This is a genomic window from Shewanella sp. MBTL60-007, from assembly GCF_019654915.1.
In the GTDB taxonomy this organism is placed as follows: domain Bacteria; phylum Pseudomonadota; class Gammaproteobacteria; order Enterobacterales; family Shewanellaceae; genus Shewanella.
Genome location: NZ_BPET01000014.1, coordinates 1 through 57,671, shown reverse-complemented (window position 1 = coordinate 57,671; position 57,671 = coordinate 1). Strand labels below are relative to the sequence as shown.

52 protein-coding genes and 1 pseudogene (1 of these 53 running past the window's edge) are annotated in these 57,671 nt (G+C 45.6%); 27 read left to right on the top strand and 26 right to left on the bottom strand.

The annotated features are described in order from the left end of the window. Positions 1-60, bottom strand: the beginning of a protein-coding gene (ilvG, locus tag K5Q92_RS06925) for an acetolactate synthase 2 catalytic subunit (RefSeq protein WP_220768315.1). It extends 1,620 nt beyond the left edge of the window; only the first 60 of its 1,680 coding nucleotides appear in the window; its start codon is at positions 58-60; its stop codon lies off the left edge, out of view. A gap of 584 nt (positions 61-644) precedes the next feature. Next, positions 645-2,126: a ketol-acid reductoisomerase gene (gene ilvC, locus K5Q92_RS06920; protein WP_220768290.1), complete on the bottom strand. Its 1,482-nt coding sequence runs from the start codon at positions 2,124-2,126 to the stop codon at positions 645-647. A gap of 176 nt (positions 2,127-2,302) precedes the next feature. On the opposite strand from ilvC, the gene ilvY reads away from it, so the two are divergent. Continuing rightward, positions 2,303-3,175: an HTH-type transcriptional activator IlvY gene (ilvY, locus tag K5Q92_RS06915; RefSeq protein WP_220768289.1), complete on the top strand. Its 873-nt coding sequence runs from the start codon at positions 2,303-2,305 to the stop codon at positions 3,173-3,175. Positions 3,176-3,318: 143 nt separating this feature from the next. Here ilvY and K5Q92_RS06910 read toward each other — a convergent pair whose 3' ends face one another. The 3 genes from K5Q92_RS06910 to K5Q92_RS06900 all read right to left on the bottom strand — a co-directional run bounded on the left by K5Q92_RS06910 (position 3,319) and on the right by K5Q92_RS06900 (position 7,506). Next, positions 3,319-4,254, bottom strand: a complete 936-nt coding sequence (locus tag K5Q92_RS06910; protein ID WP_220768314.1) for a LysR family transcriptional regulator — start codon at positions 4,252-4,254, stop codon at positions 3,319-3,321. A 213-nt stretch (positions 4,255-4,467) separates the two neighbouring features. Then, positions 4,468-6,021 carry a PAS domain-containing methyl-accepting chemotaxis protein gene (locus K5Q92_RS06905; RefSeq protein ID WP_220768288.1) on the bottom strand — a complete coding sequence of 518 codons (1,554 nt, stop codon included), beginning with the start codon at positions 6,019-6,021 and terminating at the stop codon, positions 4,468-4,470. A gap of 300 nt (positions 6,022-6,321) precedes the next feature. Further along, positions 6,322-7,506 carry a DUF5666 domain-containing protein gene (locus tag K5Q92_RS06900; RefSeq protein ID WP_220768287.1) on the bottom strand — a complete coding sequence of 395 codons (1,185 nt, stop codon included), beginning with the start codon at positions 7,504-7,506 and terminating at the stop codon, positions 6,322-6,324. Between the two features lie 93 nt (positions 7,507-7,599). On the opposite strand from K5Q92_RS06900, the gene K5Q92_RS06895 reads away from it, so the two are divergent. Both K5Q92_RS06895 and K5Q92_RS06890 read left to right on the top strand, forming a co-directional pair. After that, complete coding sequence (locus tag K5Q92_RS06895; RefSeq protein ID WP_220768286.1) at positions 7,600-8,268, top strand: response regulator transcription factor; 669 nt, start codon at positions 7,600-7,602, stop codon at positions 8,266-8,268. Next, positions 8,240-9,493, top strand: a complete 1,254-nt coding sequence (locus K5Q92_RS06890; RefSeq protein WP_220768285.1) for a HAMP domain-containing sensor histidine kinase — start codon at positions 8,240-8,242, stop codon at positions 9,491-9,493. Before K5Q92_RS06895 ends, K5Q92_RS06890 begins: the two co-directional genes overlap by 29 nt. A gap of 37 nt (positions 9,494-9,530) precedes the next feature. On the opposite strand, the gene K5Q92_RS06885 is transcribed toward K5Q92_RS06890, so the two are convergent. Next, positions 9,531-9,713, bottom strand: a complete 183-nt coding sequence (locus K5Q92_RS06885) for a hypothetical protein (protein WP_220768284.1) — start codon at positions 9,711-9,713, stop codon at positions 9,531-9,533. A 474-nt stretch (positions 9,714-10,187) separates the two neighbouring features. Between K5Q92_RS06885 and K5Q92_RS06880 the strand changes: the two genes are divergently transcribed. The 5 genes from K5Q92_RS06880 to K5Q92_RS06860 all read left to right on the top strand — a co-directional run bounded on the left by K5Q92_RS06880 (position 10,188) and on the right by K5Q92_RS06860 (position 16,483). Continuing rightward, positions 10,188-11,708, top strand: coding sequence for a YifB family Mg chelatase-like AAA ATPase (locus K5Q92_RS06880; protein ID WP_220768283.1), 1,521 nt, complete (start codon positions 10,188-10,190; stop codon positions 11,706-11,708). A 443-nt stretch (positions 11,709-12,151) separates the two neighbouring features. After that, complete coding sequence (locus K5Q92_RS06875) at positions 12,152-13,675, top strand: EAL domain-containing protein (protein ID WP_259649513.1); 1,524 nt, start codon at positions 12,152-12,154, stop codon at positions 13,673-13,675. A gap of 238 nt (positions 13,676-13,913) precedes the next feature. Beyond that, the gene (locus K5Q92_RS06870) at positions 13,914-14,819 is read left to right on the top strand and encodes an acyltransferase (protein ID WP_220768281.1); all 906 of its coding nucleotides are present in this window, start codon (positions 13,914-13,916) and stop codon (positions 14,817-14,819) included. A 7-nt stretch (positions 14,820-14,826) separates the two neighbouring features. After that, positions 14,827-15,780, top strand: coding sequence for an acyltransferase (locus K5Q92_RS06865; protein WP_220768280.1), 954 nt, complete (start codon positions 14,827-14,829; stop codon positions 15,778-15,780). Positions 15,781-16,081: 301 nt separating this feature from the next. Beyond that, a complete protein-coding gene (locus K5Q92_RS06860) occupies positions 16,082-16,483 on the top strand; it encodes a hypothetical protein (RefSeq protein WP_220768279.1) in 402 nt (133 codons plus the stop codon). A gap of 62 nt (positions 16,484-16,545) precedes the next feature. Here the strand turns inward: K5Q92_RS06860 and K5Q92_RS06855 are convergent, their stop codons facing one another. Both K5Q92_RS06855 and K5Q92_RS06850 read right to left on the bottom strand, forming a co-directional pair. After that, positions 16,546-17,637, bottom strand: coding sequence for a branched-chain amino acid aminotransferase (locus tag K5Q92_RS06855; RefSeq protein WP_220768278.1), 1,092 nt, complete (start codon positions 17,635-17,637; stop codon positions 16,546-16,548). A gap of 154 nt (positions 17,638-17,791) precedes the next feature. After that, a complete protein-coding gene (locus K5Q92_RS06850; RefSeq protein ID WP_220768277.1) occupies positions 17,792-18,583 on the bottom strand; it encodes a TetR/AcrR family transcriptional regulator in 792 nt (263 codons plus the stop codon). 344 nt (positions 18,584-18,927) lie between these two features. Here K5Q92_RS06850 and K5Q92_RS06845 point away from each other — a divergent pair, with 344 nt between their 5' ends. From K5Q92_RS06845 to K5Q92_RS06825, 5 genes are all read left to right on the top strand, one after another. Further along, on the top strand, positions 18,928-20,439 hold the full coding sequence (locus K5Q92_RS06845) for a flavocytochrome c (protein ID WP_220768276.1): 1,512 nt from the start codon (positions 18,928-18,930) through the stop codon (positions 20,437-20,439). 11 nt (positions 20,440-20,450) lie between these two features. Beyond that, complete coding sequence (locus K5Q92_RS06840) at positions 20,451-20,819, top strand: cytochrome c3 family protein (RefSeq protein ID WP_202723249.1); 369 nt, start codon at positions 20,451-20,453, stop codon at positions 20,817-20,819. A 44-nt stretch (positions 20,820-20,863) separates the two neighbouring features. Further along, complete coding sequence (locus tag K5Q92_RS06835) at positions 20,864-22,006, top strand: OprO/OprP family phosphate-selective porin (protein WP_220768313.1); 1,143 nt, start codon at positions 20,864-20,866, stop codon at positions 22,004-22,006. A gap of 275 nt (positions 22,007-22,281) precedes the next feature. Further along, complete coding sequence (locus K5Q92_RS06830) at positions 22,282-23,355, top strand: DcaP family trimeric outer membrane transporter (protein ID WP_220768275.1); 1,074 nt, start codon at positions 22,282-22,284, stop codon at positions 23,353-23,355. 179 nt (positions 23,356-23,534) lie between these two features. Continuing rightward, complete coding sequence (locus K5Q92_RS06825; RefSeq protein ID WP_220768274.1) at positions 23,535-24,278, top strand: cupin domain-containing protein; 744 nt, start codon at positions 23,535-23,537, stop codon at positions 24,276-24,278. Between the two features lie 81 nt (positions 24,279-24,359). Here K5Q92_RS06825 and K5Q92_RS06820 read toward each other — a convergent pair whose 3' ends face one another. The 5 genes from K5Q92_RS06820 to K5Q92_RS06800 all read right to left on the bottom strand — a co-directional run bounded on the left by K5Q92_RS06820 (position 24,360) and on the right by K5Q92_RS06800 (position 30,389). After that, on the bottom strand, positions 24,360-25,598 hold the full coding sequence (locus tag K5Q92_RS06820; RefSeq protein ID WP_220768273.1) for a BamA/TamA family outer membrane protein: 1,239 nt from the start codon (positions 25,596-25,598) through the stop codon (positions 24,360-24,362). Then, positions 25,598-26,896: a DUF4056 domain-containing protein gene (locus K5Q92_RS06815; RefSeq protein ID WP_220768272.1), complete on the bottom strand. Its 1,299-nt coding sequence runs from the start codon at positions 26,894-26,896 to the stop codon at positions 25,598-25,600. Before K5Q92_RS06815 ends, K5Q92_RS06820 begins: the two co-directional genes overlap by 1 nt. After that, positions 26,893-27,801, bottom strand: coding sequence for an alpha/beta fold hydrolase (locus tag K5Q92_RS06810; protein ID WP_220768271.1), 909 nt, complete (start codon positions 27,799-27,801; stop codon positions 26,893-26,895). The genes K5Q92_RS06815 and K5Q92_RS06810 overlap by 4 nt, the downstream gene beginning before the upstream one ends. Positions 27,802-27,833: 32 nt before the next feature. Then, the gene (locus tag K5Q92_RS06805; protein WP_220768270.1) at positions 27,834-28,745 is read right to left on the bottom strand and encodes a virulence protein; all 912 of its coding nucleotides are present in this window, start codon (positions 28,743-28,745) and stop codon (positions 27,834-27,836) included. A gap of 261 nt (positions 28,746-29,006) precedes the next feature. After that, a complete protein-coding gene (locus K5Q92_RS06800; RefSeq protein ID WP_308443578.1) occupies positions 29,007-30,389 on the bottom strand; it encodes an alpha/beta hydrolase in 1,383 nt (460 codons plus the stop codon). Positions 30,390-30,591: 202 nt separating this feature from the next. On the opposite strand from K5Q92_RS06800, the gene K5Q92_RS06795 reads away from it, so the two are divergent. Continuing rightward, complete coding sequence (locus tag K5Q92_RS06795) at positions 30,592-31,212, top strand: outer membrane beta-barrel protein (RefSeq protein WP_220768269.1); 621 nt, start codon at positions 30,592-30,594, stop codon at positions 31,210-31,212. 79 nt (positions 31,213-31,291) lie between these two features. On the opposite strand, the pseudogene K5Q92_RS06790 reads toward K5Q92_RS06795, so the two are convergent. Beyond that, positions 31,292-31,528, bottom strand: a pseudogene (locus K5Q92_RS06790) (Na+/H+ antiporter NhaC family protein); the annotation flags it as partial. A 206-nt stretch (positions 31,529-31,734) separates the two neighbouring features. On the opposite strand from K5Q92_RS06790, the gene K5Q92_RS06785 reads away from it, so the two are divergent. The 3 genes from K5Q92_RS06785 to zapB all read left to right on the top strand — a co-directional run bounded on the left by K5Q92_RS06785 (position 31,735) and on the right by zapB (position 34,150). Beyond that, positions 31,735-32,193 (top strand): SET domain-containing protein-lysine N-methyltransferase, encoded by a 459-nt coding sequence (locus K5Q92_RS06785; RefSeq protein ID WP_220768267.1) that lies wholly within the window; start codon positions 31,735-31,737, stop codon positions 32,191-32,193. A gap of 1 nt (position 32,194) precedes the next feature. Next, complete coding sequence (locus K5Q92_RS06780; RefSeq protein ID WP_220768266.1) at positions 32,195-33,553, top strand: hypothetical protein; 1,359 nt, start codon at positions 32,195-32,197, stop codon at positions 33,551-33,553. Positions 33,554-33,946: 393 nt separating this feature from the next. Beyond that, positions 33,947-34,150 carry a cell division protein ZapB gene (zapB, locus tag K5Q92_RS06775; protein ID WP_202723258.1) on the top strand — a complete coding sequence of 68 codons (204 nt, stop codon included), beginning with the start codon at positions 33,947-33,949 and terminating at the stop codon, positions 34,148-34,150. A 14-nt stretch (positions 34,151-34,164) separates the two neighbouring features. On the opposite strand, the gene K5Q92_RS06770 is transcribed toward zapB, so the two are convergent. The 7 genes from K5Q92_RS06770 to K5Q92_RS06740 form a co-directional block, all read right to left on the bottom strand. Continuing rightward, a complete protein-coding gene (locus K5Q92_RS06770; RefSeq protein WP_220768265.1) occupies positions 34,165-34,377 on the bottom strand; it encodes a DUF1107 domain-containing protein in 213 nt (70 codons plus the stop codon). Positions 34,378-34,756: 379 nt separating this feature from the next. Then, on the bottom strand, positions 34,757-35,368 hold the full coding sequence (locus K5Q92_RS06765) for a thiol:disulfide interchange protein DsbA/DsbL (protein WP_220768264.1): 612 nt from the start codon (positions 35,366-35,368) through the stop codon (positions 34,757-34,759). A 125-nt stretch (positions 35,369-35,493) separates the two neighbouring features. After that, positions 35,494-36,522, bottom strand: a complete 1,029-nt coding sequence (locus tag K5Q92_RS06760) for a serine/threonine protein kinase (RefSeq protein ID WP_220768263.1) — start codon at positions 36,520-36,522, stop codon at positions 35,494-35,496. A gap of 70 nt (positions 36,523-36,592) precedes the next feature. Then, positions 36,593-36,898, bottom strand: a complete 306-nt coding sequence (locus K5Q92_RS06755; protein WP_220768262.1) for a DUF3630 family protein — start codon at positions 36,896-36,898, stop codon at positions 36,593-36,595. Positions 36,899-36,947: 49 nt separating this feature from the next. After that, on the bottom strand, positions 36,948-38,399 hold the full coding sequence (locus tag K5Q92_RS06750; protein WP_259649515.1) for a YdiU family protein: 1,452 nt from the start codon (positions 38,397-38,399) through the stop codon (positions 36,948-36,950). Between the two features lies 1 nt (position 38,400). Further along, complete coding sequence (locus K5Q92_RS06745; RefSeq protein WP_220768260.1) at positions 38,401-38,691, bottom strand: hypothetical protein; 291 nt, start codon at positions 38,689-38,691, stop codon at positions 38,401-38,403. 118 nt (positions 38,692-38,809) lie between these two features. Further along, positions 38,810-39,646, bottom strand: a complete 837-nt coding sequence (locus K5Q92_RS06740; protein WP_220768259.1) for a hypothetical protein — start codon at positions 39,644-39,646, stop codon at positions 38,810-38,812. A gap of 402 nt (positions 39,647-40,048) precedes the next feature. Between K5Q92_RS06740 and K5Q92_RS06735 the strand changes: the two genes are divergently transcribed. From K5Q92_RS06735 to K5Q92_RS06710, 6 genes are all read left to right on the top strand, one after another. Continuing rightward, the gene (locus K5Q92_RS06735) at positions 40,049-40,444 is read left to right on the top strand and encodes a nitrous oxide-stimulated promoter family protein (protein WP_220768258.1); all 396 of its coding nucleotides are present in this window, start codon (positions 40,049-40,051) and stop codon (positions 40,442-40,444) included. Positions 40,445-40,654: 210 nt separating this feature from the next. Then, entirely contained in the window at positions 40,655-41,857 is a 1,203-nt protein-coding gene (locus tag K5Q92_RS06730) for a PP2C family protein-serine/threonine phosphatase (protein ID WP_220768257.1), read from the top strand. 13 nt (positions 41,858-41,870) lie between these two features. Beyond that, positions 41,871-42,203: an STAS domain-containing protein gene (locus K5Q92_RS06725; protein ID WP_220768256.1), complete on the top strand. Its 333-nt coding sequence runs from the start codon at positions 41,871-41,873 to the stop codon at positions 42,201-42,203. Positions 42,204-42,215: 12 nt separating this feature from the next. Then, positions 42,216-43,409, top strand: coding sequence for a sugar phosphate nucleotidyltransferase (locus K5Q92_RS06720; protein ID WP_220768255.1), 1,194 nt, complete (start codon positions 42,216-42,218; stop codon positions 43,407-43,409). Between the two features lie 11 nt (positions 43,410-43,420). Further along, positions 43,421-43,864 carry an ATP-binding protein gene (locus K5Q92_RS06715; RefSeq protein WP_220768254.1) on the top strand — a complete coding sequence of 148 codons (444 nt, stop codon included), beginning with the start codon at positions 43,421-43,423 and terminating at the stop codon, positions 43,862-43,864. A gap of 92 nt (positions 43,865-43,956) precedes the next feature. Next, positions 43,957-44,283, top strand: coding sequence for an Hpt domain-containing protein (locus K5Q92_RS06710; RefSeq protein ID WP_220768253.1), 327 nt, complete (start codon positions 43,957-43,959; stop codon positions 44,281-44,283). A gap of 34 nt (positions 44,284-44,317) precedes the next feature. Here the strand turns inward: K5Q92_RS06710 and K5Q92_RS06705 are convergent, their stop codons facing one another. Continuing rightward, positions 44,318-45,358: a hypothetical protein gene (locus K5Q92_RS06705; protein ID WP_220768252.1), complete on the bottom strand. Its 1,041-nt coding sequence runs from the start codon at positions 45,356-45,358 to the stop codon at positions 44,318-44,320. Between the two features lie 2 nt (positions 45,359-45,360). Then, positions 45,361-45,855, bottom strand: a complete 495-nt coding sequence (locus K5Q92_RS06700; RefSeq protein WP_220768251.1) for a hypothetical protein — start codon at positions 45,853-45,855, stop codon at positions 45,361-45,363. A 101-nt stretch (positions 45,856-45,956) separates the two neighbouring features. Here K5Q92_RS06700 and K5Q92_RS06695 point away from each other — a divergent pair, with 101 nt between their 5' ends. The 4 genes from K5Q92_RS06695 to K5Q92_RS06680 all read left to right on the top strand — a co-directional run bounded on the left by K5Q92_RS06695 (position 45,957) and on the right by K5Q92_RS06680 (position 52,608). Next, the gene (locus K5Q92_RS06695; RefSeq protein ID WP_220768250.1) at positions 45,957-48,614 is read left to right on the top strand and encodes an ATP-binding protein; all 2,658 of its coding nucleotides are present in this window, start codon (positions 45,957-45,959) and stop codon (positions 48,612-48,614) included. Positions 48,615-48,788: 174 nt separating this feature from the next. Next, positions 48,789-49,694 (top strand): hypothetical protein, encoded by a 906-nt coding sequence (locus K5Q92_RS06690; RefSeq protein ID WP_220768249.1) that lies wholly within the window; start codon positions 48,789-48,791, stop codon positions 49,692-49,694. 133 nt (positions 49,695-49,827) lie between these two features. Then, positions 49,828-51,888 carry a S9 family peptidase gene (locus K5Q92_RS06685; protein WP_220768248.1) on the top strand — a complete coding sequence of 687 codons (2,061 nt, stop codon included), beginning with the start codon at positions 49,828-49,830 and terminating at the stop codon, positions 51,886-51,888. Between the two features lie 153 nt (positions 51,889-52,041). Further along, positions 52,042-52,608: a YSC84-related protein gene (locus K5Q92_RS06680; RefSeq protein WP_220768247.1), complete on the top strand. Its 567-nt coding sequence runs from the start codon at positions 52,042-52,044 to the stop codon at positions 52,606-52,608. Between the two features lie 358 nt (positions 52,609-52,966). Here the strand turns inward: K5Q92_RS06680 and K5Q92_RS06675 are convergent, their stop codons facing one another. From K5Q92_RS06675 to K5Q92_RS06665, 3 genes are all read right to left on the bottom strand, one after another. Beyond that, positions 52,967-53,551, bottom strand: a complete 585-nt coding sequence (locus K5Q92_RS06675; RefSeq protein ID WP_220768246.1) for a hypothetical protein — start codon at positions 53,549-53,551, stop codon at positions 52,967-52,969. Between the two features lie 349 nt (positions 53,552-53,900). Continuing rightward, positions 53,901-56,936, bottom strand: a complete 3,036-nt coding sequence (locus K5Q92_RS06670) for a molybdopterin-dependent oxidoreductase (RefSeq protein ID WP_220768245.1) — start codon at positions 56,934-56,936, stop codon at positions 53,901-53,903. A 9-nt stretch (positions 56,937-56,945) separates the two neighbouring features. Continuing rightward, on the bottom strand, positions 56,946-57,641 hold the full coding sequence (locus K5Q92_RS06665; RefSeq protein WP_220768244.1) for a 4Fe-4S dicluster domain-containing protein: 696 nt from the start codon (positions 57,639-57,641) through the stop codon (positions 56,946-56,948). Positions 57,642-57,671: the final 30 nt, after the last annotated feature.

Below are 57,671 nucleotides of genomic sequence, written 5' to 3'. Positions count from 1 at the left end.
ATGGGCAGCGATCGCTTTGATCACTGCGTCTGCACCTCGTATCATCTGCCCTGGTTCCATTTGCCTCTGCTCCACCTGCCCTTGTTCCATAAATCAGCGCTCCACTACAATTAACTTATTTCATAAGAACTTAGATTGGATTTCCTCTCTCTAGGCCCTTAAACGAAAAAACCCCCGTTCCTTTCGGAGCAGGGGTTTTTGCAATCTTAAACCTAGGTTAGGTGTGTCGATTCAATATGCGCAGCCCCCGCTGTGATTTAATAATCACGACGGTAATAATCACAATAATGAGCTGGGCAGCTTGGTTGAACATATTCGACTGGGTTCCTAATCAGATTCTTTGCTTAAATTCGGTATCGCCTAAAACACGACCATTAAGAAGTACCACAAAGCCTATAAAAAACACAATAAAAACTTTCTAACATCAAAATTTATCATCTAGTCTATGCGGTTTAGGCCCTGACCAGTAGCAAAAAAAGCTGATGCTCTGCCTGACTTTATTACTGCTATTAAGGTGTTAATCCTTAATGGTTTATCGAAAGTGCTTTTTCTAAAAACGTGACTATCTCAAACTTCAACTTGTTTAGCCTAAGGCTTAAACAAAACCCTGTCTAAGCCCGACTAAAATAGATGTAAAAGCTAAATTACTTCTCTTCTACGATGCGCTTCATTTCTGTCATATAGCCACGTAGTTCGGCGCCAATCTCTTCAACTGCTGTGCCTCGAATAGCCGCATTCACTTCGATTAAACGAACATTATCGACGCCATTACTCGCATCCTGTAAGCCACCGCCTAGGTACTCGGCAGACATGTTTGCTACATAGTCTTTCAGTAATGGCAACGCTGCATGGTTAAACAGATAACAGCCATACTCTGCTGTGTCTGAAATCACCACGTTCATCTCGTATAAGCGCTTACGTGCAATGGTGTTGGCGATAAGCGGCGTCTCGTGCAGTGACTCATAGTAGGCCGACTCTTCGATGATGCCTGCGGCGACCATCGTATCGAAAGCAAGCTCTACACCCGCCTTAATCATTGCCACGAGGAAGATGCCCTTATCGAAGTAAGTTTGCTCGTCGATATGCTCTTCGCAACCTGGTGCATTTTCAAAACCAGTGTCATTGGTTTCGCTGCGCCACTTGAGTAGGTTTGCATCGTCGTTAGCCCAGTCTTGCATCATGGTCTTAGAGAATTCGCCACCTATGATGTCATCCATGTGCTTTTCGAACAGCGGCTTAAGAATAACCTTCAACTCTTCGGCCATATCAAACGCCTTGATCTTGGCTGGATTGGATAGACGATCCATCATATGGGTGATACCACCGTGTTTCAGCGCTTCGGTCGTTGTCTCCCAACCTTGTTGAATAAGCTTAGCCGCGTAGCCAGGTTCAATCCCGTCAGCAACCATCTTCTCATAGCCTAAGATGGCACCCGTTTGCAGCATGCCACAAAGGATAGTCTGCTCGCCCATCAAATCTGATTTCACTTCGGCAATAAATGATGAATGCAGTACACCAGCGCGGTCGCCGCCTGTGGCACTTGCATAAGCCTTAGCGATATCGAAACCTTCACCCTTAGGATCATTCTCTGGGTGAACCGCAATCAGCGTCGGCACACCGAAGCCACGTTTGTACTCTTCACGTACTTCAGTACCTGGGCACTTAGGTGCCACCATGATCACCGTGATGTCTGGGCGAACCTGCATGCCCTCTTCTACGATGTTGAAACCATGAGAGTATGACAAGGTTGCACCTTGCTTCATTAACGGCATCACCGTGTTGACGGCATTGGTATGCTGCTTGTCAGGTGTTAGGTTTAGCACCAAGTCTGCATCAGGGATCAATTCTTCGATGGTGCCAACACGGAAACCATTTCCGGTTGCTTTTTGGTAAGAATCACGCTTTTCGCTAATCGCCTGTTCACGCAGTGCGAAAGAGATATTTAGACCTGAGTCACGCATATTCAAGCCTTGGTTAAGACCCTGAGCGCCACAGCCAAGAATGACGATATTCCAGCCCTTGATGAAGTTACAGCCTTCGCTGAACTCACTACGATCCATGAAGCGGCATTGAGCCAGCTGTTGCAATTGTTGACGCAAATTCAGAGAGTTAAAATAGTTAGCCATCTGATATACCACCTTGATTCTGGATAGTTAAACGGGCTGACTCTTGGCCGAGTCACGCTGTGATTGAAATCACTATAGCGCAAGCTTTCTGTTGCTTAAAATGATATATTCGAAACGTCATGTTGCATTTTTCGCAATGCAAACTCAATAAGTCACGGCAACACGGAGAATTCGACTTGAATATTCGAACCATAAAACTCTACCTGCATTTAGCAGACAGTTTGCACTTTGCGAGAACCGCCCAAGCGATGCATGTTAGTCCATCCACCTTGAGCCGAGCCATGCAGAGGCTGGAAGAGGAGGTCGGTGCCCAGCTGTTTCAACGTGACAACCGCAGCGTGACCTTAACGAGTGCAGGAGTGGAGTATCGCCACTTTGCCGAATCGACACTAGAGCAGTGGGGAAAGCTGAAAACTAAGATCGATCCCAAGCAGGACTTTCTCCGAGGAAGGCTAAACCTATATTGCTCGGTAACCGCAGCCTATAGTCATCTTCCTGGACTATTGGATCGCTTTAGACGTGAGCATCCGCTGGTTGAAATCGCTCTTACTACGGGGGACGCCGCCAATGCGGTCAATGAGGTGCGCAACAACCGTGCCGATATCGCTATAGCCGCCCTGCCCGATCCCTTTCCCGATAACCTGCACTTCGCCAAAATCGATGACGTGCCACTGTCGATCATCGCACCGACATTCAGGTGTCAGGTCCAAGAACTGTTAACCGAATCGTATATCCCTTGGGATAGACTGCCCTTTATCGTGCCTGAGCATGGGCCGGGACGAAAACGTATCGACAACTGGTTTAAGTCTTTGGGATTGCTCCCCAATATTTATGCTCAAGTTTCGGGACAAGAGGCGATCGCCTCTATGGTGGCGCTGGGCTGCGGTGTGAGCATTACCCCAGAGGTAGTGATCAACAACAGCCCTGTACGAGACCGGATTCAACTGCTGACCTCGCCAATTGATATCCCCCCCTTTGAATTAGGTTGTTGCTGTAAGAGTAAGCGCATACAAGAACCCATTATAGAGGCTTTTCTGCAGGCGATTTAACTTCCCCGATAAGTTAATGAACAGAGCACTGCCATGTACACAATCGATATCCTGTTCATTTGGAATTCTTTTCTTTAAAAGCGATGAACCACGAAACGATCACTCCTCCGTGGTCCATTGTTATTTTTTAAAATCTATTGTGGCTAGTCTTTTCTATTATCACGCACGCCATCGATAATCAGGTTACGTAGCCAGCTATGACTCGGATCCAGATTAAAGTGCTTATGCCAGACCAACACATAGGCTCCGGGTTCCACATGTACAGGCACATCGAGGCAGACCAGATTATAGTTAACCATCATCTGCTGGATATATTTTCGCGGCGCGCACAGGATCAGATCGCTGTTTTCACACAAGTCCATCGCGCAATTAAAGTCGGTCATATTGACCGCGATATCGCGCTGTAGGTGCTCTAAACGCAGTACGTCATCGAGCAGCCACTGCTCCAAACCGCCAAAGGCCACCTGCAGATGACGATACTTTAGAAAAGTCTCTAAGTTCCATGACTCCTTTAGCGCGGGATGATCGCGCCTTAGAAGACACACAGGGTAGTCGCGAATAAGCTCTGTCGCACCAAGCTCTTCCGGTAAGTTGTTCATATGCAGTAAGGAGCGCTTATCCCACTCTCGACAGATGATGCCCATATCGATTTCACAGCGTAGTAGCATATCCATGCTGGAGTGTGACCAAGTGTGGCCATTAATGCTCACCTGGGGCGCAGCTTTTAATAGCTTAGGCATAAAATGTGGGTAAGTAAGCGAGTAGGCCGTTTCGACAATATGCATGCGAAAACGACGCTGACTCTCGGCAGGCTCAAAGGTACTGGGACGAGTAAATTGATCTAACTTTTGCAGTACCTCTCGTAGCTCAGGGGCTAACTGCAAGGCTCTAGGTGTGGCTTTTAACCCATAGGCCGTGCGTTCGAACAGCTGATCATCGAAGGTTTCTCTCAATTTACTCAGTTGCTTACTCACCGCCGACTGACTCAAGTGTAATCTCGATGCAGCCGCCGTCACACTCTGCTCTTCGAGCAGCACTTCTAATACTCTGAGCAAATTGAAATCCAACTGTTTCACAATCAACCTTCTAGGGATAGCGTAAGTTATGTTCCTTATAATAAAGAGTTTACGAGCTGACGCTATCGGTATTAGCGTCATAATGTTGGGAAAAGCTGTAGAGGTTTAACCGGAAGTGAGCAAGGTAGTTAATGCCATCATAGAACAAAGCCGCACTTTTCTGGGTTAAATAGAGCGCCCCCAGAAAGTACGGCGTTAGCCTAGCAATTAAAGATGCTACATACTAAAGTTTCTGATGGTCGTCGACAGATCGCCAGTACTGCTTTCAACCTCTTGGTTAAGGGTATTGGTCACGGTGATCAAATCATAAGATTCTGACACCTTGCAGTTAACCATCTGTACATTGGTGTTGACCTCGTTACAGACATACACTTGCTCTTCGATAGCAACCGCAATCTGCTGATTTCGCTCAACGATCCCCTCAATCAATTCTTCGAGTTCATTGATCTTGTTCAACGAGGTATTGATGATATCGACGGTTTTACTCGACTTGTCATTACCCACTTCCAGTGATTTAACCGCAACCTGACTATTACTCTGGATCTGTTCAATCGCCGTCTGGATCTCGGTGGTCGCGACCTGAGTACGCTGGGCTAAGGTACGCACCTCATCGGACACCACCGCGAAACCTCGCCCTGAATCTCCGGCTCTCGCCGCCTCAATCGCCGCATTAAGCGCGAGTAGGTTGGTTTGCTCTGCAATACCATTGATCACATCAATCACCGAGCTAATCTGCTGAGTTTGCTTATCAAGCGATACTACCGTGCTGGATATTGAAGCCAGTTCATCAACGAGCTCTAACATCGACTTATTGACCTGATTGATACACTCCAAATTATCCGACATCGTTGATTGAGTCTGCATTGTCGCTTCAGCCGTACCCTGAGCATTTTGTGAAATCTCAGTCGATGCCGCCTGCATCTCGTTGACGGCTGTTGCCACCATTTCGATCTCTGTTTTTTGGGTATTAAGATGCTCAGTAACTTTATGATTATTCTCTGTGGCCAATTTTGCGTTATCTAGCGTCTTATCACAGGCCTCCATCACCGAGATATTAACGCGCCCAATCAATGCTTTAACGTGTTGTTTGCGCATCTTCATTGCAAGCTCAATCTCAGACAAGTCATTCACCTTTCCGGTGTAGATCAACTCCATTAATGGATTATTAAAGTCTTTACGCGCCTCCTTTGTCATTCGCTCCAATGGACGTGTTAGCAGGTAACTCGTCAAGGTTGCCAGCAGGAAAAAACAGGCCATCGCAATGGCTGTATTTTGACTAAACATAGCAACTGCGTATGAGATAAGCGCCGCGATGCCATAACAAAAGGCGCTCCGTTGCCACAGACGAGTTCTCAGGCCCACGCTCAGTTGCCAAGGTTTCTTGTCATTTGATAGCTGTTTATAAACGGCCTCAGCTCGTTTAACGTGTACACGTTCAGGCTTAAAACGAACAGATTGTAACTCGATGATTTCACCATTGCTTTTTATCGGAGAAGCAAAGGCATCGACCCAATAATAACCTCCGCCCTTACGGCTGTTTTTCACCATTCCCATCCAATGGTTGCCACTTTGCAAGTGGCCCCAAAGATCTTTAAACGCAGCTTTGGGCATATCTGGATGTCTGACAACATTATGGGGAAGACCAACAAGCTCACCGTCTGCAAAACCGGCTACTTCAGAAAAGTGAGGACTGGCATATTTAATATGGCTAGAAGGAGACGTAATTGAGATTAGATTGTAATTGGCAGGATACTGGTACTCTTCATCCATAATATAGTCCTTTATGTAATGGCGTATAAAAACTTACCGTTCAGTGTAGACTCAATATTCACACTCCATCGAAATAATGACTGATTTTTTTTCAGCTACTCTAAAGAACCAGCGGCAGAAAAAGCACTAAATCGCTAATTTAACAAGCATAAATTTTTCCCTAAACAGCCCAATAAAATCTGCTAATTAATCTGACTATAGTAGGCGACACGCCTCAACTCGCGGCGAAAATCAGCTACAAAAATGCCTTTCAATTTGAAAGGCATTTGGGGTCAATCTATTCGAAATATTGATTTACAATTAATCGTTGTCGGCTTCGATTTCACGAGCGATGTTTTGACCGTTAATTACCACACCTTCAACTTCAATTCGTTGCTGGTTTAACGTGTCGAAACTAATACCGTCTTCATACTGAGTGTTAGCATCAACGATAACTGTCATGCTGCTAACTGCGCCTTTAATTACAAAGCTTTTTACAGTTGCATCTGATGAAATGACATTACCTTCTACTTCAAACTCTTTCCAGTTACCAACGTTATCGTTGTCGTTACCCGTTGAGTTGTCATCATCGAATTCAACTTCAGTAGCCACTTGTTGTGTACCTTGCTTCACAGAGGTCACTTCAACTAGCGCACCTTGTTTTAGATCAGCCTTAAAGCCATCCTCAAACTTAGTTTGAGTATTAACAACAAAACGGCCTTGGTAGTTAAGTTCAAATGCCGTTTGCTGCGCATCAACCCAAGTCACGATACCTTCAACTTCGGTGTCATTAGCCAGATCGCTATAATCTTCAACTTCAACGCTGGTCGCTTCAAGTGTATTCACGTTCATCGTGCCTTCCACTTCAACCCATTGACCGTTTTGAAGTTTACCCTCAACTTCTAGCGCTCCAGAGTAATCAACATGCAATGCAGCACCAAGTTTAAAGCTCATCGCACTTTCATCTAAGCTAGATAAACGACCTTCCACTTCGTAATGGTTAATTAGGTCATCATTTTCAAACTTAACCACTGAAAGCACCTTGTAGCCCGCATCAGCAGTCGGCAATGAAGACACCATCACCCAGTCACCCACTTCGATCTCGTTAGATAACTTATAAGTTAAGGTCACACCGTTTACATCGAAGGTACCCGCTGCAAAATCGATTGCAGTCACCTTACCTGTGATTGTTGGCTCTAGATTAACTTGCACAGCAGCCGCTTTTTGCTGACCACCGATTTGCACCATCATGTTAGGCTGCAAATCGTTAATATTCAGTTTCACGTCACCGTAAGAAACACCCGCAACGTCATAGCTATAGCCATTTACAACGACTTTATTCTGCGTCGTATTGACCGAGTCAATTGTGCCTTTAACCGCTGTCGGAGCCGTAATAACACCACCGTTACCGTTGTCGTTGCCATTACCATTGTCAGAACTGTCGCTTCCACCGCCACAAGCAGTTAAAATCAGAGCAAGTGTTGAAACTAAAGCTACTTTTTTCATCTAAATACCCTTAATTAAAGAGATGATTATCGAATTTAGCTGTATGTTAAAACTTGGCCCGTGAAGCGATCGTGAAGAAAGATAAAATAATCTATGAAAGTTCTAATTGTTGATGACAGCCATAACCTAGCCGAAACAATCGCCGACTATTTGGAACTTGAAGGCATGGTGATCGATTGCGCCTACCACGGTGAAGCCGCGATAAACTTGGTATCTGAAAATAGTTACGATGTGATTATTATGGATGTCATGATGCCTAAACTTGATGGCATCTCCGCTGTGCGCAAGCTGCGTGAAGAGCTGTATTGCAACACGCCCATTTTATTCTTAACCGCTAAAGATAGCCTAGATGATAAAGTGGCTGCCTTTAAGGCTGGAGGCGATGATTATCTACTCAAGCCCTTTGCCATGGAGGAACTGAGCCTACGCCTACACGCACTCAGTAATCGTGGCCCGCGGCAAGATATCGGTACCTTGTCATTTGCTGACATAAACATTAACACCCAAACAAATATCGTCACCCGAGCCGAGCAACCGATAAAACTCAGTCGTATTCAGTTAAAAATATTAAAGGTACTTATCAAACGTGCCCCTAGTGTTGTCAGCCGCCAAGATGTCTGCGATGCCGTCTGGGGAGATGAAGCGCCACCGAGCGATGCGCTTAGGAGCCACATTTACGGCCTACGAACCTCGCTAGACAAAGGCTTCGAACATTCACGATTAGAGACAATTCATGGACAAGGTTACCGCCTCAAAGCATAAGCACTTCCCAAGCATCTACCGAAAGATCCGTTGGAGTTTCGGTTTGATGACCTTTGCCATGTTCAGTCTATTCTGGTCTTTAATTTACATCGCCGAGAACCAAATTGAGAAGATCAGTCTTAACCATTGGCTAGATACCGAGGTGTATCGTTACAAGCAAGACTATAAGGTTTATGGTGATAAAACCGTATTGCCTAATACCAATGAGTTTAAAACTTATTGGAGCGAACAGGAGATGCCACATTGGCTCAAAGCTTATACATCACCGGGTCTTTATGAGGAATTAAGAGGTGAAGAAGATAAGCACTTTATTGTTAGCCTTCACCCTTCTGGTAAAGGCTTAATGTATGTTGTGTTTCAAGATGATGCCGATGACTACCTTGATGAATACGAGGAACACTTACACGACTATATTTTGATATTAGGCCTACTCATTGGCCTTATAATGACGCTATATAGTTTGTACTTTATCCGTACACTGTCGAAACCCCTGACCATTATCGAGCGCAAAATAAGTCATATGTCGCCTGACGACCCCCCTTTCGGTGTCGATACCAAGTTTGTTGAAACCCGCAATATTGAGCAAACCCTGCTTGATAGTAAGAATGACATTAATGGCTTCTTTCAGCGTGAAAAGGAGTTCAGTCACTTTGCATCCCATGAGCTAAGAACCCCGATTACCGTGATAAAAGGCTCGGCCGAGCTACTGGCAAAAATACCCGATCAGCATCCGCTTGCGGTTAATGCCGTTAAACGTCTGCAGCGGGCCAGCGACGAGATGCAGGTGCTAACCGAAACCTTCCTATTATTGGGTAAGGAGTCGATTGGGCAACGTTACTTTGCCGACGTTAACTTAGAAGTGGCGCTACGCAAACAGCTCACCGAAATGAAAGAGTTGTTCGCCAGACAAGATATCTGTTACCGCTTAAGTGTAAACGATGCCGAACTCATCCATGCCCCACAGAGCTTTATCGCCATCGTGCTTAACAATGTTATTAAAAACGCCTTCAGTTACAGTATCGGTGATATCGACATTGTCCTCACAGGGCATACACTGACGATTACCAATCGTCATGAAGGTAATGAAACTTACAACGCCGGTTATGGTGTTGGGCTGGTTATCGTTGAACGCATTTGTGAACGTATGGGGTGGGGTTATCACCCTCATGATAACGGGGTTGAGTTTCAAACAACCTTAGTATTTGATGTTGATGCTAACGGTTAAGGGTTTCATTGGCGTGAAACTAACGCAGCCTTTAAAGCTAAAGCAGTGAACCTTTAGCTTCATTGTCATTTGAAGCTATGACACAACTTCCTGCATCAGTGGTTCCAATGGCCTGCGGCCAGCGCTCAAGGTATGCGAATATAGCTATCGCATTGGAGCCAATGAAAGATAGAACCTTGCAGGTCGACTTCTTTGGAAGCATCAAACCAACTTCCAGCATCGGCGGTTCCAATGGCCTGCGGCCGGCGTATGTGCAGACACTGCTGAAGCACGCTGCACTTCTTTAATAAAGAAAGGGTCCCTGTAAGCTCTACGATGGCATCAATGCCATCACGGCATTTGTGAATCCATTCGCATCAGATGTCCCATCGGAAGCGTTAGCAATTTATCCATAAGCATGAAGATCAACAACTTCGTCGGGGCGGCTGGGACTCTTTATGAATGAAATGGCCAAGAGGGCGTTACTGTTGACTCGCTCTTTCCTTCTTGCCCGTGTGTGAGCTGGAAGCTCACGACTTTAGTCAGGCGCAGCCTGATAGGTGGCAAAGCCACGACCCATTATCAAACGAAGTTTGATTCCTCCCAGTTTGTTAGACAAAGTCTAACTCACCAAAGCCCAACTTTGTTGACGCCTAAGCAAACCACCAAACTTTAGCTAAACTAAAAACAATACATAAAACAAAAGGATTTGTTTATGCCTATCGCCTGTATTGCCACCCGCGCCAGTTTTGGCGTCGAAGCCCCTGCCGTCACCGTCGAAGTCCACTTAAGCAATGGACTGCCAGCCTTCAACCTAGTCGGACTGCCCGAAGCCTCAGTCAAAGAGGCGAAAGAACGGGTAAGAAGCGCACTGATCAACGCGGGGTTTGAATTCCCCATGCGCCGTATCACAGTTAACCTCGCGCCAGCAGATTTGCCCAAACAAGGTGGACGCTACGATCTGCCTATCGCTATTGGCATACTCGCCGCCTCGAAACAGATCCCGCTCAAGTCCATCGAGCAACACGAGTTTGTTGGTGAACTGGCACTGTCGGGTCACGTGCGTTACTGCCAAGGACTGATCCCTGTGATTGTAGAAGCTAGCAAGCACAACAGTACCTTAGTCTTGCCGATTGATAACCGTGAAGACGCGGAACTGGTCGGTTTCGAGAAAGTTTGCCTTGCCACCCATCTGCAATCGCTGGCGGCCTATCTGCACGGTCAGTCACAACTGCCGAGTATAGACCTAAGCCTTGAATGGTTATCCGAGGAGCAAAGCCCTCAAGAGTCCTGCTTAAGCGAAGTCATAGGCCAATATCAGGCTAAGCAGGCATTAGAGATCGCCGCGGCGGGCAATCACAACCTGCTACTGCTTGGCCCGCCAGGTACCGGAAAAACCATGCTCGCCAGTCGAATGATGCAGCTTCTGCCTAAGTTAAACTATGACGAGGCGTTAGAGGTCGCCGCGATTCACTCTGTCGCGGGCAATAACATCAAACCCGATAGATTCTATCAACGACCTTTTAGGAGTCCACACCACACCTGTTCGGCCGTGTCATTAGTGGGCGGCGGCGCTCAACCCAAGCCGGGAGAGATCTCATTGGCTCACAGAGGCGTGCTGTTCCTCGACGAGGTAGCCGAGTTTCCCAGAAAGGTACTCGACTGTTTGCGTGAGCCAATGGAAACTGGCGAGGTCAGTATCTCTCGCGCGGCAGCAAAACTCACCTTTGCCAGCCGCTTCCAGCTTATCGCCGCCATGAATCCCAGTCCCTGTGGCGATGCCGATAACGCTCGGGCCAGCAACGAGCAGATCCAGCGTTATCTTAGCAAACTGTCTGGGCCCTTTCTGGATCGTTTCGACCTCACCATAGATGTACCTAAGCTACCGATAGGTGCGCTCAATAGCCAAAACGCGAGTGCCGAGACCACCAACACTATTGCCAGACGAGTGCAAAACGCCCGAGAGTGCCAACTAGCTCGCTCTGGGGTACTCAACAGTGAGCTAACGGGAAAACAGCTTAAACAGGACGCCAAGTTCAGCGGTGATGATTTAATCTTTTTAGAACAGAGCGTACATCGGCTCGGATTGTCGGTCCGCAGCTACCATCGAATTCAGCGAGTCGCCCGTACCATAGCCGATCTGCAACAGGAAGAGTGTGTTAGCCGTGCTCATATATCCCAAGCTCTTGGCTATCGTGCGATGGATCGGCTACTCGCTTCACTCTCGAGACAGTAATAACGGCTAGGCTTATCACACAATAATGCCCCGGCTCCTGCTCATACCCTCAACATGGTCACTTAAATCATGGACTTTGCTATATTTCTTAGTGCCTTGGCATTAATAAGCAAGAATATTTCACTGCAGTAAATCTCTGCACTGAAATTAAGTAAGATTATGGCTAGATTAAATAACTGTTACCTATTAAACAAATAAGTTGAATCAAACCCCATATTCCAGTAAATTCCGCCAGCTTCGTTAACCAGATGACATTGAAGTAGCAAACATTTATTTACTTCAAGCACACCTAGCCGCTTTTTTTGCATTTACGCCAACAAAGGTGGCTTTCCATGCGCGCTCTTAAAGATTGGAAAAGGTGACTCCCTCATCCCAATCGGATAGCAGTGGACTACGGGCTATCATCTTTTATTCAAATTTTCTTATAGTTATTGATTATGGCCATGCCAAGTAAGCTCAAATATAACCGTAAACATGCAATCAAATCTGCCATTGCTGGAGTTGTTTTTATTACATTACTGGCTACATCTCTTGGCCTAAGCCACTATTTGCTCACTCGTCAATTAACTGCTGCTGCCATCAAAATTGAGCAGGAGTACCAGCAAAGACAATTAGCTGCAAAAGCACAGATGAGAGAAGTTCAAGCAAAGCTTCAAGAGGAGCAGGAGACTCACTGCTCTGAAGAGACCATCAGCTTACTTAAAAACAAGCTATTTAAACAAAACGATCAACCCGTACCTTGGGTAAAGTTTAACGATGAAAACTACGTCTGCTCAGCGATCGGCCGCTGGCCAGTTCCCCCCGGAGGAAAATTGTTAAGCCGTGACATCGATGGCCATGGATTAGTCAAAGCCAAAGATGCTCGCACCTTCAATAAACAAAGAACCATCTATGCCAGCGTGACAGACAGTACCGCCAAGGTATTTGTGCCTGTACAATCGGCTGATGCCATTAATAAAGCCCTAACCGATTGCCAAGTCTGTGGCGGTATCAGTATTAAGATAAATGGCCATAACTGGATCAACCAAAATACTGATGATAATCCCTTTGCCAGTATCGAGTATCAGGCCAAGCACTCAGAATTTAAATACAGCCTATTTGCCAACGAAAGTGCGAGAAATCAACTGTGGTTAACTGTATTTCTACTACTACTGTTACCAACGGCACTTTTAGCTGGTGTTGGTTACCTGATCCGCGGGCGAGTACTTAAGTTTTATTGGCACCGCCGCTTCGTATGCGCACTGAAAAAAGAGGCCTTTTTCTTGGCCTATCAACCTATTGTAAATACTAAAAGTGGCCAGATATCTAGCGTCGAAACGCTTTTGCGATGGCGTAAAAAGAATGGAGAGAGCAGGGAAACCGGCAGTTATATTAAAGTTCTGGAACAGGATTCTGTGATGCCGCAGCTGACAAAGTGGATGATAAGAACCGCGCTGAGTGAGTTAAAATCACTACTGAGAAGCAATGAAATAGCTAGGTGCAGTATCAACGTCAGCGCCTATCAAATAGAGCAACAAAATTTACTGCCATATCTACAGTTATTGGCTAATAAAGGGTATCCGGTCGATCAGTTAAGCTTTGAACTCACCGAGCGGCAACCGATTCAGTCTTGGCAAGCTGTACGTGAATTTATCGCTGGCTGTAAACAATTAGGCTGTTGCATCAAACTCGATGATGTCGGTGTGGGTTATGGCGGCGGCTTACTCATACAGCAGTTAGAGTTTGACGGCCTGAAGATTAATAAAGCCTTTACTAAACTGATTTTGAGTGAACATCATCAACCTTTCCTAATTCGTTCCTATGTGGCGATAGCAAAAGAGATGAACATTAGCCTCACCGCAGAAGGCGTTGAAACTCAGGAGCAAGCTACATATCTCACAGAGTTAGGTGTTTACCAACATCAAGGCTGGCTCTATGCCAAGGCGATGGCAGCAACGGAACTCAGAGCTTACCTGCTCAACAGCTAGTCTCTAAAGTTGAAACAACAAGCCCTAGCTTGATACTAGTCGGTATCGTGCTAGGGCTTGGTGTTTATGAGTGATAATAATTTTAAACAAGCTATCACCGCACTCACTAATGCTCACTAACAAACTTGCTCAAAGCACCGATAAGCCGATCCGTTAACTATCAAAATTTAACATCTAGATTGAGACGAGACCTGACAACGAGTACTATAGGTCTCCAATTTTTTTCTTGAGGTTCTGGATGGGCGCGATGGTGTCACGTATTAGGGGAAGCTTAGCCTTTTTCTGCTATTTTCTTAACACGCTCTTTTGGGTCACTCCCATATTCATTGTGAGTATTTTTAAGCTCATTCCTTTAGCTGTGACGCGCAAGGCCTGCACCTACTTTCTCGACTTTTGTGCCAGCGCCTGGATCAGTGTCAATGGCGCTGTCGAAAAGCTACTTCACCCCATTAAATTAACCGTTGAAGGTGATACCCAGCTTTCTACCAAAGAGTGGTATATGGTTATCGCTAACCATCAGTCTTGGGTCGATATTCTAATCTTGCAGCGAGTGTTGAATCGCAAGATCCCCTTCTTGAAGTTTTTCTTGAAGCAGGAGCTGATCTTCGTTCCCGTTCTCGGGCTCGCTTGGTGGGCACTGGATTTTCCCTTTATGCGTCGCTACAGCACGGCCCAATTGAAGAGAAACCCTAAACTCCGCGGCAAGGATATCGAGATCACTCGTAAAGCCTGTGCCAAGTTTAAGAGTAAGCCCGTTAGCGTGATGAACTTTGTTGAGGGTACTCGCTTTCATCCAGGTAAACACAGCAAACAGAACTCACCTTTCAACCATCTACTCAAGCCTAAAGCTGGCGGTATGGCCTTTGCGCTTTCTGCTATGGGTGAGCATATCCATAAGCTGGTTAATATCTCCATCTACTATCCAGGTAAAGTGCCGAGTTATTGGGAGTACATTAGCGGTCAGGTCGATGAGGTAAGAGTGCATATAGAAGTTAGCGATATTGGTGACGAATTGCGTGGAGATTACATTAAAGACCGTCAATTTAAGATCCACTTCCAAGAGCAGCTAAACCAAATCTGGCAGCAAAAAGATCAAGTACTGACCCAATTAGCACAAGCTGAAAACACCCGAGAAGAGGCATAAGAGCAAGATGTTGAACTTTTTACCCGGACCTGTTTTATATTTCTTAAGCACCCTGTTATTGATCATTAATACTGTGGTGTGGGCCTCGCTGATTATTATTGGGGGAATATTTAAATTTCTATTGCCAATAACTCTAGTTCGTAACGGCTTAACCCATGTGATGAACCGCTTTATGTGGGCCTGGGCTACCTGTAATGGTGGAATATTATATCTGCTTGCCGATATCGAGTGGGATGTTGAAGGACTGGAAAACCTAGATAAGCACAGCTGGTATCTACTGATCAGTAACCATCTCAGTGGCTTCGATATTGCCGCTCAGACATACGTCCTGCGTAATCATATTCCTATGCTTAAATTCTTCCTCAAGAAAGAGCTACTCTATGTGCCCTTCTTAGGCTTAGGTTGCTGGTCACTGGATATGCCCTTTATGACCCGTACCAGTCCGGCAAAACTGAAGAAGAACCCTAAACTTAAAGGCAAAGATTTAAAGACCACTCGTCGCGCCTGTGAGAAGTTTCGTAATATGCCAACTTCGATCATCAACTATGTTGAAGGCAGTCGCTTTACCGAAGAGAAACGTATTCGCCAAGATTCGCCTTACCGCTACCTATTACGCCCTAAGGCCGGTGGTATCGCCTTTGCCCTCTCTGCCATGGGTGAACAGTTTACCAACCTGCTCGACGTCACTCTGGTTTATCCTGAAGCCATAAAAAAGGATGCCTTAGATGAGGTGATGCATGGCCGTATGAAGAAGATAGTCGTGCGAGTGAAGGTTCTTCCCGTACCTAAGGTGGACAATAAACGCTACTTTGCTGAAGCAGCCTATCGCGTTGAGTTCCAACGTTGGCTAAATGATATCTGGGAAAGCAAGGATGAAGAGATCCACCAGCTTATGCTTAAGCATAATGTGCCGAGTGAGCATCTAATCGAGAAGCCAAGCGCCTCGAAGCAACAGCAATAACTTCCTCTGAATAGGCAGATCTTCCTGCCTATTCATTTCTCCTTTAAGCTTCAACACTTTAACACACGTCAAATAAATTACTTTTATCGCAAATAATTTAAAAACCCAACAAACAGAAAGATTTAGACAGCTTTGACCACATTTAAAGCTGACCTCCAAATTTATCACCACCCTTAACCAGTCTTGCAGTACATTCTCCAGACCTACATTCTAATACGTCAATATCCTGACTAGACTTACCGCCCCCTAAAGGATAACTTTACCGCCTCAGTATTTACATAAGAACAATAAGCGTATCAAAATGCATCGACCACTAAAATTAGCCTATGGTTTTTTCGCTGCCCTCATAATATTGAGTAGCATGGGCTGTGCAAATCAAAGGGATATGTACTCCGCCAAGTCACCACTAGCGATCAGCGGGAGCGAAATGGCCTACTTCTGGGTGACAAAAGACACGCTCATTAGCTGGCAACGGATATTGCCCCAGTCAACAGTCGAAACAACGCAAGATAAAGCAAGCTACAAGGTCTCCTTTGTGATCAACACCTCCGGAGAAATGCAGCAGGTCAACATTGTAAACACTAGCGATGGCAACAAGATCCCCGAAGATGAGCTTAATGGAGTAGGCGAGTATCAGTTTTACCCAACCGCACAAAACATTAGCCGCCAAGCGGTGATGATCAACACCATTATCACGCTTTAATAACTGTCATAAAAAAGGCTCCATAAGGAGCCTTTAGTATTTAGCTAACTGAGTTAACAGCCTTAAATCTGCACCCGCTTAACGTGTTGCACCCAACCTTCAGGCCCTTGAATATGGCCCTTCTGGATCTCAGTCAACACCTTATAGATCCGCTTAGTGTGCTCACCCACTTCGCCATTTCCAACGGTAACAATGCGGTTATCTTCAAAGATATAAGAGCCTACTGGCGATACAACGGCCGCCGTACCAAAACCGCCAGCCTCGATGATCTCACCAGACTCGATATCGCTAATAAACTTATCTAGCATCACTGTTTCTTGGCGCACTTCGCAGCCCAGTAACTCGCCCAAATCGAGAATAGACTGTGAGGTAATCGACTTTAAGATGGTGTCGGTAAATTTTGGAATAATAATCGTACCGTCTTTCAGCACGTGGAAGTGGTTCATCGCCCCCACTTCCTCGATCTGCTTATTATTAGCATCTAAATACAGCACCTGCTCGGCGCCATACTCAGCAGCAGCCTTACCCGCCTTTAGCGATGCCGCGTAGTTACCCGCAGCCTTAGAAGCCCCCGTGCCGCCAGAAACCGCACGATGGAAACGCTCACTGATCAACAGGCGAATCGCCTTATCGAAGCCATCGCTATAATAAGGGCCACTAGGGCTTAGCATCACACAGAAGGTGTACTGCTCGCTCGGGCTTACTGATAAACGGTCTTCGGTGGCGAAGATAAATGGACGAATATAGAGACAGGCACCCTCTTGCATCGGAAACCATAAACGGTCAACATCGATCAAGGCATTAATGGCATCGATCTGCATCTGCTCAGGAATAGCCGGAATACAAAGAATATCGGCAGAACGGTTTAAACGCTCGGCATTCTTATCGATACGGAAGGTATAGATCTCGCCATCTTCATGTTGAAAGGCTTTGGCGCCTTCAAATACCGACTGGCCATAATGCAAAGCGATAGCGCCAGGAGCAACCTGAAACGGACCATAAGGAACCACTCTTGGATCACACCACTGCCCATCGCGGTAATCCATCAAAAACATGTGATCAGTTCTGAGGTTGCCGAAGCCCACATTACTCGTAGGGTTAAACTGTTCGCTACGGCGCTCTAACGCAGGTTTTAAATTATAAGTTATTTGCATTGTATACCACCTTGATTACTGACAGAGCAGCCTATCAGTGGTCATAAAAAAGTCAAGCAAAACGGGGGCTAGCTTCAAGATCTTCAGCAAGCATATCCCCGTAAAAATCACTGTATTGCCCCCTTTCAAAGGGGCTTTAGGCGGGGGCGGCAGACTAAGCGGCGTGTTGTTTCTTACGTAGGCAAGCCGTTTCACTATCGAGCGGATAACAGGATAAAGCGCTACAGGCACTGCAGCTCATATGGTCGCGATAATGTTTATCGAAGAAGCTTGAGCTTCTGCTCTCTAGAGATTCAAACAGCTCTGGGGTGAGTGGCTTAGTCCACTTGTACTGTCCCATTAAGCGCGCCAGATGGCGGTAACAGGTCTCACGACGGTTTGATAAGTACTCAGGGGCAATCAACTGGCTTTCAAACTGGGTTAGCGAACCTGTGAGGTAGAAGGTGATCCCCTGCACTAACTCTTTAACTTGTAGTGGTGTTGCCTCAAGTTCACCTTTTGCTACCGCTTCATTGAGTGAGTCGGTAAACCAGCCCCAAAACGCATTGATACGCTTCTTAAAGCGATCCACTTTCTCATCGCTGGCTAGCTGCCAAACCATGGTGTTGACCGAAACTGAGCGCAGAGTAAAGAAGCTTTTACTGCGCTTGATGGTTTCAAATGTAAACAGAATGGGTAACAGCACTTTTTCTTGGGCAGTTAAATCGGGATATTTGTTAATGAATATTGGCAAGTGGTTAGAGGTCGCACTGCGTAAAAATAGGCAGACTAATACATCCTCTTTACGCTCAAAAAATTTATACAAGGTACCAGTGGAACATCCCACCTCTTTTGCGAGTTGCGAGAACTTAAATGACACTATGCCTTGAGACTCAATAAGCTGCTCGGCGGCATCGAGTATCTGATTGCAGCGCATCATGGGCAACGCTTCTGTGGGACATTTCATCTATTACAAGCCTAGTTTTACAGTTGAACCGATTATGCGCTTCTAACAATTGCAGATTATAGATATCTCTTTCCTAATCGGGATTCACTTCACGCTAATACCACTTTATTAGTAGGCTTTGTGAATTACGTCATATAAACATTAGCGCAATAACTTGTAACCCAATATCGATTCCATTCACATTTTCTCGCTTCTCATTTCGGCCAGTATTTTGAGAGAAAATTTATTCGAGAGCTGCCTCACGAATAAATTTGTCACTGAAAAAATGGCGTGACTTAGTTCACCTTTAACAACTGAACTTGCGTTTATCGTTACCGCATTCCCTATTAGAGGATTACAAGAAAATGCAAGGTAGAAGAAACTTTTTAAAACTCAGTGCTGGTGCTGCCGTTGGTAGTTTAGCGGCAACCTTACCCGGTACAGTACAAGCTAAAAGCTGTGGCGAGATTAATTGGGACGAAAGCGTCGATGTGATTGTCGTTGGCTCTGGTTTTGCTGGCCTTTCTGCAGCGCTAAATGCTAAGCGCCAAGGACTGGGTTCTGTACTTGTTTTAGAAAAGATGCAGGTGATTGGTGGTAACTCGGCAATCAACGGCGGCTGGCTGGCGATCCCTAAGAACCCAATCCAGCTAGCACAAGGCGTGAATGACGACTCACCAGAAGAGTTAGTCAAAGATCAGATTATCTCTGGTCGCGGCATGCAAAACGAACCTGCGCTACGCCAAATCGCTAACCGCTCTCTAGATGCCTACGATCTTTGTATCGATACCGGCGTTAAATTCCGTGATGGTTTTAACATTCAGGTAGGCGGTCACAACAAGGCTCGCGCGATTCGTACCCAACACGGTACTGGCGGCGACATCACCACCAAACTATATGAAGCAGGCGTAAAAGAGGGCGTCGATTACCGCCTACAACACTATATCGAAGACTTCATCATGGACGGTCAGAAGATCATCGGCGTTAAGGTTCGTAAGAACTACCGCTTCCCAGATCTAAACACTGGCACCACTATTTTTGTTAAAGCAAACAAAGCGGTAGTACTGGCTAACGGCGGTTTCGCTCGCAACATGAAGCTACGTGAAGCAGTTGATCCGTCGCTCGATCCAACGCTCGATTGCACCAATGCAATGGGCGCGACAGGCGAAGTGACCCTAACGGCGATGGCTCACGGCGCACTGCCTGTACATATGAACCTAATCCAAACGGGCCACTGGGGCTCACCAGATGAAGGTGGATTCGGTTGGTCAAACGCCTTGCTATCTATCGGCTGGCACCAAGGTGTGGCGATCAGTGTCCTAAACGGCAAGCGCTTTATGGACGAACGTGCTGACCGCAAGACCTGCTCTGAAGCGATTATGAAGAACCGTAACGCCGACGGTAGCCCTGCTTACCCAGTGGTGTTCTTCAACTACAACAACTACGCCAATGACGACCGTGTTGTGCGCGCCCTTCGCGACAAGATGGCTTGGAAAGTTGACTCTCTCGATGAGATCGCAGCTAAGTTCGATATCCCAGCTGCTGAGCTTAAGCGCAGCATCAAAGAGTACAACAAGCACGTTAGCGACCGTAAAGATCCGCTATTCAACCGCAAGATGGATACAGCAGAAACGCTAACGGGCCCATTCGTTGTATCACGCATTTGGCCAAAAGTGCACTACTGCATGGGTGGTCTAAAAACCGATCTAGGCGCTCGTGTAATCGATGGTCGTTCTATGGAACCTATCAAGAATCTATACGCCATTGGTGAAGTGACAGGTGGCATCCACGGTGAAGCCCGTTTGAGCTCTACATCCTGCCTAGAGTGTCTAGTCATGGGTATCGTAGTGTCTGAAACCATCAAAGCCGATCTTTAAGGAGCCGTCAAATGAACAAGTTATTACTAAGCGCACTACTTGGCCTAGCGCTATCTAGCAATGTGATGGCCGGCGAGCTAGTCAAGATGAAAGGCAAGACTGAAGGCCGCATCAACCACGAGTTTATCTACCAAGATGGTTGCCAAACCTGCCACCAAGGCTCCGGTAAGAAGAATGCGACCGATGCGGCATGCGTTGAGTGTCATGGCGACATCAACAGTATCCCTGTCGATGAAAGCAAATTGGCGATCCCTGAGGCACATCCTCACAAGTCGCTGCATTACAACCAAGGCGCAAGTTGTCTAGCGTGTCATGCCGAGCACGAGAAGAAAGCACCCGTCTGTACAGAGTGCCACCGTACTTGGTTTGAAGAGATGTAATGTGACTGATTAATTTACAAATCTAAAAATAGAAATAGGGAATGATGATGAAAAATACCACTAAGTTTATGTTGTCGATGGTGGCTACAGCAATCGCACTTTCAGGCTCAGCGGCTTTTGCTGCAGAGCAAACTGAAGACGGCATCAAGCTAGGCGGCGCGGTACGTGTTAACTACGCTTACCGAGACTATGACCAAGCCAATAAAGATAAAGGCGGTGACTTTTATTTTGATATGGCGGCAATCAAGTTTGATGGCAAACACGGTGACTGGGGACTATCGGCCGAGTACCGCTTTACCTCAGGCACTGACTACATCAAATACGGTTACGCATACTACGACGTAAACCCTGATTGGCAACTACAGTTTGGTATTAACAAGGTGCCATTTGGTAACCGAGACTTCATCTCAAACAGCTATTGGTTTGGCATTCCCTATTACTTAGGTTTTGAAGATGATCATGACACAGGTATCAAGGCCGTTTACGAAAAGAACGGCTGGCATACTGACTTAGCCTTCTACAAAAGTGCTGAATACGGTCCATCTGAGAACAAGCGTTACTCTACCGACCTATACAGCGGAACCATAGCCGCAAGCGGTATCGAGTACTTCAACGAAGAGACCAACCAGTTCAACCTGCGCCAGACTTACACCGCGGAACACGAAGGCGGTCAAACGACTCTTGGCGGTTCGGTGCAGTATGGTCAGATCTATAACAGCAATACAGGTAACAACGGTGACCGTTACGCCGTCGCGCTGCACTTAGATAGCAGCTATAAAGGCTGGAACCTACAGTTGCAAGCGATGCAGTACGAATACGATGCCGCAGACGCCGTAGATGCCAACAAGATCGCTGTATCGGTTGTCAGCTGGCAATACGAGATCGCCTCTAAGGGTCAGTCTTATAGCGCTAACATTGCTAAGACATTCGCGACCGATTGGGGCAGCGTTAAGTGTTATAACGATTTTGGTCTGATGACACCTGATGTTGACGATGCTAGCTATGACAACAGCATGCAAAACGTGACGGGCTGTGCGATTTCTGCAGGCCCAACTTACACCATGGTCGATTTCGTTATGGGTAAGAACATGACATTCTCTACCGCTAACAACGACCACGTGGGTCTACCAGAAATGGGCGACAGCTGGGATAAGCGCGTTAACATTAACTTCGGTTACTACTTCTAATAGTTGCTTAACTTTCAGCTATTAGGTTAACGCTTGCCAATGACTCTAGCACAGGATCACGCATAGGATCATTAGCAGGCCTAACAGGTTAACTCGCGTTACCGACAGAAGCGAAGCTGCTCTCACTTCGCTTCTGTCACCCTCTGTTAATTTTTAGATTCTCCTAACAATTGGACTAGGCCCAGTATCCCTGCTTACTGCCGCCTCGATGGATCACGCCCTTTCTATACAAAATAGTATGAGGGCTTTTTTACTCTTCCCTACAAGAAATAACTATGAAATCGATGACTAGAGTCTCTATTTGTATCTGTTTATTTGGCGCTGTTTCGCAGTCATCCATGGCCAGTGAATACCATTTCGGTGGGTTTCTAAAAGCCAATGCCCGCTATGTAGATGGCAACATCGCCTTTCAAGATAGCTGGACTGGCGGTGGTCGCGTCACAGACTCAGCAAAAAGAACCCAATTTAGCGCCGCCGAAAGCCGCTTAAATGTCGGGATCACTCACGGCGATGTAACTGGCTTCGCAGAGATCGATTTCTCTGGCTCGGCTCAAGGAAATGCGGCTTTTTCTAACTCCTATAGCCCACGCTTAAGGCATGCCTATATCAATTATAACGATTTCACTGCAGGCCAAACCTGGTCAACCATGGTCAATACCAGCGCCTTTGCGGAAACCGCTGACTTAGGTGGGCCGTTAGTTGGCCAGGCGATGGTGCGTCAGACTTTAGTTCGTTACAGCACCGAGAATTGGCAGTTTGCGCTTGAAAACCCTTATACCTATGGCACCCAAGCAGGCAGTACTGACACCGATAAAAAGTGGGTCGATACCAGTAATGACTACGTGCCTGATGCCGTGATCCGTTTCAATCAACAAGGCGATTGGGGTAATGTTTCAGTAGCCAGCCTGCTGCGCTATTTAGACCCACAAGACACGGCCCAATTTGGCGCCGGCGTCTCATTCGCCGCTAAACTTAAAACCTTTGGCAAGGACGATATTCGCCTGCAAGTTCACTATGGCAATTTAGGCCGTTATGTTGGCACAGATGCGGCTAGGGATATGATCGATGGCGAGATAGAAACCACCACTTCGGCGATGTTTGCCTATCGCCACTTCTGGAGCGAACGCACTCGATCGAGTCTGTTCTACGGCCACACCATCACCGAAGAGGAACAGAGCAATCGCTTTCATGCAGGAGTGAATCTATTCACCAATCTCACCCCAGCATTGGCGTTAGGTTTTGAACTCGGTCGTTACCAGATTGATGATGGAGTTAGCCCTTATGAAGATGGCACGGCACCGCAAGGCGCCTCAAATTACGCTCAGTTGAGCCTGCAATTTCACATCTAGATAAAACAGCAAAAGAAAGATTATTCGCGACCGAGTTCACGAATAAGTTTGCTGCTTAAAATGCTGCGTGATCCATTTCAACTTTACGCAGCCCCTATCACTTTATTGTTAGCTCAAGCCCGTTAAAACGAGCACAATATCGCAGCTTTAGCTGCATAAGCTAAAAAAACAGGAAGAGAATGATGAAACTAAAAATGATGTTCGGTATTGCCGCACTAACTTCAACAGCAGCATTTGCTCAGGGCCCACAGTGTGACCACGCTCAACTGCCATACCAGCAGATGACGCCAGTCCCATACGACAGCACGCCATATTCACCACAAGACACTATGCCAGAGCAGTGTAGCAACCCAGAAGTTGAAGCCTATATCGCAGCATGGGAAGCGGGTGAGATTGACTTCACAACCATCCAAGCAAACGACAGCATCGCTAAAGATCAACGCTTCTGTAAGACCCTTGATGATGACGGTAACGTACTAGAAGTTAAAGACTGTGACCGTAACAAGTCTCCTGTTGGTTACATTTGGAAAGAGCTTTCAGATAGCCCAGTGGTTATCGGGATCACCGACGGTGGTAAATCTGACCACGCACCACACTTCCATGGTCAGCCAGAGTGTTACTACGTAGTAAACGGTGAAGGCCAAACTCTTGCCGATAACCAGTTCAAGAAGCTAGGCACAGGCCAGTACTTCTACATTCCTGGCGCGACTATCCACAACACACCTATCATGTCTGACAAAGGCCTAGGTGTGATGTACTGGTACCCGAACAACGCGCATTTCAACGGCTTCAAGTACTACTGGCGCAAAGACGTTAAGAACCTACGCGTAGCAGAAGAAGCATTCGACCGTGTTGATGAGATCCGTAAGCGTGACCTAAACTTAGGCCCATACGGCACTAACGAAGCTATCTTCAAGAAATAAGTCCTAAGCTTAATAATAAGCAAATTCGTTAACTAAAAAAGGGCTCATATGAGCCCTTTTTGTTTTTCATTCACTTTTATTTTAAAACGCTTCGTTGACGTTAAAGTAGAAGCCGCTGTCACCATCGCCCCACGCCATATCGAGCCTTAGATTCACTCGGGGTTTAACCTCGAATCGATAGCCTATGCCGCCATTAGGCAGAATTTTATTGCCATCGAACTCACTAATATCATCGGCAATCACACCCGCGCCGCCCCAGAACACCATGCCATGACGCCCTGGCAGATTTAAGCGATATTCAATCTGACTCATCAACATCTGCTTATCGCGATAACGCCCAGATGTATAACCTCGCAGTAGATCGCCGCCACCGGCTTTAGAAAGCTGATCCCATGGCACCTCACCATTGGTGAACCTCCCTCGCACCTGCCAAGCTAAGATATCTTCGCCACGCCCAGTCTGCATATACTCGCTGTATAGCGCGTTATAGACATCGAAGTCTGTTTTACTGCCCAAGTATTGGCGATAGAAGGTCGCATCTATTTCTAAGATCCGCCCTGACTGCGGATTCAATACATTATCTCGACTGTCGTGATTAAGCAGCAGATTCACACCGACGCTGCGAGAGCTTTCATCGAGTATGCCGGTATCGACATCCGAGTCTAACAAGTTAATTTTGCTGGCATCGGCGTAGCTAAAATCGAAACCGATCCCCACGAAGCTAGTCGGGCTCATCCGTTGTAGCAGCATAGGGTTAACCGAGATGATACGCTGGTTAAACTCGACCCGATTCCCCTCTTGATGATTAGTATCGTAACCCACCCCATAGAAGACATCGGGAGCATCATAGACTTCGGCGTTCAGGTAAAAACGCTGTTGGTCTTGATTAATGAAGGTCTTGTTTGCTACTGCAACGCCCAATGCGCCATTAGTCGAGGCGAGGCCATTGATCACTAACGAGGATAACTGGCTCACTTCATCATCGGGGTCATATTGGTATAAGCCCACTGCCGAGATCCCAACGCCAAGATCCATCTCCGGGTTGTAGAAGGGCCCTGGCAAATAGCTAAAATCGATCAGCTTATCGGGATCAAATTCACCATCGGCTCCTAAGGTTTGCAAGAAATCCTCAAGCCAGCCTTGAGATTCCTTTTCATCTTGCTCTTCATCTGCCAGCTGAGCGACTGCTGCAGCCTTATCGAGATCAATATCTTGCTCTGCAGTCTCTTTCGCCAATGCAGGCGTAGAGATACAAGTCAGTACAAGCGTACATCGAGTAAACCAAGAGATCAGAACCGTTTTGCTCGATCTAGCTGTCATTACTTCTCCTGTGGTGTCACGGGGTCGTCTACATCGTCTTGCTGCTGGTGCTGTCGCAGCTCTATCTCATCTTGCGCTTGGTTGTATTGGCTAATTTTATAAAAGTCAGCCTGAGTAAAGCCGTCCTGCCACAGCTCTGCGGGAATATGCTTAAAGCTATCTTTGAATTTTTCGCTAACAATGAGCTTCTGCTTGGCAATAGTATCGATGTCGATCCCATGGGTAGAGTTACTCAAAGACAGATGATGCGCTTGCGGTGGCAACTCAAATATCCCCTCCACCTCACTCCACTTACTATGGGACTTAGCCATAGCTTTAGGCACTAAATAAGGCGACTGCCGATCGCCTAATTCATAATGGCGTTTGAGTAACATAAACTTGCTCGGCAATGGCTGCTGCGAGTCCCACCAGTGACCATCAATCACATCAAAGAGTGCGTTAGTCTGCTTAATTGAAACTGGCTGTAACCAGTTAAGAGTGGCCGATAACCATTGAGTCATATGCTGGTTATACAGCTCTTTATTCATCGCCAAATTATTGTTAATTAGCGCCAAGGCGATTTTAGCCCCCAGCATATTGGAGTAGAGATCTTCTGGCGAATAGGCTGAAACAGTTTCGGACCAAGGCGCCCAGCTGCGATAGCCATGCCACTGGGCAATTTCATGGGCTTCAGCCATAAAGTAGGCCTGCCTTACCGAAATCGCAGCGGCGACCTCCCAGCGCTGTCTTGCGGTTAAATGGCTGATGTCAAATTCACTCAGCTCTATGGTTCTCGGACCTATCTCATCTGGAAGCTTAATGGTTTGCAGCTCACCAAGCTTTGGGTAGATACGGTAAAACAGTGCGATGGCATTGTCGGCAGTGTCGCGCACATGAGCCAGATCGATAAAGCCCCCTTGCAGGGTATACATCTGGCCGTTATTTTCGGTACCGCGACTGCCATTAGGTGCATCTTTTTGATAGCTAAAGGTACCCGCCTCATAGGCATGAGGCCCAACGCTATCGACGGCTAAGGTGTTGGCATAGCGAAAAAAAGGCACAGGAACAGGCCCTATCGTCACCTTTTGAGCGTTCCCGAAGGCGCAGCAAGGACGAACAGCCTTAGGGATCTGCACTAATGGCAGCTCTTGCAGCTCTATTGCGTGCAAAAGGTTTATATCAGGTTCGCTATCAAGAGCTGCGCCAATGGCAACTTCACTAGGTAAGGCTCGCACTTGCCAATCGCTGCTACCACAACCGCTCAGTACAAAAATGGCCATAGCACTCACAACGCCATGGCTAAATATTCGGCTCATCATTGTACAAATGCCTTAATGGTTTGACTGACAATCTCCGGATAGTCGTTACTGATCCCGTGGGCCCCCTGTGGAATGACCACGATAGGTGCCGTCAGGTAGTCGGCAAGCTGAACGCCCGATGCGAGTGGAAAAACCTTATCATTCTCACCCCAGATCAACACGCTAGGCGGCAGGGAGTCGACCACTATATTGGCGGCGATTCTATCTCTGTCTGCGGGAAGTCCTTCGATAAGCAGTCGTTTCTCATCGAGATAACCCGCAAAGTATTTGTCATAAATACTCGAGTCGATAAAACCCGGGTACCAAGGAAAATCGACGAAGGTAGCATCCAGTAAACGTCGCATCTGCTTTGGTGTTTCTGGCACGAAAATAGCGCTTGGATCATCGACCTCAAAACGTTGATTCATCTGTTGCAGATCACCGTCAGAAAACAGCACTCCAGGGCTTGCCAGCAATACCGCTTTCTCGACCTTAGGCTCGTTAAGCATCAGATCAAAAGTAACGAAACCACCATAGGAGATCCCAACCACATTGACCTTATCAAGCTGCAACGCTTGGATCAGCTGTCTCACCGCCTGCGACTGAGTCGCTAAACTTGGGGTAGCCTGACTCACTGACTCTCCAAACCAGGCGAGATCCGGAGCAATAACTCGGTAGTCTTTACTCAGCTCCAGCATCACCTGCTGCCAACTGGTTACTGCAGTACCACCAAAGCCATGGATCAGCAGCACAGCCTTGCCTTGTCCCGCCTGCCAATAATTAAGTTCACCGCCCTCTTGGAGAGCCAGCTTATGCTGCTCGAACCCTGCTGTTTGCAGCTGCTGTTTCTCTCGAGTGTCGATAATATCGACGGCGGAGCAGCCGCTCAGAAATAACGTCAAAAGTAATAGGTAAATATGGCGCATATTCTCCCCTAAGATTCTGTATAAGTTGTCAGTTAAAATCGGTAACCTAGCCCCATCATGAAGCTGTTACGGGTACCGACACCAAACTCCATTAACAGATCAATGTTCTTGGTGATCCCAACCTGACTACCAATTAGGCCGTTCCACTTATCTTCAAGGTGCTGATTGACCTCAAACTTGGCATTACCAACAGGAATACCGATATCCCGTAGATAGCCGCTAAAAGTCTGTTCCACGTTTTGATACATGGCGCCAACCCAGAGTTGCACGTCATGATTGTTATACTTGGTGCGATAACCCACACGCGGCGACACTACAATAGAGCTGATCTCTCCATCAAGAATATTCAGACGCGTATTGGTGTAGTTCACATCCAGTAAGGCAAACCAATTGTCGATACCACCAACGATCGTGCCACCCACACCATAAGTGGTGCCCTTAAAATCCAATACAAAGTCGAATGCCGGACTGGTAGCGGTACAAGGGTTAAACTTGCAATAAAGTGGCGGCAATACCTCGGTTAAGTCAGCTTCTAATTTTACGTTTGCAATACTGCTGCCTTTGGTATGACCGATGACACCGTAGAGGTTTAAGAAGGGGAGCACCCACATATCGCCTCTTAGAGTCAGGGTTTCAGAGGTCTGTTTAGCCTTGCTGCCTTTAATGCTTAAAATGTCGTCTAAACCACCCAGCCCCGAGAAACCTACCGAGTCGACCACGAGAGGCTGATCCATACTCATGTAGTTCAACGTAAAGCCATATGGCTTTGGCAACTCATGACCTAAATCGATCGCTTCCTGTGCCCAAATTGGGAAGGTTCTATCGTAACGTGCTTGTTGTGGCTCTCGCTCGATCGACTCAGATTCAAATTCCGATTCAGCCTGAACAGGAGACAAGAAAAACAGCAGCGAAAGTACTGTTAAAATAGATGTAATTTTAAGCATGTATAGATTGAACCTTAAAAATAAAAGATTTGATGTCGACTATCTAAAGAGAGTTTATCGCTGAACACACTGGCAGGAGATAAATAACTTATGGTTAATTATTACTCACCAAGCTGAATTCAATCTGAAACAGACTCTGGCAACAGTATAAATTAGAGTAAATACTCCAAACAAAAAAGATCATAACCTGTTCGCCAGCTAAAGACTAATCGAGAGGTTAACCTGAGAAAACTCTCAGCAAACACAGCGCGAAAGAGCCAGCTAATCGTCGGCTAAATGGGAAAAATCCCCCCCATGTTCCGAATCAACTAAGGTAAATGTTTTAGGGCTGATCTGCCGCTGCAACACGATATCCACCATGGTGGTTTGGTCTGCTTGCAGTAACACTTGCACCTGTTCCCCGCCGGAATGAAACTCGCCACTGTGGTAATAACAGACACCGTTATTTGGCCTAGGATCGACACGAAGACCTATCTTGCCATCGCTAACTTTGGCTAACTTATTCGCATCGAAATAGAAGGTAACCACGTGGTTATTGCTATGGTTGCGCTGCTTATCCAGCATAAAACCTTTAGCAAACTGTCCGGGAACGAACTCGGCGCCCGAGAGCAAGATGATATCGAAATCCTCTACTGCCAGCCCAGTATCATCGATGACTCGAACCACCAGCATACAGGTACGCTGCTTGCGCTTAACTGAATGACTCTCTGCCATCTGCTCGCACAGCCGTTGATATTGCTGTGGCTCAGAGACCTTTAAGCATTGAAGGATGCGCTGCACGACAGGTTTCTTCGCGGCATTTTTGCTTGTCACCGACCCCATAATGCCCTTCCTGCTTCCACTATGGCTGGCATTATTGATCACTTCGAAGGCGGTTTGCTGTCTAGGGGTAGAGTGGTTAGTTAACTGCAGTGTTGAGATCCTGCGGCCATCGAAGCTGGTAAGGGAGTGCGCCGATTGCTCTAACAGCAGATAACTAAAGTTCAGGTTCGCTGAGGCTACCCTTACCACACCGTCTGAGCCAGCTTCAGCCGTATAACTATTGAGATAATCGTAGAATTGGCTGTCAATGGTCTCTCCCGTCAGAACAAAGGGAAAAGGTCCTTCTAGGGTAAACTCTTTAAGCCAGTGCAGGTTCAGCTGATGCTGCCCATCGCTACCAAGCTCTAACCAATCCAAGATCCGCTGCCCCGGCTCAACACCCGAGAAAAAGCTGTTAATGCGCCCCACTCTCGACTTACCTAGTTGAGCCAGCGCTGAGCCATGGTTTGCCGGGGCAAGCATAATCAAATGCGTTAGTGGACAGTCGCTAATCTTGTCTGCATCGAAAAACATCTGCAGCCACTGACGCATCACAGGTGCGCCAGTGGAGTGGGTGATCACTGCAAATGGCTTATCCCCAAGCAGATCCGTTCGCGCATCATTAAAGGCTTTGGCGATATCACTCAAGCGAACTTCATCATCGAAGCTAATATAGCGCCCTAAATGAATATGGCGAATAGAGAGGGCAACCTCAGGATCCATCAGCTTAACGATCGCTTGGGGCAGCTGAGCATAAGTGTCTGTATTGGTAACACTCCATCCATGAACAAAGACCAATTCCATCATCACCTCGACAGCGAGCAACTTACCATTTGATGACAAATCGCTTCGACTTATTTATATAGTACAAATCATTTAATCAATAACTTTCAACAGCTTAGCAAATAGTGCTTAGTATCTATATAGCAAAATACTCAACATCAGCGATCGTTAATATCATTCAGTTATTATTCAGCTAGTTCCCCCTATGATGTCTCCAACGAAACGCAAGACCTAAACAATTTTACTAGTGTGGGAGCACAGCATGAAAACTAAATCACTTATCTTAGCATCTGTAATGGCAACGGCAATCTCGGCACCAACTATGGCTGCAGACTGGTTCATTGGTGGCGGTGTTGGCGCACAGCAAAACACTTATAAAGGTTCTTACGAGCCTGAACTACAAAACCCAATTGAGGGCGGCTCTCAGACTCAGCATCTAAAAGAGACCGAAAATAACGTTATCTATGAAGTCAGAGCCGGTGTTTATCTAAATGATGCTAACCGTGTTTACGGTACGTACTCTTACAACTCAGATGACTTTAGCCGTCAGCAAAGCTTCTTAATGTCTTATGACTACCTAGTGGGTCTAGGCGACAGCAACAAACTTAACTGGTTTATTGGTGCGACTGCGGGTATGAACCACATCAGTCCAGAAGCCAGTACACTAGACTCAAAAAACCGCTTCGTCTGGGGTGGTCAAACGGGTCTAATGTATAAGATTAACGACAAGGTGAGCACCGAAATCGGTTACCGCTACCTTAAGCAAGATTACGATGTAAGTGGCCCAACGCCAACGCCATACAGCGGCGCAATTGCAGGCACTGAGAGCGCGTCACTGAATGACAGCCAGCAGCTTTACCTATCTGTTGACTACCGCTTCTAAGCGAATCGCTTTTAAGAGAAACGGTTAAAACAATAAAGCCGCCAACTCACAGAGTTGGCGGCTTTATTGTATCTGTCTCTTAAGCAATAACCACTAACCATGCCAAGAGTGTGGCGACACCTAAGTTAATCAGCTGGAAACCGATGAGTGATCTCAAGGCGGCAATAATAACAAAGGGCAACTGGGTGATAACGTGAGCATGGGGGGCGAAGCTAGAGCTAAAGGCGCTGATCACGCTGGTGTCGGATATGGGTGAGCAATGATCGCCAAATACGGAGTCTACTATAGCTGCACTCAATGTTTGCAACAAAAAGTGAGACTAGAGCTTCAACTACAGCAGGCTCATAATCGCGAACCTCCTCCTGTTAAAAAACGTATACAATTTATTCCCAGCCAAGATGTTCTTTTTAAACATCAGTAGATTGCAAAGATCAAAAGTCATGTAGTATGGTTCTTTTATATGGAGTTAAATCACAAGTTGTTACTATCAAAAAATAGGAAGTGTAACTTAAAGGAGTGATCATGGATGTAACAAAAGACATAGATTTTGTTAGGACAGTCGTTCTTGATAACATTGAAAACACCGATATTCGACATAGCGAACTGCATGGATTTGGTCTCTTTTGTCACGCTCACAACATCGAATGCGGAAGCCTATTGTGCGTTTTAGATGGTCAAATTCTTACGGTTGATAAATACAACGAGCTAGAAAGCAAACTTGCTCCCAAAATTCCAAATTACAAAAACTACTTTTTTATGGAGTGCAACTATCTCGGTAAAAATGAGCTACTCGTTAGACCATTAAGGACTAAATACAGTTATATAAATCATAGCCGAACTCCAAACATAGCTCTTCACTACGACCCATTGCGCCTTATCGCACTCAGAGATATCAGGGTTGATGACGAACTTACTATTGATTATCGCAAAGAATCCCTCCCAGAGAGCTATGTTAGTAACCCTGAAAAGGATTTCCTATAAAATGATTAAATTATCGGTTATGTGTGTCCAGCCTTTACAACTGGATGTAAACAGTTTTGATTCTGTCTTAGTCAATAATAAAAATATAAAAAAGTTCTTTAACGCTGGTATGAATGTTCTACCTAGCATTAATTGGATTGACACTTTTAAAAAAACTCATCTCAGAAACAAAAGCTTTAAATCAATATTGTCATCAAAAATGACGAATATAAAAAACTGTCAGCTTGAGCAAGATCTTAATAACAAGCAGTTTTGGGTTAATTCTGAACATAATATTGCAGAAAACCTCCAAACAAATTTAAGTAAGTTTGATCTTATATTCGATTATAGGCTTTATAGTTTTATGTTAGTCCTTGAACTTACATTCGAGTTCCAAGAAGAGCTTTTATTAAAACTTTTAAAAACAGATGAAAGAGATAATGATAGGGATAACTTTTATAATACCATTAGAAGTTTAATGGTAAAAGAGAACGATGAAAGCGAAATCAGCTCATGGGGTAGCAATGTAATAGAACAAGCTAAATCCAAAGCCATTGAATGTCTAAAGCTCGTAGACAGTAAACAAAACCACAAAGTAGAAGTCTTGAATAATACAGGCAATATCACGTTTTTCTACGAAGCGGATGCGAAGAATGAAGCTTTAAAGAAAGCAATTTTAAACTGCAATGCTCAAGCTGAACGTCTATCTTACAATCTAACAAACCTCCTAGAGAATGATAAGGTCAGTTATCACTTTTTTAGTCGTTTCCACTCGATAATATCTCTAGATACCAGCTACTATCATCGATTTTTTCCCATTCAATACCACATCCAATATATGTGGTTTTCTGTCGCTTACTTTATCGATCTAATGGATGAACTTAATCGTCGTATTCTCATCAATAATCTCAGTAAAAATATCAATAAAAACCGCATTATTATTGATGAGTACATAAATAAATTTGAGCTATTACGGATCCATAACCAAGATATGAAATCACAGTTCGAATCTGACAATGATGAGGTATATGTTCCAATGGAAAGTAAATGGAATATCTGCAGTTCATTAGATAACGCTCAGTCTTATGTAACCTCGTTTAAAGAATATCTAGAACGCTCCTACCAACGAAAAATGGAACACTCCAATGCTAAACAGAATAAAATTTTATTCTTAATTTCCTGCATACAATTAATGGGGCTTGTCAGTATTTGGAGTGACTACTTGTCATTATCTAAAGTGCAGCATTTCATCTACACTACAGGCATGCACGAAAACTCTCAAGAGGAAGTAATTCTAGGTGTTAATACTTGGTTTCCAATTATTCTATTGGTGGGGTTAATTGTGACAATGGTATATACACATTTTAAGCATCGTTCCTAGATAAAAAATAGTCATCTAGAATACACTCACAAATACTATAATCATATCTCGACTGTTATCTAATAGCAGTCGATTATTTCACTCTTCCTATAATGACATAACGAACATAGTGAAACTCAAAGCCGAAAAGAGCAATCAAGTCTCTCTACGTCATCATTATCCCCTTTATAACAATCTGTTTCATGAGGCAAAAGGAGAGTATCTTTCACTAAAATTCCAACATATATGGCGATAGAGGTAACCCAGCCTCCACAACACGATAACGCGCACAAAAAAAGCACATTTTTGGCTATTTTATATAGATTTTTTCTTCATTTAGCATAATTAACTATTCACCAATGCCGCGTCGCTGCTAGAATCGGAGCTATCATCTCGCTATCAAAGGGACTCGCCATGAGCCTAGAACTATTATCGAAATTGGAAACAAAAATCCAAGCCGCGCTGGAAACTATCGAGCTACTAAAAATGGAGCTTGAGGAAGAGAAGCAGACTAGCAGCAGTCTGTCTGAGCAGAACCAACAGCTACAGCAGGAACTTAACTCTTGGAATGAGAAAGTGACTGGTCTAGTTGGTCTACTCAACGAAGAAGTAAACTAATAAATTATCAAACGCTATGCAGTTTGCATCTCGTTACCCTGAGACTCAATTAACTCATTGAGCTCTAAAATAGCCTGCTTAACTTTAGGCAGGCTTTTTCTTGGCAGTAAAAACCTCCCCTTATCAAACTCTAGTCGACCTAGATCTTTAACCCAGATCACCCCAGACAAAAAAATACGCGCGTGTTTAACAATCAGTTTGGGTGCATAGACAGGAAAAACTCTCATAAGACCTCCCGATAGCGGCTTCGCTTGTTGTTATTTATTTTTGTTGGACATGTTTTGTACCACTAGAGTTGCATTTTTTTTAGCAAATAAATGTAAAAATTTTAATCAAATTTCACATAAAAGAAGAATCTCTATGGCAATCAAATGCATAACCCAAATGGACAATCCCTATTTATTTCTAAACCTGAACTTTCCAGAAAGTAACGCATAGTTCTCTATGACAAGATGCCGGACACAAAGCAGATTTATTGCCATCCATGGCAATCTGCATAAGTGTTCCAGACACAACCCCTTCCTACGTAGTCCCTGCGTTCAGGGATAAGTACTTCCTTGTACAAAAAAAGGAGCCTATTGGCTCCTTTCTAGCTGTCGCTGCAACTTATTTTTGCGTTGCTAGGTAATAGGCGATATCCAATAGCTCTTGGTAAGACTTGATTGCACCTGTCTCAACACGGTATTTACCGTTAACCACCAAAGCTGGTACGCCTGCAATCTTGGCATTTTCGGTATCACGCTTCATCTTAGCCATCTGCGCGTTAACCATGAATGACTTAGCTGCAGCATCGAATGCCTTAGGGTCGACACCATTAACAACGAAAAGCGCCTTGATATCGTCAAGATTAGTGAAACGCTGCTTCTTATCTTGGATAGCTGAGAACAGAGCGTGCTCCATCTTCTCTTCAATCTTTAGTTGGTGTGCGATAGCAAATGCACGAGACATCTCTACGCCCATTTCACGGCCGATAAATTCAACGTGGTTTTGCTTGAATGTCACTCCGTCAGGAAGCGTTGCCTTGATCTTTGGTACTTGCTCTTTAGCAAAGGTATAACAATGTGGACAGTAGAAAGAGAAGAACTCGGCAATCTCTGGCTTTGCAGTACCTGGACCTTCATTAATAACCGTGTAATGTACGCCTTCTTCATATTGAGCTGCCATTGCAGCCATAGGCGCCATCAATAGTGCAAATGCAACTAATAGAGCTTTTTTCATTTAACTTCCCCTCGATGCGAATCGTGCATCACGCTAATAATTTGGACATAACATAATGTGCTTTCGAGTCTAGCTCAAGCGCAAAAGTTCATTTTTCTGTTACAAAATAAGTGTCTTCAACAGCATTAATACTGAGGAATTAGACTCAACGGCGCTTCATCCAGTGCTGCCAGTTGCTCTTTAAAGGCTAAAATCTGCTGCTCCCAATACTTGTCCTCAGCAAACCAAGGGAAGTTCATTGGGAATGCCGGATCCCCCCAACGGCGGCTGAGCCAAGCGTTGTAATGCAGCATACGCATCGCCCTAAGTGGTTCAATCAGCTTTAGCTCTCGACTGTCGAACTCACAGAACTCCTCGTAGCCTTCAAGCAAGACTTCTAATTGCAGCAACTGCTGCGTCCTGTCTCCTGCTAGCATCATCCAGATATCTTGTACTGCGGGTCCCATTTTGGCGTCATCAAGATCGACAAAACCTGGACCATCCGGAGTCCACAGAATATTACTTGGATGCAAGTCGCCGTGGAGCCTGATAGAGCGGTAGCTTTCAGGTAGCCACAATGCCGATGCTTTGTCTAAGATCTGCTCTACCACGGTAAAATAAGGTAGCTCCAGACTTGCAGGAATGTGCCCAGAGGATTTAAGCCAGCTTAATGATTCCTCACCCAGCAATTTAGGCGACATCACATCGCGATACTGAAAATCTGCCTGCTGCGAATACTGGTGGATGCGGCCGATAAAACGTCCGACCTGCTCCAGCTGGTCAAGATTATCCACTTCAAAAGCACGCCCGCCTATGGAAGGAAACAGGGCAAACCTAAAGCCTTGGTATTCATGTAACGACTTGCCGTCGATAATCACAGGTGTGGCAATAGGCACCTCTTGCTCCGCAAGGGCTGCAGAAAAGTCATGTTCCTCTTGAATTTGTGCATCAGTCCAGCGCTCTGGACGATAAAACTTCACCACATAACGTTGGCCCCGATCGCAGCGGAACTGATAAACACGGTTCTCATAGCTATTAAGTGCTAACAAGCCCGTTTCAGGATAGATCCCTAACGTTTCAATGGCAGTTAAAATCAGATCTGGGGTTAAGGCCTGATAGTGAAAAGCCGAGCTTGTGTCTTGTTCCACTGTCGCTTTAGGTGGATCGATATTCATTTAGTTGTGCTCAATGGTGAAGGTCTACAGCTAGGCTGTTTAACGTTCAAATAGTAAAATAGACTAATGCTTACCTAATGCTATTTAGGTAAGGCTTCATTAATTCAGCAAGATAGACTAGGACGTCATATTCATCTTCTCTGTCGGTGGATAACCAACAGATATCGCCATAAAATTCATAGTGAAGTTGTAGGTGAGTACCTTCGAACTCCAGTAACCACTGGTGGCGATCAGCCCCCCATTGCTTCTCTACTACACGACAATCAAGCGCTTTGGCAAAGGGCTCGGCAAACAATTGAAACTGCTCAAAATCGATATCAGCCTGTACCGCTAAGCTTAAGGTTTCTCGGTTTAATTTTATCGAAGTTAATTGCATTCTTTTACTCTTATTATTCTTTTGCTATCGACAAACACTAATCTGCCAGTTAGCTACTACAAGACATGATTAAACCTTGTCCCCAATCCGGTGGACGCTTGGCCAAATCGTCAAAGTCAGGTTGCTCATCGAAAGGTTTTTGTAGTACTCGCTGTAGTTGCTGCAATGGTGCTAAGTTGCCTTCCTCTACGCCAATTATCGCCTCTTGGGCTAAATAATTACGCAAAATATATTTCGGGTTGACTCGATTACGCGCCACTTGCCATTGCTCGACGTCCTTAACATTTCCAAGTCTAACTTGATAAAGCTGATACCAAGTATCAAAAGCACTACGATCGACAAAGTCATCCCGTAAAACACTGTGGCTTGAGTTAGGATCTAACTGGCCGAATCTGCGCCAAGTATTGGTATGGTCTAACTGATTGCGCTCCATCAAACTAGTAAAGCCGCCAATGAGCGCCAAGTCATGATCATCCTGTTCGCCTCCTGCTTCACAAGCCATTAAGCCTAACTTAGCGCGCATCAGCACTAGATATTGTTTAACCAACTCCACTTGATACTGATTTAACGCCTCAATCAAATCGTCGGACGCAATGATGGGCGATAACGCCTGCGCCAGCCGTTGTAAATTCCACAAAGCAATACCTGGCTGTTGTCCGAAAGCATAGCGCCCTTCAGGATCGGAATGGTTACAGATGAAGTCTTCTTTAAAGGTATCTAAAAAGGCGAATGGACCGAAATCAAAGGTATCACCGAGAATCGACATATTATCGGTATTCATCACTCCATGGGCAAAGCCTATCGCTTGCCAGTGAGCAATCATTTTAGCCGTATCGGCCACCACTCGCGCAAACCATGCTTTATAACCCGCCACATCACAACTTAAGTCTGGGTAATGCTGAGTCAGGGTGAAATCCAGTAGTTGCTTAAGCTTTTCAGGCGCCCCACGCTCGCTATGACAAAAGAACTCAAAATGACCAAAACGAATATGGCTCTTAGCGAGTCGAACTGTAATTGCTGCCGTCTCTTGAGTCTCACGCCATACAGGAAGATCTGAACCGATAACCGCTAATGCCCGAGTGGTAGGAATATGCAGATGATGCAGGGCTTCAGAAATTAGAAACTCACGCACGGCGGAACGCATCACAGCACGGCCATCACCATGGCGTGAATATGGCGTAGGGCCAGCTCCTTTTAATGCGACATCCCAAGCACCTTGTGGCCCTAGCGCCTCACCTAGAATGATTGAGCGACCATCGCCAAGTTGTGGTGAATAACCACCAAACTGATGGCCACTGTAAACCTGAGCATAATAGCTTGCGCCATCAATCTTAGCGTTACCCGACAACCCCAGTAGCAACTCATCTGTAGGTTGGGTCAAACCGACTAATCCTGCCGCATCGTCACTCCAGGCGAGCCAATGTGGATTACTAATACCAACAGGGAACACCTGGGAATAATAGCCAACCAACTGCTCGAAGAAGTCTTGTTTAAATCGCATGCTATTTTGAGGAGATGACATTTTGGCAGCTGAGTGACCGACCATCGGCCTCACACTGATAACCACAGACATAGTGACCACCGACATCGCCACCTAGACGGATAAGCCCTAGTCCTTTTGAGTGACACTGCTCAATCGTTGCATAGTAGCCGCTAATAAAGCTGGCTGACTGCTCAACACTTGGCTGAGTTTGGCTATCGGGATAATACAATAGCGTCCACTCGGGAGATTGAGTACAAGCTACCAAGCCGATTGATGCCGCCCCGATCAAACATAACGAACGAAAACTCATATAACACTTCCTATAAATAAAAAGGCGAAGCCCAAAATTCAACTCTGGGTTTCGCCTCTTCGGTAACCACTATACTTATTCTACACAGCTTAGTGATCGATTGCCTTTAACTGTTACGCTATTTATTGGCTTTTGCCTTCGCTTTGTCGATACGGGTAATTCGCCCTTCAAAGCCTGTCACTGTGCCATCGGTCAGACCATACTCAATAGCAGTCTTACAAATTGATATAGCGCCGTCGAACTCACCATTATCATTAAGTAGGGTCGACAGGTGCATCATTGCGGTTCCCTTCACTTCGGCGTCTGGGTTTTCGGCCTTAAGACCCTTAACATAGGCCGCAAACACCTCTAAGTAGCTTTGAGAAAGCGTTGCACCATATTGCACATATTCAGTTTGCTTACGCTGCTTATAGCATTCGGCAATTGCAGCTGAGATCGCTAGGTGTTGCGTAGGAGCATCACCGGCTTGCTCAAGTTCGTTAACGGCTTTAGCGAGCTTAGGGCTGGCCCATGATAGATCGACAGCTTCAGCCTTAACTTCTTGCTTAGGCTCAGGTTCGGCCTCTGGTTCTGGCTGAACTTCTGGCTTAGGCTCTTCTACGGACTGAGGCTCTACAACTGGCTCGTCTTTAGCAGCAGCCTCAGGTTTCACTTCTGGCTCTGGCTCTGGCTCTGGCTCTGGCTCTGGCTCTGGCTCTGGCTCTGGCTTCGCAACAACTTCAGCAACTGCTTTTTCTTGGTCAACCTTAGGCTCAAAACTCACACCATCGACCGTAGGGGTAGAGACCTCCTCGGTTGCTTCAGGGGTGATATCTTTGATCTGCGTCTCAGGCACATCTTGTGCCTCTTCTGACTGCTTAGCTGCTTGCTCTTTCTCTGCTTGTGCCGCTTTTTGAGTGCGTCTATAGAGATAAACACCTATTACAATCAGCAGTATAATGGCTATTTCTTTCATTGTTTCCACCATAGGTTGGCCACGAACACATCCGTCATACGCTTATATAGCGACACGAATGAGTAAAAATTAAACATTATTAGTAATGCATTCTCTCTCTTAAAATCAAGTATTTATATCTCTTTTTTAATCGGGTATCAAAATTATTCGTTTTTTTGAGTGTTACAAAGCATAAATAGACTATGCGATTAAGCTTTTAATGGCTCTGGAACAGAAAAACTCAGTTAGGGTATGCTAATCACCTGCAAAATGAAAATTTGAAGATATATTCGTGACAATTTAGATAGCCTGAGTCAATAAGCACTATTTTGTGCACATCTTCAAACTTTCACCCTTATATTTTGTCACGAAAAGATAACCCACTTATTATGGAAATACCCCAGTAGGTTACTAAGGTATATCATGGCATTTGAACAACTACTCAGTGGCAAACTTCTCAGAGAGTTTAAGACAATTTCCGCTATGGTGAAGATCTACTGTAAAGCTCACCATGCAGAGTCTGACTCTCATCCTTGTGAAGAGTGTAAAGACTTTATCGAATACGCTCACACACGCTTAGACAGATGCCCCTACGGTCAGGAAAAACCGACCTGCAATAAATGCCCTGTACATTGTTATAAGCCGCATATGAAAGCCAAGGCGCGTGAAATCATGATTTACGCTGGCCCAAGAATGCTACTGCCTCATCCTATAATGGCCGTTCGTCATCTACTCTCCGAGCGTAATCCCGCGCCAGGTAAGCCACCCGAGGCGAACTCCAATCGCCATCAGCGTATAAAAATTTCTAAGCAGGACTAACATGCCTCGTCCAAGCTCAAATCTGCTCTTGGACGAGATCGCTCCCCCCACTAAAATCCACTCCCTATAAATCACATTATTTAAACTCCATACCTATCACTTCCTTGTGTATTTGAAATTCACTACTAGACTTTTGAAAAGTAAAAGGACTTATTCAAAGCTGAACGTCTAATTTCGCTCAGTAACAGATGCAGCATGGAGGCTGAAAATTTGAGCAAAGAAATCCTACTCGTTGAAGACAATAAGGTCATGCAGTTGCTGATGACTAAAATGCTTTCTTCACGGGGCTACCGAGTCATTAGTGCCTCTAATGGTATCGATGCTCTTGCTCAACTCGATAAGCACCCCTCTATCCAGCTAGTCCTCAGTGATTGGATGATGCCTGGCTTAAACGGCATCGAACTTTGTTATCGATTAAAATCTCCCGAATATGGCCGCTACATCTTCTTCGTTTTACTCTCTGGCCGTGATGACAAAGAGTCTATTGTCGAAGGAATTAATGCCGGAGCCGATGACTTTGTCGCCAAAGATACCAATATTAACGAACTCGATGCTCGCCTTAAGGCGGGCATTCGAAATCTAGAACTCCACAACCAGCTTATAACCAAAAATATTGAACTCGACCGAGCCTATGCCACCATTCGAGAAGATCTTGAGTCCGCCAACTTATTAATTCGCCGTATGCTCCCTAGCCAAACTTCTTTCCAAGGCGTTGAGCTGCATTACACCCATATTCCTAGCACCCAGATAGGGGGCGATATGCTAGGTTGCATGCAGCTAGATGAAGATCATATCGCCATCTATCTGTTTGATGTGTCAGGGCACGGTGTTACATCGGCATTAATGTCTTTCGCTATCCAACAAAGTATCAGCTCTAACTCCACCAGCAACTCCAACGTAAAGCGTAGAAAAGAAACGGATCCTTTTTATAGCCTCAGGGATCCCAGTGAGGTATTAGCTAGGCTCAACCGAAGTTATATCAACCAAGGTAATAATAACCTCTATTTCACTATGGTTTATGCGGTGCTTAATACTAAAAGCGGGCTATTAAACTATGCCTTCGCGGGTCACCCGCCTATGATCTGGCTACAAAAACAGCAACGACAATGTCACTTCATTCAACAAGAAAGCTTTGTGGCTGGCATGTTCGATTTCGCCGATTACCAAACCGAGCAAGTACAACTCAATAGTGGCGACCGCATATACCTCTACTCTGACGGCATCACTGAAGCCGAATCTAGCGACAGCCAGCAATATTCAGAGCAAGGTTTAAAACAGCTAGTTCAGGAGTTAGCCGAACAACCAGTCGTCAAACAAACCGACACCATTGTAGAAGTACTCAAAAGTTGGTCTGGCACGACACAATTCAACGATGACATCAGCTTATTAGTATTTGAATGGAATGGAACTTAACTGAGGAAATAGCATGCAATTCGATATTATAGAGAAAGGCCAATACACGGTGATCCAAGTTAGAGAGGCGAGGTTTGACGCTAAGCTAGCGCCCTCTTTTCGCGAAGAACTCGAAAAAATACAAGGTAATATCCGCGAACATTTGGTTCTGGATCTCGGTGATGTTCGCTTTATGGATAGCAGTGGACTAGGAGCCGTGATGGGCGCCTATAAGATGCTACGCAACACCAAGATTAGTATCGTTAATCCACAAAAGCCCATCTTAGACCTACTCAAACTGACTCGAATAGATAAGCTGATATTAAGTCATCCAACAATAGAAGATGCTCTAGCTCCCACCACTTAAAAGGACTGTGTGATGAAAGGAATGATACTTGCCGCAGGGAAAGGCACACGCATTAAACCAATCTCCTATGCAATACCAAAACCTATGGTACCGATCCTAGGCAAACCCGTGATGGAGTCGATGATCCAGCTGTTTGCTAAACATGGCATCGACAAAATTGTGGTTAATACCAGTCACTTGGCGGAGATAATTGAAAATTACTTTGGTGATGGGCACCACTTCAACGTGCAACTATCATACTCCTATGAAGCAAAAGAGGTCGATGGCGAATATGTTAGCCAAGCACTAGGCAGTGCAGGCGGCATGAGAAAAATACAGGACTTTTCAGGCTTCTTCGATGAAACCTTCGTTGTAGTATGTGGAGATGCTTGGATAGACCTAGATCTTAAAGAAGCCGTTGAGCATCACAAGCAGCATGGCGGGATCGCAACCATCATCACCAAAGAAGTCGAAAGTTCCGAAGTGAGCAAGTATGGTGTCGTGGTCACCGACAAATACGATCAGGTCACTAGCTTTCAAGAAAAACCCACAGAATCCGAAGCCCTCTCCAACAAAATTAATACTGGCATCTATATATTTGAGCCTGCAATTTTTGACTTCATCCCTAAAGAGATAGAGTTCGATATTGGTAGCGATCTCTTTCCTCTGCTTGTCGAGCGCCAAGCCGACTTCTATGCCATAAATATGGACTTCCAATGGTTAGATGTTGGCAAAGTAAAAGATGTATGGGAGGTTACCAGCGATATCATTAACGGTAAGGTCAAAGGTTACCCCATCCCAGGTACCCAAGTCTCCCCAGGAATATGGGTAGGTATCAATACACGTGTCGACACCTCTAAATGTAAAATTACCCCTCCGGTAATCATCAGCAGTGGCAGTGAAGTTCAAGATGGCGCAACACTCATAGGCCCCGCAGTTATCGGCGCTAATTGTAAGATCGAAGCCAAAAGCGTAGTGAGTAATACCCTTATTTGTGACTATATTCACCTCGCTGACGACGCATACATAGTTAATAAAACCATGTTTGGAGATTATTTATTGGGGCACGATGGCTATACCCAGCTTTTAACCGACTGCCAGTACGTGCATATTCTAAAAAACCGTAACGTTTCACGTCCCCTAAGCGGCATTGCCTGTATAGATAAGCTCTACAAATCGCCTCCTATCCACCGTGATACCCTGCCACCATTAGAGCAAGCCAAATAGGGGAAAATGACGTGAATACAGGGAAGTTTCATAAACAATACTCTAGCTGTTTGGAGGCTCCTCGCGCAGTGGCCTCCGATATTCTTCCTTTTTGGCAGTCGCTTGGCTTAGATGTCACGGTTATCGGACAGATGGAGCTATGCCTAGTCGAAATAGTCAACAACGTCTTTGAGCATGCCTACTCAAACCTTGAAGGTGCCAAGTTTGAGATCACCTCTTATTTAAATGATACAAAAGAACTAATTATCGAGGTCTCTGACTACGGCGATTCGATGCCGACCAATATCCTTAAAGATCTCCCTAAGATGGACTTTATTGAGCCATTGGCGACCGAGCCCAGTACTTGGTTACAAAGCCGCAGAGGACTAAAAATCATCCAGCAACTTTCTGACAAGATAGAGTACAACTCAAACGAGAATCGAAACACCTTCAAACTGCAGCGACAAACAAGTTAAAGTGACACTTGCTCCACAAACATAAAAAGACACCTTAGGCAGCAAACGAGTGATCATTTAAATGGCTACATTAATAATCAAAGGAGAGCTTAATGATTAAAATAGATGAATTAAAAGCACTCTGTGACGGTGATGATTCGATGCTGAACATGGTACTCACCCTCTATATCGAAGAGTACAACCAGAGTTACAACATCATTAAGCAAAGGTATAGCACAGAGGATATTGAAGGCTTGTTTCAGATCGCCCACGAGTTGAAAGGTATGTTTAGTAATTTATGTGCACAAGATGCGGTAAGCTTTGCACAAGTCGTAGAGTCTAGTACTCAAAATGGTGCGCTCCCAGATGAAACTGCAATCAACAAGCTTTGCGAAGAAATCCAGAACATTAACCAACAGGTCCAAGTGCTATTACAATAATTGCTTTCCCAATCAGTTATTCCCCCCCATGTGATCAAAATACAAAGTTTACGGTAAAAGTAACTAAATCTACGTCTGGGCTTTCATCGTAAGTCAGCGGTGATGTGACAAACTGAGCTCGATTGCCTTCCTCTTGAGAAAAAATCATCTGATACTCTAGATTGAATGAAATGCTCGAAGTCGCATCATATCTAACCCCAGCCGTCACAGCCTTAGATTTGCGCAGCTGATGACTTTCGCCGTAGGTTAAATAGGGAGATAAGTAGTCAAAGGCATAAATCGCCGAGGCATACCAGTTGGTTTGTAATCGATCGAACTCCACCTCCGCCATCCATAACCAGGACTCATAACTGTACTCGACTCCCAGAGTATAAATATCCAGTTTTTGCTGCTCTGGCGAAGGTTGCTGCCTATATTTGGCCTGCATAAAGCCGCTATGAATCCGATAGTTAAACCCGACCAAGTCAATATAGATCCCCGCCATATATTCGGTATCAAATGTCAGTAAATAATCACCTAGTTCCACCTTATTGACCCTATCAAAACCGTAATAGGGCGACACGGTTAACAAGAGTTCATCGGAAATCTCATAATCCCAAGAAACAGACAGACCATCATAGAATGTAAATCCTAAAATGCTGTCATACACCTCCTGAGGAGGCCTAGCCCACGGGTAGGCTTGGCCAACATAGTAGTACTCAGAAACCAGAAATAGCGGCAAACGCAAACGCCCTGCTCTCACCTCAAAATCATCAAACTCATATGAAAGATAGGCCCACTCAAGCTCTGGATCGCTCCACTCATCCTGAGTACGCTTAACCACCTGTCCTGATGCGGTTAAGCTATCAAATAGATCAATATCTAGCTGCAAACCAAATATGGTGTCACAGTCATAACAGGTATCATCAGTGATCTCTCGGCTAATAAACAGCGGAGTGCGATTATCTGTCTTACTGATAGCGGTTGAACCAAATCCACTGAGAGAAATGCTATCGGTAAGCTCAATACTTGCCTGGGCGACAGGTAGAAATATAATTGAAGATAATGCGATAAAGCATGTTCGGCGACGTAACATAACTACTCTCCCTGAGGCACAGTTATCAAGATATTGACTTCTTCAGGCACTGATTCAATAGGCGCATAAGCGATGCCGTTAGGGTTATCATTAAGCCATTTTAAAATCTGTTTAATATCATCACTATCAAGCTCATCAGGCGGGGAGCCTCTGCCCGAAAATGCAAGCCCCGCCCAATAGCCGTTCATCTGCGAAACAGACTTGCCGAGTAGCATCTTATAAAATTCTTCTCTATGGATGGATGTTTCAGGAAGGTCTACTAGAACAATTTTCAAGCTGCCCGATATTTTCTTACTCTTACCACGATAAAGCATTCTCGCCTTGCTCTTACTCAAGGGAGGTAAGTCATCATTAAGGCTAAAAATAGCAAACTCAACATCGTCGTTTTCATCGATGGCTTCTACAGCTTGGAGGGATAAAGAGATACAGCAAAGCAGTAGCACTATTAAGAGCTGAAAAAAGATAGGCCTAACTCGCACGTTTAATCCCTTAAACATTAAAACCCTCAATCCTAGATAGTTTTATACTATGCTGAATATAGTCAAGGCTAAGTTAAACTACAAGAACGGCGCTAACTTGTTCAATTCATGGAGTAGAAATGAGCATATTTAATCATGCTTCAATAAAAATACGGATGTTAGCCTTGGTGCTATTACCGCTCATTTTTGCCTCTTTTTTATCGGCATTAGAGGTTAAAAAACAGAGAGAGAATGTTCAGGCTTTAAATACCCTAAACAGTAAAGTCAGCTTTCTCGAATCTTTATCCCAACTAAACAAGCTTACCAATCAAGCAAGAGAGCAGTTATTCAAACACAACACTAAGGTGACACTCGCCCCCTTAGCCTCTTCGCTCAACAGAATATCCCAGCAACTATCTCAAACATTTACGGCTAAGAATTATTTAGATATGGAGTCTTGGGTAACTAACACCAATGACGCCCTAATAGAATTGGCGGAAATGAATGCTGATGATCTAGCAGACTGGTCGATTTGGTTTAATGAGCTACAGGTTCAAGCAATAAACACCCTAGAGAAAGACAGCTCTGGATTCAACTATGATATCAATCAACAGCTTGAAATATTATACCAACTGCAATGGCTGTCTTTATGGTCGACAGAAGAGAAATGGTTAATCAATCTATTACTGCAAGACCGCAATGATGGTGAACTGCTAAGCCAATTAAACTCCATCACCGAGCGCCAACAACTTTATGTAGAGCGCTTTATAGATATTAACGCCAAACCTGAGCAGGTCTCGCTCTTGCTCAGCACTTTTTCAGATAAAGCATTCGAACAGAGTTATCAATTAAGAAGTCATATTTTAAATAAGCAAACTTTAGCCAACACTCCCAATATCAGTTTGGCAGCCTTCAACCAACGACTCGATTTAATCCAATATGTTGTGAGTAGTTTTTCCGCTAAGCTCAGTAGCAACATTCACGGCGAGATCGCCCAGTCAAAAAATCTAATTTGGCTATTTTGCGTAGCGCTAGTTATCTCTCTAGCCATCATCGCCATCATTGGAGCCAACCTATACCGACGCATCATCAACTACCTAAGCCATGTGATTAGCACCATGTCACACATCGAAGAGACTCACGACTATTCCCACAAAGTTAGCGAAGAGGGTAACGATGAGTTAAGCCTATTTTCTAAAACGCTTAACAAGCTCATTAATGAGCGGCGTCAGAATGAACTAAAAATATTACAAGCGAAACAGGAAGCTGAAAAAGCCAATCAGGCGAAGAGTTTCTTTTTGGCTAATATGTCCCATGAGATCCGCACCCCGCTTAACGGCATTATTGGCATGTCCGATATTATGACGGGCACAAAGCTAACGCCAACTCAGAGTGAGTACCTGCAAACCATCGAGACCTCATCTCAAACGTTACTCATACTGATCAATGACATACTCGATCTATCTAAGATTGAGTCTGGTAACCTCTCTATCACCAATACCGACGCCGACATCACCGAGTTAATTTACGATACCTTAACCATAGTATTGGCAAAGATCGCCGAAAAAAACCTAACATTAGAAGTCGAGATAGATAACGATACCCCACACCTACTCTCTCTCGATGAACACCGTATGAAGCAGGTTCTGGTCAACTTACTCTCTAACGCGGTGAAATTTACTCAGGAAGGAGGGATTAAGGTGGTCATATCCTGTTGCAATGCTGCAGGCTATTGCGACCTACTCATTAGTGTGCACGATAGCGGTATCGGTATCGCAAAAGAGAAACAGCAACATATATTCTCTCCATTTACTCAAGAAGATAACACAACAACTAGAGAGTTTGGCGGCACAGGGCTTGGCCTCGCGATTTGTAAGCAACTCATCACATTGATGGGTGGAGAGATGAGCCTTATTTCAGACAAAGGAAAAGGTTCCTGCTTCTCCATTAAACTCAGATCTGCAATTATCACTCAGAAAAAACCTGTATCAAACCAGTTCGAAGGTTTAACTGCTGCGCTTATTTCTAGTAACTCAGAGCTCAGTGAACAACTTGATAGAGAATGCCAGCAACAAGGCTTTAATCTCAATTTCCACTATCGTTCCTGCTTCGATCTGTTACAGGAAAATCAAACGTTTGATCTGCTATTTATTGACAGTTTGTCTTCGACCAGAGACAGCATTGCGGCCTTGCCTGAACTGCTAAGACAGAGGGATATTTTTACGATTGCCCTCAATACGCCAACTGAGAAGCGAGATTTAGATAATATCGATGCGACAGTAACCCTTCCCTTACTAGGCAACCGCTTTAAAAATGCAGTCCACAATGGACTAGAGAATCGGAAATTACGACATAAACAAGACTCAAGCAGTATCAACAATCATCACAAACTCACAGAAGAGCCTGAAAGAGTGAAGGTTGTGGTACTGATAGTCGAAGACAACTTAGTAAACCAAAAAGTGGCATCATTACTTGTTAAACAGGCAGGGTTCGATTGTATTATCGCCAATAACGGCCAAGAGGCGTTAGATTTCATCAGTTCAGGGGAGGCTTTTCACGCCATTTTAATGGACTGCATGATGCCCGTTATGGACGGCTTTACTGCAACGGAAAAAATTCGAGAATGGGAGGTTCTACATTCCCAGCCTAGACTGCCTATCATAGCGCTAACCGCCAGCGTGCTCGATCAAGATATTGAAAGGTGCTATCAATCAGGCATGGATGACTACCTTGCAAAACCATTTAAAAAAGAAGCCTTGCTGCACAAACTTAGATCAGTCTCCAAGCTTGCCAGTTAAGCTTGCCGCTATCGATGTCACCGCTTCCGCCAGCAACCCCTTAGCTACTGCTGGCGTTAAACAATTATTCTTGTTCACTTATTAACTGAGTGTCAAAAGGTATTACTATTAGTTGGCGTGTTCAAAAATTCAACACTTGCATCTAAAACAACATTAGGTTGAAATGAGTTTGGCATGAATGAATTTAGTGAGTTTTTCTCTCAAGGCTATTGGTGGCTCTCATTGCTTGGCGGTATTCACTGTCTAGGCCTAGGCTTGTATATCCGTTATATCTACCACGAAAAAAATGGCACTAATAAGCTTCTTGGAGATATCTTCAGCCTTATGGCGCTGTATTTTTTTACCGGTCTACTGACCAGTGACAATGCCCCCGCCCCCTTACATCTGCTGTTTATATTAATCATCCCAGTCTACTTCCTGGTAATGCCGCTGCTCTATCTTTATTGCGATCGCAGCTTGCATGACATAAAGCAACCTATTGGTTTTTCACGCCACTTTTATCCGGCGCTCTTCATTGCACTTCTCGTCATTCTAGCCATCAGCTTTCGGCTACTGTTTACTAGTGACGGGCCTAATATAGGCTTCTCTAATCCACCAGAGGCCACCGATTTAAGCTTACTATCCCTGTTATTACCAGCGCTACTTTTTATCCAAACAGGGATCTATTTTTACTACATCATCAAGATGCTTAGCCGCTATCCCAGCAGAACATCACGACTGCATCAAGACAGTCTGAAAGACATCAAGTTCCGCTGGCTACTGGTGCTAACTCTAGCCCTGATGAGCAATTGGCTTATCAGGGCCGTGCTCATCATTCTGCCCTTTTATTTGGGTGATCAGGCCATCGTTATCAATCAGGCTGCCACTAAACTGACCTTGCTACTAACCGTTTATCTACTTGCTATCTACGGACTTAAACAGATCACCCGAGCCGCGTTTTTACGTGGCAAACTTGCTCAGCAGTTACCACAAAGAAAGCCGATGCAAGCCAGTCAACAATTACTCAGCTCTGAAGAGCTTGCCTATTTGCATCAGTTGATGCAGGAAGAGGAGCAACTCAAAGAATCTAAGCATCAATAATGACTGCTTTTGATACATCTCAAATAAACCCATCCAATGAGTATTTTTCATAGCCAACTGCGTAAAAGTTACGCTAGTGTATGAGCCCACAATTCAAAACAATAACAACATATTGAAGGTTAGGAATTAATACATGAAACAAAGACACAAGCTTTCAGTGCTTGCAGCCGCGCTGATCGGCTGCAGTTTCTCTGCAACAGCAACACAGAGAAGCCACGACATCACCATAGATGATTTCTTCGATATAGGTAATATGGGCGCGGTAACACTGAGCCCTGATGGCAAACACGCTGTCTGGCTTGAATCTCGCTGGGATAAGGAGCTGGATAAGAGCCAGCGCGACCTGTGGCTGGTCGAAATAAAATCTCAGCAATCAAAACGCATGACCTTCACCAACGAGAGTGAGTCTAGCCCACAGTGGAGCCCCGATGGTGAGTACGTCTATTACCTTGGTAAGGTCAAACAGGAAGGGGCAAAAGCCCCTTTCAACGGCAAAACTCAGGTCTTTCGCCTATCGGTAAAAAGCGGTGATAGCCAGCCGATGACCAAGGAAGCCGAAGGTGTAGCAGGTTTTGAGCTTAGCCACGATGGCAAGAGCCTGTACTTTTTAGCCACCAAAACCACCACCGATGAAGATCAATGGGCATCGATGCGAGCCAGCCACAGCGCGCCTAAATATGGCCACGGTGAACAAAAAACTAACCCGTTATATCAACTCGATCTTGAGCACTTCAAACAAAAATTACTGCTCGACGATGACAAAGTCGTGTGGGAGTTTAAGGTCAGCCAAGATGGCAACAAGATCGCCCGAATCACCACTACAGACAATGAGCTGGTATTCCTAGAAGGTTGGTCAGACGTTGAGATCTTCGATACCAAAACCCAACAAAATAGTGTACTCGCCGATACCCAGTGGCGTGATAATGCTCCCTCGCCTTATGGCTGGCTGCTTGGATTGGCGTGGCAAGACAATAACACTGAGTTAGCCTTTAGAATCGACTATGACGGCCATCCTGGCCAGCTGTTTATCGCCGATGTAAATGCCTCAGATAAGCCTTCATTAGAAGTGACTCGTCCCGGCGATGTCACCCTTACATCAAGCGATCTGACTTGGCGACCAAACAGTGATGAGATCTGTTATCGCGGCGCCGATCATGGCCGTGTCAAACTCTTCTGTACCGAGATCGATGATGGTGAGCAGGGCGATACCCGCATCGTAATCCCGGGCGACATGGTTATCGGCAGCTATAGCTTTAGCCAAAACGGCCAGTCCGTTGCTTTTAGCCACAACGGTTTAGATCACTTCTCCGACATGTTTACCGCCGATGCCAACAGTAGCCTTGCCAAGGCTAAGCGCTTGACCAATATCAACCCACAAGTCGATAGCTGGAAGTTACCACAAGTCTCCATCGTCAAGTGGACAGCACCAGATGGCGCAGTGGTCGAGGGCATACTGGACCTACCGGCGGGCTATAAAAAGGAAGACGGGCCACTTCCCTTAATAGTGCAAATTCATGGCGGCCCGACTGCAGCAACCCCTTATGCGCTGCAACACAGATCATACGGCCGCTCAACCTTTACCGCCAACGGTTGGGCGCTGCTCTCCCCTAACTATCGCGGCTCAACAGGCTACGGCGATAAGTTCTTAACTGACTTGGTTGGCCGAGAGCATGATATCGAAGTCAAAGATATCATGGCCGGGGTCGATCAGCTGATAGCGGACGGCATAGCCGATGGCGACAAGATGGCTGTTATGGGTTGGAGTAATGGTGGCTACCTGACCAATGCACTCATTAGCACCAATAATCGTTTCAAAGCAGCAAGCTCTGGCGCAGGCGTGTTCGATCAACGTCTGCAGTGGATCCTCGAAGATACCCCTGGCCATGTGGTCAACTTTATGGAAGGCCTACCTTGGGAAAAGCCTGAAGCCTATAACCACGGCTCTTCGCTGACTTATGCAGATAAGATCAAGACCCCGACCTTGATCCATATCGGTGAAGGCGACCAACGTGTACCACTTGGTCATGCTCAGGGTTTATATCGAGCGCTGCACCATTACCTCAATGTTCCTGTGGAGTTGGTGGTCTATCCCGATGAAGGCCACGGTCTGAGCAAGTACCAGCATCGTAAAGCTAAGATGGAATGGGATCAGAAATGGTTCAATCACTATGTATTAGGCCAAGAAGTTAAATAAGTTTAGATGTCGCACCAGCAAACTATAAAAGCGCCTATCGGCGCTTTTATTTTTCCTTTTACATAGATAACCCCGGTTACAATTCCGGCATTCACTTTCTGTTCAGTAAGGGTATGCTAAGGTTTAGCCAGTTTTTTACAGGGGAAGAATCGAATGACAAGTTTTATCAAACGAATCAGTGCCACTTTCTGCATATTCGCCAGCATGATGTTTGCACCACAAGCGTTCGCCGAAGACGGTTACGCTCAGGCCAAAAGTACTTTCCAGCAAGCGAGCGAAACACAAAAATTCTTCAATAACGCATACGGCTACGCGCTTTTCCCTACCGTGGGTAAAGGTGGGATAGGTATAGGTGCAGCTTACGGTAAGGGGCGAGTCTATCGTGGTGGTAGCTATACTGGTGACACCAGCTTAACTCAAGTCTCCTTTGGATTTCAGCTCGGAGGCCAAGCCTATAGCGAGATAATCTTCTTCAAAGATGAGGCTGCATACAGAGACTTTACCAGTGGCAGCTTCGAGTTCGGTGCTCAAGCCTCAGCCGTTGCTATCAACATTGGCGCTAATGCTCAGGCAGGTACCACAGGAAATTCAGCAGGAGCAGGCAAGAGTGCAGCGAAAGCGGCTTATATCAATGGCATGGCAGTGTTTACCGTCGCGAAGGGCGGGTTAATGTTTGAAGCGGCTCTTGCTGGTCAGTCTTTTACTTTTGAAGAGAAGTAAGGAACAAGAGCTAGGAAAAGCAAAGACGAGGTCGGGCTTCGCCCTGCGAGGACGTGACTTCGTCACTGCGAGAGAAGCTAAGACGAAAAGACTGAGAAGATAGGTTCTAGGCTTGAGTATTAAAGGTTCTAGGCTCTAGGCTCTAGGCTTGAGTATTAGAGGTTCTAAGTTCTAGGCTTGAGTACTAGAAGTTCTAGGTTCTAGGCTCTAGGCTCTAAGTTCTAGGCTTGAGTATTAGAGGTTCTAGGTTCTAGGTTCTAGGTTCTAGGTTCTAGGTTCTAGGTTCTAGGTTCTAGGTTCTAGGTTCTAGGTTCTAGCAATAAAAAGCTAGAACCTAGACACATCAAAGCTAAATACGCTATTTATGACCCCAAGGCACTGGTGGCAAATCGACAGGCTTAGTCAAATCAAAGTCGACTCTAAAATCGCGGTTTTCTCGAGTTAAGCGATAGGTAAACTCCTGTGGTTTAACATACATATGCCACACATTCGTCACCGATACATCTAACCCATTTTCTCTAAAATTATTAATCGAGTAAGCATCCACGGGGAAAGATTGCTCCGTCGCGCTGCCCATATCTGCAGTCATGCCGCCGTACATGGTCACCTTGTCTTCACTACCGTCTTTATGACGATGATCGTGAGCAAGATGCAAACCATAAGGGGTCTTAGTGATCACCCAAGTGCGGGAGTGGTCATCACCCACATGAAAGGGGACTTTCAGCTCGGTATCGCTACATTCTCGTACATGCATGACGAGCTTCTTACCGCTAAAGGCTGAATCTGCACTATTACCTGCTGTCACTGTACCTTCAAATGCCTTACCACAGTGGGCTGCTAAGTTATCAAAAAATGCACTCTGCTCAGAGGTGACTGCCATAGCTGGTAGTGCAAAGCTTGTCACTGCTAACAGTGCGATTTGTGAGTATTTTATTGTTTTCATTATTATCTCCAATGATGGGGAATTTACCCTACCATAAACAGATAAATTTTAACTGAAGTGGTTAGAGATTTAACCGAGTCGAAAAGTCCCCTCAGCGAAAACAATGCCGAGGGGAAAGATTGCAGGATGATACGAATTGAGTGTGATCAAGGCGATGATCCTGCAAACGCCACACAGGAGCTACCGCCAGCGATGACAAACACAAAAATCTACTGAGCTTGCCTGACACCTAACGGTAATACCTCAACAGCCCCACTATCGCCTCTCAATGTGGCTGCCGTAAGTTTTGGATATATCTTGGCCTCCTTCATAGCGTGTTTCTATAAAAAGGAGTCATTGTAAATACGGCTTACGCCTTCTCCACGCGGATAGGGATCCCGTGACGGCAGTTAGCCCCCGTCCAGTAATCGTTTAACATGCTCGCAGTTTGCTTACGGGTAGGATCTGAAGGGATCATCTGATTGATCGCCACTCCCCCCGCTCGCTCTTTGAGGGCCGCTAATTTCTCGCCATTGATGATCCTGTCATCACCACCAAAGCCTTGTGAGTGACCAAATCCGTGGGATACACAAACTGCGCCCGGTGCAACGCCAAAGTCAGTTTGCAATAGACCAGTAGCGGGTTTGCCATTCGCTGTGATGAGTTTGACCCTATCACCGTCGGTTAAGCCCTGCTGTTTGGCAGTATCTTCATGCATGTAAACAAAGTTAGTCGGGCTAATCTCAGCAATACGTTTATAGGCCACCGCATAATTTGAGCGCACCGTTGCCTTATAACTAGAAAATAGCAACGGGTACTCGGAGGCCGGCCAATGACTTTCCCAACTATCCCCATTCCAAAATCTATGTTCGTGATAGGTAATGTTGCCCGGATAGTGCTCACCTGAATACGCATGGCGCAGCTGCGCTACCGCCTCGTGATATAGCTGCAGACACTTAGGCGCTGCACCTTTTACAAAGTCTCCTTCATAACGCTCATCGGCAACATAGTAGCCACCACGGGATAACAGCGCCTCGACCTCGCGGGCTTCAGTTGCTGTCAATCTTGGCGTAAGCGGCTTCATGGCATAATCCAATCCTGCCCACTGTCTATCTTCTGCTGTCACTTTCGGCAGGTTTTCACACTGAGATGCAACGTTTGCGAGGTATTTTGCGTGCCAATCTTCGAAGCAAAGCAGATCCGCTTTGCTACCATCAGCATGGGCTATCGCGCCCTTACCAAATCCTGGGAGCTGCATATCCAGTGCGATATCAACGAGTAACTGCTCCATACAAACGTGCTGACCCGCGGCATTCTTCACGGTTCTTGGAGTCACAAGTGGGGCAGCAGCCACCACCCCTAACATGTGTGAGCCCCACATGCGGTCAGCAGCATACTCTTCAAGCATTGAGCGATCAGGAATAAAGTAATCCGCGTAGCGGTTGGTCTCATTCATATGGCAATCGATACCGATAATCAAGGGCAGACACTTAGGATCGGCAATACTAGCCACCACCTCTTGGCTAATCGATGCAGCGCTATAAAGAAAGTTATTACGCCAATTGAACAGCACCTTAGCTTGGTAAGGATCGTTATTAGCGTGACTCGTCCATTGCTCTGCCGCATTCATTGCGGGCAACACCTCATGCCAAGGTGTACTGGCTGGGTATGGGTTTTCGCCTTTAGCGACCTTCTGCTTATATTCCGTTGATGACTCATAGGCACCATCTCGGCAGGCATTCACCACACCATCTAGGCTGACACCATTATCGATATTCGCCAGATCGTAACGCCCTTCCATGCCGCCAATTGGGCCATTACCGTAAATAGCACCACCTTTAGCATCGTGGCTGCCCACCAAAGTATTCAGGGTTGCCCAGATCCAGCCCATCACAAAACCATCCGATGAGTTAGTACCGCCATTGCCTGCAACACAGGCTTTACGACCATATTGACCAAGATCTTTAGCCACTTGGCGCATCGCATCAACACTAATCCCCGACTTAGCTGCGTACTCTTGCATGCTGGTGCGCTGCGCTTCTTTTCGTAACAGATAAAGCGATGAAGCTAACTTCACCCTGCGACCCGACTTATCTTTTATGATCTTACTGACAAATAACTCCGCCTTATCACCAGACTCTGCCGCCACCAAGCTATCACTTCCGGCTTTTATAATAATGGCTTCATCACCACCTAAGCCAAAGTCTTTCGCCTTAGCGAAACGGCGGTAGTCAGGGTGTTTAGGATCGACAACCACCAAGTGGCCAGCATTGGTATAATGAAGCTCGCCCGCAGCTTTGGCCGCTTTCTCACTCGCGCCTTCAAGATGAACCTTGTTAAACCAGCCCTCTTCGAGCATGGTGCGGATAACCCCAAAGGCGAATGCAGCATCTTGTCCTGGTTTTACAGCTAACCAAGTCGCATTGGTATCGGCAGCCACAGTGGTGCGAAGTAACGGGTCGACACATACATACTTAAACTTTCTTTCAACCCGACTGTCGGCCAATCCACGGCCAACACGGTTAAGGCTGACACCTGAAGAACCTGGGCTCGTTCCCATAAATAGACCATATTCGACATTTTCCCAGTCAACATCGTTGAGCCACTCTTCAAAGCCTGCTGCCATGCCTAAGCTATAGCCTGTCGCCTGTGCCGCGCCACAATAGGCGTGCTTAGTGCCTAAGTTGCTTGTGCCCCAAGACTGCTGCATAAAGCGCGCATAGAAACTGCCGCGCAGGGTATCTTCGGCACAATAGGTTGCAAACAGGTGGTTAGCAGCGGTACCAAATTCAGGAAAGCCAGGCTTAGCGAGCTTATCTAGCTGACGCAGGCTGCGCAGCCCTTCAACATGGCCTTCACCAAACAGATCACCGCCTTGCAAAATCTCTTGCAGTGCCTGTTCATAACTAATCGTTACCCAGCGACCTTCGCCACGTTTGCCATCACGTTTAAGTACCTGAGTGACTCGGCGCTCATCATCTACTGAGTCGGCGCAACTGGCACCTTTGGCGCAAGTCGTTGCACGATTTTTAAGGCCGTTCTCACCCGCTAATGCGATATAACTCTGCTTCACACTGGTGTCGATTGGCAGTGGTGAACCAGAGTTGTTTTCACAGTAAGGGTTGCCGCCCACTTTTAATACTTTGTCATTTTTCTCATCCACCCGTACCCGTAAGCCACAGATGTTGTAGCAACTAAAACAGCGTGAGTAAGCGGTGCGCACACCCGGTGTTAGCTGCCAGTCACCATTAGCATCTTGCTGGCATTCCGCTGGGATCGGGTGGCCAAAGCAGCTTACATCTTGGCTGCGTGCTGGATGTATTGGCTGCGTTTTCTCACCACAGCCCACTGTGGCAGCCGCGACTGAGACAACGCCCGCTTGGGTTAAAAATTTACGTCTATCCATTATTAGCTCCTAGCGTTGCCATTCGAGGAAATTAAGAGACAAGATCTGTTTATCTTTCGGCTGTTCCGGTAAGCCGATATAGAAGATATTTGGCTTAGTGCCTGCGTCAGCCAACATGGCGTACACCTTGTTGTCGCGTACTAATTGAGAAACCTTGCTACTGGGATCATTAAGATCACCAAAGTTACGCGCTTCACCAATGCAAGTCTCAACACAAGCGGGCAATAAGCCGGCTGATACGCGATGAATACAGAAGTTACATTTCTCAGGTGGTGAATTAAGGGTTTCATCTTTACGTCTGGCTCCGTATGGACAGGCATCGACACAAAGCTGACAATGAATACACTCATCATGATTAATCACCACAATGCCATCTTCTTTGCGCTTATAGGTCGCTTCAACGGGACAAACATACACACAAGCGGGGTTATCACACTGGTTACACTGGTTTGGTACTGCCAATGTGGCTAAGCCCATTTCGGTTTCAATTGCAGCCTGATTGACTCGGGTACGACAACGCCCCGCGTCAGTTTGATTTTCCATCGCACAGGAAACAGTACAAGATAGACAGCCTGTGCAACGGCGAACATCAAACACCATCGCCAACCGTTTACCTGGAGTTTTAGCTTGAAGTTGAGCACTGGGGATCAATGTTAACATTGCACCACCAGCAGCCATTTTTAAAATGGAACGTCTATCCAACATAATTATTCCTTATTATGAATACAGTAAATA

Coding starts and splice junctions, on each gene's coding strand:
- ilvC (WP_220768290.1), bottom strand. CDS start 2,126: ATGGCTAACTATTTTAACTCTCTGAATTTGCGTCAACAATTGCAACAG.
- K5Q92_RS06905 (WP_220768288.1), bottom strand. CDS start 6,021: ATGGATGAAGAGTACCAGTATCCTGCCAATTACAATCTAATCTCAATT.
- K5Q92_RS06900 (WP_220768287.1), bottom strand. CDS start 7,506: ATGAAAAAAGTAGCTTTAGTTTCAACACTTGCTCTGATTTTAACTGCT.
- K5Q92_RS06895 (WP_220768286.1), top strand. CDS start 7,600: ATGAAAGTTCTAATTGTTGATGACAGCCATAACCTAGCCGAAACAATC.
- K5Q92_RS06890 (WP_220768285.1), top strand. CDS start 8,240: ATGGACAAGGTTACCGCCTCAAAGCATAAGCACTTCCCAAGCATCTAC.
- K5Q92_RS06885 (WP_220768284.1), bottom strand. CDS start 9,713: ATGCTGGAAGTTGGTTTGATGCTTCCAAAGAAGTCGACCTGCAAGGTT.
- K5Q92_RS06880 (WP_220768283.1), top strand. CDS start 10,188: ATGCCTATCGCCTGTATTGCCACCCGCGCCAGTTTTGGCGTCGAAGCC.
- K5Q92_RS06875 (WP_259649513.1), top strand. CDS start 12,152: ATGCCAAGTAAGCTCAAATATAACCGTAAACATGCAATCAAATCTGCC.
- K5Q92_RS06870 (WP_220768281.1), top strand. CDS start 13,914: ATGGGCGCGATGGTGTCACGTATTAGGGGAAGCTTAGCCTTTTTCTGC.
- K5Q92_RS06865 (WP_220768280.1), top strand. CDS start 14,827: ATGTTGAACTTTTTACCCGGACCTGTTTTATATTTCTTAAGCACCCTG.
- K5Q92_RS06860 (WP_220768279.1), top strand. CDS start 16,082: ATGCATCGACCACTAAAATTAGCCTATGGTTTTTTCGCTGCCCTCATA.
- K5Q92_RS06855 (WP_220768278.1), bottom strand. CDS start 17,637: ATGCAAATAACTTATAATTTAAAACCTGCGTTAGAGCGCCGTAGCGAA.
- K5Q92_RS06850 (WP_220768277.1), bottom strand. CDS start 18,583: ATGAAATGTCCCACAGAAGCGTTGCCCATGATGCGCTGCAATCAGATA.
- K5Q92_RS06845 (WP_220768276.1), top strand. CDS start 18,928: ATGCAAGGTAGAAGAAACTTTTTAAAACTCAGTGCTGGTGCTGCCGTT.
- K5Q92_RS06840 (WP_202723249.1), top strand. CDS start 20,451: ATGAACAAGTTATTACTAAGCGCACTACTTGGCCTAGCGCTATCTAGC.
- K5Q92_RS06835 (WP_220768313.1), top strand. CDS start 20,864: ATGATGAAAAATACCACTAAGTTTATGTTGTCGATGGTGGCTACAGCA.
- K5Q92_RS06830 (WP_220768275.1), top strand. CDS start 22,282: ATGAAATCGATGACTAGAGTCTCTATTTGTATCTGTTTATTTGGCGCT.
- K5Q92_RS06825 (WP_220768274.1), top strand. CDS start 23,535: ATGATGAAACTAAAAATGATGTTCGGTATTGCCGCACTAACTTCAACA.
- K5Q92_RS06820 (WP_220768273.1), bottom strand. CDS start 25,598: ATGACAGCTAGATCGAGCAAAACGGTTCTGATCTCTTGGTTTACTCGA.
- K5Q92_RS06815 (WP_220768272.1), bottom strand. CDS start 26,896: ATGATGAGCCGAATATTTAGCCATGGCGTTGTGAGTGCTATGGCCATT.
- K5Q92_RS06810 (WP_220768271.1), bottom strand. CDS start 27,801: ATGCGCCATATTTACCTATTACTTTTGACGTTATTTCTGAGCGGCTGC.
- K5Q92_RS06805 (WP_220768270.1), bottom strand. CDS start 28,745: ATGCTTAAAATTACATCTATTTTAACAGTACTTTCGCTGCTGTTTTTC.
- K5Q92_RS06795 (WP_220768269.1), top strand. CDS start 30,592: ATGAAAACTAAATCACTTATCTTAGCATCTGTAATGGCAACGGCAATC.
- K5Q92_RS06785 (WP_220768267.1), top strand. CDS start 31,735: ATGGATGTAACAAAAGACATAGATTTTGTTAGGACAGTCGTTCTTGAT.
- K5Q92_RS06780 (WP_220768266.1), top strand. CDS start 32,195: ATGATTAAATTATCGGTTATGTGTGTCCAGCCTTTACAACTGGATGTA.
- zapB (WP_202723258.1), top strand. CDS start 33,947: ATGAGCCTAGAACTATTATCGAAATTGGAAACAAAAATCCAAGCCGCG.
- K5Q92_RS06770 (WP_220768265.1), bottom strand. CDS start 34,377: ATGAGAGTTTTTCCTGTCTATGCACCCAAACTGATTGTTAAACACGCG.
- K5Q92_RS06765 (WP_220768264.1), bottom strand. CDS start 35,368: ATGAAAAAAGCTCTATTAGTTGCATTTGCACTATTGATGGCGCCTATG.
- K5Q92_RS06760 (WP_220768263.1), bottom strand. CDS start 36,522: ATGAATATCGATCCACCTAAAGCGACAGTGGAACAAGACACAAGCTCG.
- K5Q92_RS06755 (WP_220768262.1), bottom strand. CDS start 36,898: ATGCAATTAACTTCGATAAAATTAAACCGAGAAACCTTAAGCTTAGCG.
- K5Q92_RS06750 (WP_259649515.1), bottom strand. CDS start 38,399: ATGCGATTTAAACAAGACTTCTTCGAGCAGTTGGTTGGCTATTATTCC.
- K5Q92_RS06745 (WP_220768260.1), bottom strand. CDS start 38,691: ATGAGTTTTCGTTCGTTATGTTTGATCGGGGCGGCATCAATCGGCTTG.
- K5Q92_RS06740 (WP_220768259.1), bottom strand. CDS start 39,646: ATGAAAGAAATAGCCATTATACTGCTGATTGTAATAGGTGTTTATCTC.
- K5Q92_RS06735 (WP_220768258.1), top strand. CDS start 40,049: ATGGCATTTGAACAACTACTCAGTGGCAAACTTCTCAGAGAGTTTAAG.
- K5Q92_RS06725 (WP_220768256.1), top strand. CDS start 41,871: ATGCAATTCGATATTATAGAGAAAGGCCAATACACGGTGATCCAAGTT.
- K5Q92_RS06720 (WP_220768255.1), top strand. CDS start 42,216: ATGAAAGGAATGATACTTGCCGCAGGGAAAGGCACACGCATTAAACCA.
- K5Q92_RS06710 (WP_220768253.1), top strand. CDS start 43,957: ATGATTAAAATAGATGAATTAAAAGCACTCTGTGACGGTGATGATTCG.
- K5Q92_RS06705 (WP_220768252.1), bottom strand. CDS start 45,358: ATGTTACGTCGCCGAACATGCTTTATCGCATTATCTTCAATTATATTT.
- K5Q92_RS06700 (WP_220768251.1), bottom strand. CDS start 45,855: ATGTTTAAGGGATTAAACGTGCGAGTTAGGCCTATCTTTTTTCAGCTC.
- K5Q92_RS06695 (WP_220768250.1), top strand. CDS start 45,957: ATGAGCATATTTAATCATGCTTCAATAAAAATACGGATGTTAGCCTTG.
- K5Q92_RS06690 (WP_220768249.1), top strand. CDS start 48,789: ATGAATGAATTTAGTGAGTTTTTCTCTCAAGGCTATTGGTGGCTCTCA.
- K5Q92_RS06685 (WP_220768248.1), top strand. CDS start 49,828: ATGAAACAAAGACACAAGCTTTCAGTGCTTGCAGCCGCGCTGATCGGC.
- K5Q92_RS06680 (WP_220768247.1), top strand. CDS start 52,042: ATGACAAGTTTTATCAAACGAATCAGTGCCACTTTCTGCATATTCGCC.
- K5Q92_RS06675 (WP_220768246.1), bottom strand. CDS start 53,551: ATGAAAACAATAAAATACTCACAAATCGCACTGTTAGCAGTGACAAGC.
- K5Q92_RS06670 (WP_220768245.1), bottom strand. CDS start 56,936: ATGGATAGACGTAAATTTTTAACCCAAGCGGGCGTTGTCTCAGTCGCG.
- K5Q92_RS06665 (WP_220768244.1), bottom strand. CDS start 57,641: ATGTTGGATAGACGTTCCATTTTAAAAATGGCTGCTGGTGGTGCAATG.